This is a genomic window from Streptosporangium sp. NPDC003464 (assembly GCF_053588315.1).
The window spans coordinates 1-43,150 of the sequence record NZ_JBSFPS010000049.1 but is presented as its reverse complement, the minus strand read 5'-3'; the positions used below and the strand labels follow the sequence as shown (position 1 = coordinate 43,150).

General features: G+C 71.4%; 45 protein-coding genes. 31 read left to right on the top strand and 14 right to left on the bottom strand.

From position 1 onward, the window contains the following. The first annotated feature begins 107 nt into the window (after positions 1–107). Complete coding sequence (locus ACWDS7_RS13935) at positions 108–464, top strand: hypothetical protein (RefSeq protein ID WP_451929574.1); 357 nt, start codon at positions 108–110, stop codon at positions 462–464. A 281-nt stretch (positions 465–745) separates the two neighbouring features. On the opposite strand, the gene ACWDS7_RS13930 is transcribed toward ACWDS7_RS13935, so the two are convergent. Then, positions 746–1,681, bottom strand: a complete 936-nt coding sequence (locus tag ACWDS7_RS13930; protein ID WP_451929573.1) for a hypothetical protein — start codon at positions 1,679–1,681, stop codon at positions 746–748. A gap of 1,176 nt (positions 1,682–2,857) precedes the next feature. Here ACWDS7_RS13930 and ACWDS7_RS13925 point away from each other — a divergent pair. The 4 genes from ACWDS7_RS13925 to ACWDS7_RS13910 all read left to right on the top strand — a co-directional run bounded on the left by ACWDS7_RS13925 (position 2,858) and on the right by ACWDS7_RS13910 (position 7,403). Further along, on the top strand, positions 2,858–3,031 hold the full coding sequence (locus tag ACWDS7_RS13925) for a hypothetical protein (protein WP_451929572.1): 174 nt from the start codon (positions 2,858–2,860) through the stop codon (positions 3,029–3,031). Between the two features lie 148 nt (positions 3,032–3,179). Continuing rightward, positions 3,180–4,187: an MvdC/MvdD family ATP grasp protein gene (locus ACWDS7_RS13920; protein WP_451929571.1), complete on the top strand. Its 1,008-nt coding sequence runs from the start codon at positions 3,180–3,182 to the stop codon at positions 4,185–4,187. Further along, positions 4,177–5,253 (top strand): TIGR04500 family putative peptide maturation system protein, encoded by a 1,077-nt coding sequence (locus tag ACWDS7_RS13915; protein WP_451929570.1) that lies wholly within the window; start codon positions 4,177–4,179, stop codon positions 5,251–5,253. Before ACWDS7_RS13920 ends, ACWDS7_RS13915 begins: the two co-directional genes overlap by 11 nt. Further along, positions 5,250–7,403, top strand: coding sequence for a peptidase domain-containing ABC transporter (locus ACWDS7_RS13910; protein WP_451929569.1), 2,154 nt, complete (start codon positions 5,250–5,252; stop codon positions 7,401–7,403). Before ACWDS7_RS13915 ends, ACWDS7_RS13910 begins: the two co-directional genes overlap by 4 nt. A gap of 182 nt (positions 7,404–7,585) precedes the next feature. Here the strand turns inward: ACWDS7_RS13910 and ACWDS7_RS13905 are convergent, their stop codons facing one another. Then, complete coding sequence (locus ACWDS7_RS13905) at positions 7,586–8,347, bottom strand: class I SAM-dependent methyltransferase (RefSeq protein WP_451929568.1); 762 nt, start codon at positions 8,345–8,347, stop codon at positions 7,586–7,588. 102 nt (positions 8,348–8,449) lie between these two features. On the opposite strand from ACWDS7_RS13905, the gene ACWDS7_RS13900 reads away from it, so the two are divergent. Both ACWDS7_RS13900 and ACWDS7_RS13895 read left to right on the top strand, forming a co-directional pair. Beyond that, positions 8,450–8,983, top strand: a complete 534-nt coding sequence (locus ACWDS7_RS13900; RefSeq protein WP_451929567.1) for a CGNR zinc finger domain-containing protein — start codon at positions 8,450–8,452, stop codon at positions 8,981–8,983. A gap of 229 nt (positions 8,984–9,212) precedes the next feature. Continuing rightward, the gene (locus ACWDS7_RS13895; protein WP_451929566.1) at positions 9,213–9,884 is read left to right on the top strand and encodes a hypothetical protein; all 672 of its coding nucleotides are present in this window, start codon (positions 9,213–9,215) and stop codon (positions 9,882–9,884) included. A 115-nt stretch (positions 9,885–9,999) separates the two neighbouring features. Here ACWDS7_RS13895 and ACWDS7_RS13890 read toward each other — a convergent pair whose 3' ends face one another. Beyond that, on the bottom strand, positions 10,000–10,986 hold the full coding sequence (locus ACWDS7_RS13890) for an NAD(P)-dependent alcohol dehydrogenase (protein ID WP_451929565.1): 987 nt from the start codon (positions 10,984–10,986) through the stop codon (positions 10,000–10,002). Between the two features lie 286 nt (positions 10,987–11,272). On the opposite strand from ACWDS7_RS13890, the gene ACWDS7_RS13885 reads away from it, so the two are divergent. Then, a complete protein-coding gene (locus tag ACWDS7_RS13885) occupies positions 11,273–12,022 on the top strand; it encodes a DUF2306 domain-containing protein (protein ID WP_451929564.1) in 750 nt (249 codons plus the stop codon). Here ACWDS7_RS13885 and ACWDS7_RS13880 read toward each other — a convergent pair. The 4 genes from ACWDS7_RS13880 to ACWDS7_RS13865 form a co-directional block, all read right to left on the bottom strand. Then, positions 12,019–12,669 carry a response regulator gene (locus ACWDS7_RS13880; RefSeq protein WP_306860337.1) on the bottom strand — a complete coding sequence of 217 codons (651 nt, stop codon included), beginning with the start codon at positions 12,667–12,669 and terminating at the stop codon, positions 12,019–12,021. The two genes, ACWDS7_RS13885 and ACWDS7_RS13880, sit on opposite strands and share 4 nt — an antisense overlap. After that, a complete protein-coding gene (locus tag ACWDS7_RS13875) occupies positions 12,666–13,805 on the bottom strand; it encodes a sensor histidine kinase (RefSeq protein WP_451929563.1) in 1,140 nt (379 codons plus the stop codon). Before ACWDS7_RS13875 ends, ACWDS7_RS13880 begins: the two co-directional genes overlap by 4 nt. Positions 13,806–14,041: 236 nt before the next feature. Next, on the bottom strand, positions 14,042–14,611 hold the full coding sequence (locus ACWDS7_RS13870; RefSeq protein ID WP_451929562.1) for a dihydrofolate reductase family protein: 570 nt from the start codon (positions 14,609–14,611) through the stop codon (positions 14,042–14,044). Between the two features lie 92 nt (positions 14,612–14,703). Next, positions 14,704–15,669 carry an NADP-dependent oxidoreductase gene (locus ACWDS7_RS13865; RefSeq protein ID WP_451929561.1) on the bottom strand — a complete coding sequence of 322 codons (966 nt, stop codon included), beginning with the start codon at positions 15,667–15,669 and terminating at the stop codon, positions 14,704–14,706. A gap of 277 nt (positions 15,670–15,946) precedes the next feature. Here ACWDS7_RS13865 and ACWDS7_RS13860 point away from each other — a divergent pair, with 277 nt between their 5' ends. The 6 genes from ACWDS7_RS13860 (at position 15,947) to ACWDS7_RS13835 (ending at position 22,167) form a co-directional block, all read left to right on the top strand. Next, on the top strand, positions 15,947–16,420 hold the full coding sequence (locus ACWDS7_RS13860) for a hypothetical protein (protein WP_451929560.1): 474 nt from the start codon (positions 15,947–15,949) through the stop codon (positions 16,418–16,420). Between the two features lie 126 nt (positions 16,421–16,546). Further along, on the top strand, positions 16,547–17,593 hold the full coding sequence (locus ACWDS7_RS13855) for a P1 family peptidase (RefSeq protein WP_451929559.1): 1,047 nt from the start codon (positions 16,547–16,549) through the stop codon (positions 17,591–17,593). Positions 17,594–17,704: 111 nt separating this feature from the next. Then, the gene (locus ACWDS7_RS13850; RefSeq protein ID WP_451929558.1) at positions 17,705–18,373 is read left to right on the top strand and encodes a TetR/AcrR family transcriptional regulator; all 669 of its coding nucleotides are present in this window, start codon (positions 17,705–17,707) and stop codon (positions 18,371–18,373) included. 118 nt (positions 18,374–18,491) lie between these two features. Beyond that, positions 18,492–19,892, top strand: a complete 1,401-nt coding sequence (lpdA, locus tag ACWDS7_RS13845) for a dihydrolipoyl dehydrogenase (RefSeq protein WP_451929557.1) — start codon at positions 18,492–18,494, stop codon at positions 19,890–19,892. A gap of 297 nt (positions 19,893–20,189) precedes the next feature. Next, positions 20,190–21,005 carry an alpha/beta fold hydrolase gene (locus ACWDS7_RS13840; RefSeq protein ID WP_451929556.1) on the top strand — a complete coding sequence of 272 codons (816 nt, stop codon included), beginning with the start codon at positions 20,190–20,192 and terminating at the stop codon, positions 21,003–21,005. Then, positions 20,992–22,167, top strand: a complete 1,176-nt coding sequence (locus ACWDS7_RS13835; RefSeq protein ID WP_451929555.1) for a PP2C family protein-serine/threonine phosphatase — start codon at positions 20,992–20,994, stop codon at positions 22,165–22,167. The genes ACWDS7_RS13840 and ACWDS7_RS13835 overlap by 14 nt, the downstream gene beginning before the upstream one ends. A gap of 117 nt (positions 22,168–22,284) precedes the next feature. On the opposite strand, the gene ACWDS7_RS13830 is transcribed toward ACWDS7_RS13835, so the two are convergent. After that, positions 22,285–22,602, bottom strand: coding sequence for a hypothetical protein (locus ACWDS7_RS13830; RefSeq protein ID WP_451929554.1), 318 nt, complete (start codon positions 22,600–22,602; stop codon positions 22,285–22,287). 105 nt (positions 22,603–22,707) lie between these two features. On the opposite strand from ACWDS7_RS13830, the gene ACWDS7_RS13825 reads away from it, so the two are divergent. Next, positions 22,708–23,544: an NUDIX domain-containing protein gene (locus tag ACWDS7_RS13825; RefSeq protein WP_451929553.1), complete on the top strand. Its 837-nt coding sequence runs from the start codon at positions 22,708–22,710 to the stop codon at positions 23,542–23,544. On the opposite strand, the gene ACWDS7_RS13820 is transcribed toward ACWDS7_RS13825, so the two are convergent. Then, positions 23,489–24,121 carry a GNAT family N-acetyltransferase gene (locus ACWDS7_RS13820; RefSeq protein ID WP_451929552.1) on the bottom strand — a complete coding sequence of 211 codons (633 nt, stop codon included), beginning with the start codon at positions 24,119–24,121 and terminating at the stop codon, positions 23,489–23,491. The genes ACWDS7_RS13825 and ACWDS7_RS13820 overlap by 56 nt on opposite strands. 114 nt (positions 24,122–24,235) lie before the next feature. Between ACWDS7_RS13820 and ACWDS7_RS13815 the strand changes: the two genes are divergently transcribed. Next, complete coding sequence (locus ACWDS7_RS13815; protein WP_306860312.1) at positions 24,236–24,727, top strand: GNAT family N-acetyltransferase; 492 nt, start codon at positions 24,236–24,238, stop codon at positions 24,725–24,727. A gap of 130 nt (positions 24,728–24,857) precedes the next feature. Here ACWDS7_RS13815 and ACWDS7_RS13810 read toward each other — a convergent pair whose 3' ends face one another. Both ACWDS7_RS13810 and ACWDS7_RS13805 read right to left on the bottom strand, forming a co-directional pair. Continuing rightward, positions 24,858–25,214, bottom strand: a complete 357-nt coding sequence (locus tag ACWDS7_RS13810; RefSeq protein WP_451929551.1) for a DUF742 domain-containing protein — start codon at positions 25,212–25,214, stop codon at positions 24,858–24,860. Further along, complete coding sequence (locus tag ACWDS7_RS13805) at positions 25,211–27,229, bottom strand: sensor histidine kinase (protein WP_451929550.1); 2,019 nt, start codon at positions 27,227–27,229, stop codon at positions 25,211–25,213. The genes ACWDS7_RS13810 and ACWDS7_RS13805 overlap by 4 nt, the downstream gene beginning before the upstream one ends. A 222-nt stretch (positions 27,230–27,451) precedes the next feature. Here ACWDS7_RS13805 and ACWDS7_RS13800 point away from each other — a divergent pair, with 222 nt between their 5' ends. Continuing rightward, positions 27,452–27,796 (top strand): hypothetical protein, encoded by a 345-nt coding sequence (locus ACWDS7_RS13800; RefSeq protein ID WP_451929549.1) that lies wholly within the window; start codon positions 27,452–27,454, stop codon positions 27,794–27,796. Here ACWDS7_RS13800 and ACWDS7_RS13795 read toward each other — a convergent pair. Further along, entirely contained in the window at positions 27,706–28,065 is a 360-nt protein-coding gene (locus ACWDS7_RS13795; protein ID WP_451929548.1) for a barstar family protein, read from the bottom strand. The two genes, ACWDS7_RS13800 and ACWDS7_RS13795, sit on opposite strands and share 91 nt — an antisense overlap. 6 nt (positions 28,066–28,071) lie before the next feature. Beyond that, entirely contained in the window at positions 28,072–28,518 is a 447-nt protein-coding gene (locus tag ACWDS7_RS13790) for a ribonuclease domain-containing protein (RefSeq protein WP_451929547.1), read from the bottom strand. Between the two features lie 89 nt (positions 28,519–28,607). Here ACWDS7_RS13790 and ACWDS7_RS13785 point away from each other — a divergent pair, with 89 nt between their 5' ends. The 7 genes from ACWDS7_RS13785 to rfbD all read left to right on the top strand — a co-directional run bounded on the left by ACWDS7_RS13785 (position 28,608) and on the right by rfbD (position 35,645). Further along, on the top strand, positions 28,608–29,480 hold the full coding sequence (locus ACWDS7_RS13785; RefSeq protein WP_451929546.1) for a DMT family transporter: 873 nt from the start codon (positions 28,608–28,610) through the stop codon (positions 29,478–29,480). Then, positions 29,477–30,100, top strand: coding sequence for a GntR family transcriptional regulator (locus ACWDS7_RS13780; protein WP_306860298.1), 624 nt, complete (start codon positions 29,477–29,479; stop codon positions 30,098–30,100). Before ACWDS7_RS13785 ends, ACWDS7_RS13780 begins: the two co-directional genes overlap by 4 nt. Before the next feature lie 312 nt (positions 30,101–30,412). Beyond that, complete coding sequence (locus ACWDS7_RS13775; RefSeq protein ID WP_306860296.1) at positions 30,413–30,757, top strand: hypothetical protein; 345 nt, start codon at positions 30,413–30,415, stop codon at positions 30,755–30,757. Positions 30,758–30,999: 242 nt separating this feature from the next. Continuing rightward, on the top strand, positions 31,000–32,454 hold the full coding sequence (locus ACWDS7_RS13770; RefSeq protein WP_306860295.1) for a sugar transferase: 1,455 nt from the start codon (positions 31,000–31,002) through the stop codon (positions 32,452–32,454). 2 nt (positions 32,455–32,456) lie between these two features. Next, entirely contained in the window at positions 32,457–33,524 is a 1,068-nt protein-coding gene (locus ACWDS7_RS13765; protein ID WP_306860293.1) for a glucose-1-phosphate thymidylyltransferase, read from the top strand. Between the two features lie 265 nt (positions 33,525–33,789). Beyond that, on the top strand, positions 33,790–34,791 hold the full coding sequence (gene rfbB, locus ACWDS7_RS13760) for a dTDP-glucose 4,6-dehydratase (RefSeq protein ID WP_306860291.1): 1,002 nt from the start codon (positions 33,790–33,792) through the stop codon (positions 34,789–34,791). Beyond that, positions 34,788–35,645 (top strand): dTDP-4-dehydrorhamnose reductase, encoded by an 858-nt coding sequence (gene rfbD, locus ACWDS7_RS13755; RefSeq protein ID WP_306860289.1) that lies wholly within the window; start codon positions 34,788–34,790, stop codon positions 35,643–35,645. Before rfbB ends, rfbD begins: the two co-directional genes overlap by 4 nt. On the opposite strand, the gene rfbC is transcribed toward rfbD, so the two are convergent. Further along, positions 35,635–36,258, bottom strand: coding sequence for a dTDP-4-dehydrorhamnose 3,5-epimerase (gene rfbC, locus ACWDS7_RS13750; RefSeq protein ID WP_451929545.1), 624 nt, complete (start codon positions 36,256–36,258; stop codon positions 35,635–35,637). The genes rfbD and rfbC overlap by 11 nt on opposite strands. 130 nt (positions 36,259–36,388) lie before the next feature. On the opposite strand from rfbC, the gene ACWDS7_RS13745 reads away from it, so the two are divergent. The 7 genes from ACWDS7_RS13745 to ACWDS7_RS13715 form a co-directional block, all read left to right on the top strand. Next, positions 36,389–37,624, top strand: coding sequence for a class I SAM-dependent methyltransferase (locus ACWDS7_RS13745; protein WP_306860285.1), 1,236 nt, complete (start codon positions 36,389–36,391; stop codon positions 37,622–37,624). Further along, positions 37,621–38,415, top strand: a complete 795-nt coding sequence (locus tag ACWDS7_RS13740) for a sugar phosphate nucleotidyltransferase (RefSeq protein WP_306860283.1) — start codon at positions 37,621–37,623, stop codon at positions 38,413–38,415. The genes ACWDS7_RS13745 and ACWDS7_RS13740 overlap by 4 nt, the downstream gene beginning before the upstream one ends. Beyond that, the gene (locus tag ACWDS7_RS13735; protein ID WP_451929544.1) at positions 38,412–39,089 is read left to right on the top strand and encodes a PIG-L deacetylase family protein; all 678 of its coding nucleotides are present in this window, start codon (positions 38,412–38,414) and stop codon (positions 39,087–39,089) included. The genes ACWDS7_RS13740 and ACWDS7_RS13735 overlap by 4 nt, the downstream gene beginning before the upstream one ends. 5 nt (positions 39,090–39,094) lie before the next feature. Continuing rightward, positions 39,095–40,138 carry an NAD-dependent epimerase/dehydratase family protein gene (locus tag ACWDS7_RS13730; RefSeq protein ID WP_306860280.1) on the top strand — a complete coding sequence of 348 codons (1,044 nt, stop codon included), beginning with the start codon at positions 39,095–39,097 and terminating at the stop codon, positions 40,136–40,138. 4 nt (positions 40,139–40,142) lie between these two features. Beyond that, a complete protein-coding gene (locus ACWDS7_RS13725) occupies positions 40,143–41,417 on the top strand; it encodes a DUF4910 domain-containing protein (RefSeq protein WP_451929543.1) in 1,275 nt (424 codons plus the stop codon). Further along, positions 41,414–42,487, top strand: coding sequence for a hypothetical protein (locus tag ACWDS7_RS13720; protein WP_451929542.1), 1,074 nt, complete (start codon positions 41,414–41,416; stop codon positions 42,485–42,487). Before ACWDS7_RS13725 ends, ACWDS7_RS13720 begins: the two co-directional genes overlap by 4 nt. Positions 42,488–42,548: 61 nt before the next feature. Next, a partial coding sequence (locus ACWDS7_RS13715) for an oligosaccharide flippase family protein (RefSeq protein WP_451929541.1) occupies positions 42,549–43,150 on the top strand: 602 nt, incomplete at its 3' end.

Genomic DNA, 43,150 nt, shown 5'->3' with positions numbered 1-43,150 from the left:
GTCATCGCAGGATGGCGGGCGACCGCTCGGATCAAGGCCGACCCCGCGCACCACGCCCAGGCTCGCAAGGCCACCAGCGGCGACTTCGGGCCGGTAGAGGTCTCAGCATGAGCCCGAAGCGCGGTGACCGGGACACGGTCCCGCCCCCGGATGACGAATGGGATATCCGGTTCGGTACCGGTGATGCGGTCAGGGGATGGGAGGAGTTGTGCCGTCACGCCCTGGGCAACACACGCCGATGTTTCGAGGCGCCGCGCGCCGATCCACGCTCACGGGCGGATCACGAGCGGCAACATCGCCTACGCGGTGGCCTCGCGACTCATCGTCATAATGGCCAGGACCTGGAGCAGTGGGAGTTCGAGGTCACCAGCGACGGACGTGTCCGCTATGCCATTGATGACGCCACTCGCACTGTCCGGATCGTCTACGCCTCACCCCGCCACCCGAAAGACACCGACGGCTGAAGCCGGAGGCGGGGAGCTGATCGGGTGATCTCTTGTCCGGACCGCGGCAGCCTCCCTGACCCTGGTGGCCACTGCGGCACCGGCGGCATTGGAAGCGACTGGCCGGTGGGCCTGACCTCCGGTGAGGCGTAGACCTGCGGAGGCAGTGAGGATCTGGCCACGGCCGTCCGGTGTGTCCGGAGTCGATCATGGGCCGGGGGCGTCTGTGGCGACAAGTATCACTACAGGGTCAAAGCGGTCCGTCCGCAGCGTGTCGGGCGGTCGCCGGCCGCCATTTGAGATCAACATCCTTGACCGGAGATGGCGGCCAGATCCATGGCCATGTACTGCTTGCGGGCGTCATTCCTCCAGAACAGCAGCGGTCCGCCGGATGTGGAACCACCGATGCGGATGGACTCCGGCCCACGCTCGGCCGGCTCGTCCCTCTTCGGCCGGAGTACTGCTGTTTTTCCGGTGCAGCGGTCATAGATCACGCTGGCGTCTCCCAGCGATCCGACGTGTCGGCCCGCGAAATCGATCAGCCCTCCGCCGGACACCTGCGGCGGGTCGAAGAATCCGAACCTCTCATGGAGAAGGGGCTCCCTGCGGAACTGGCCGGGCACGGTCCTGCGCGCTGAGCCGTCCCGGCGCTGCACGATCACCTGTGTCAGCTCGTAGTTGCCGATATCGGCGCCACCGACACACCACTCGGGGCCACAGCGCCGGTCGATACCGTCGACGTCTCCTGCGGTCCGTTTCTCTTTGGTGATGAGGTTGGTGACGGTCTCTTCCCCGTCGTGGACCCAGGGCCAGGTGGAGATGTAGCCGGATCCCAGCAGGGTCGGCGTCCCGCCCGCGAGGGGGACGCCATGGACGGGACCTCCGTTGTCGTCCCACCAGACGATCTGATCGCCCACGATCTCCAGCCGGTACTCCTGACCGCTGTGGGTGCTGATCCCGACCGGTTTGGGCGACACCGGGGCCACGGACCGGACCTGGCCGCCCGCGATCGGCACCGTCCACAGTTCCAGCCCGGCGGTCGTCCGGTCCGGACGGCGGACTGCGGCGATCCACACGATGTGTGAGTCGCTCACGGTCACGTTCCGGATCCAGTGATAGCGCGCGCCCTCGGGGACGGTGGCCAAGATCTTGTGCTTGCCGGTCCGTCGGTCGTAGCGGACCAGGACCGGCCGCCGCTCGTCGGGATCCGCCAGCAGCACCTCATGCTTGTTGAGCATGGCCAGCGGCTGAACGTCACGGACGTCGCTGAACCAACGCGGTACCGGAAAGAACGCCTCGGGCCAGACATTCTCAGCCGCCGGTAGCGTCGGCGTCTGGGGAAGAACGGCCGGTCGGGTCACCGGCTCCGGGACGTTGACCGTGCAGCCAATCGCACCGGCAGTGAGCACGAGTACGAGCGACCCCAAATACCCCTGACGTCTCACGTGCTCTCAGACGTTTGGTCTCGCGAGCCGGTTCCCGGGGCCGTTCCCCTGGCTGCCGCGCCGCTTCCAGTAGTAGTGGCGAGTAGTGACGGTCAGGCGGTCATGCCGTCCCGATCGCAGCCGCAGGTTTGGTCGTCGAGCGGAGGATCGGCAACCCGCGGAAGGATTTGGACGCCCTGATCGTCGGAGTCGCCGATGAAGACGATCTTTACGGCGCCGCCAGGGCGACGGAGCGGCGACTCGGCAGAGCGGTGAACATAAAGCTTGTCGTCGGCCGGAACACCTGGCGGGTCGTCTACCGGATCACCGACGACAAGGTGGTCGAGATCTGTGAGGTCTGGGCGGTCGGGGAGAGGGCCGACGCGGAGATCTATGCCGAGGCCAAGGCGCGGTTCCGGGCGGCCGGCGGGCTCGCGTCCCGAGGTTGTCCGTCTCGGCGAGGTCATCGACCGTCTCGGAGCTCTGACCGATCACATTCACACCGGCGAGGTCCCCGCGCGGGAGCCGGTTCCCGACTGGCTCGCCAGTCGGTTGATCTACACAGCCGGCATGGCCCGTGAGGATGTGGCGGCACTCGACCTGGAGGAAGCCGTCGATCTCTGGACGGAGTTCCGCTCGGGGCCGCGTTAGCCCGTGGTCGCCGTTCACGGACTGGAACCGCGTACGGCGGGAGCCGTTCGACGCTGGGCCACTGCGGCATCGGCGTCACCAGCGTCAAGCTGGGTGACCCGTCCGAGTGGGGCGTCTGCGGACAGGTCCGGCCGTGACCGAGAAGTAGTCCGATGGTGTTGAAACCTCCGCCTCGGCGCCGCGGAGGCCGAGGCGTGCGCCTCATCGGGAACATCCGTCACTCTGACCCAGCGGCTTGTCAGCCAGATCCAAGAGAAAGCAAGTCGTGGTGGCCACCATCTGAACAGGGCCGCAGATCGCGGTCCTGTGCAACCAGATGGGGTGTGTGCCATGAGCGGCATGCTGAGGATTGACGATCTTCCCGCCGGGGTCTCCGAACTCGCCGGGGTGGACCTGGAGGCCGTCGCCGGTCTGGACATCGTCATGGCCAGTGACGAGATCCAGGCGGACCTGAAGCCCAGCTCGCCTTCCGTCTGCACCGCCAGCCAGCGAGGTGACTGCTGGACGACCTGACCACTGCGGTGACCCGGCCGCGATGACCGTGACCGGGTCCTGACAGCGACCGGCGGACGGGCTATCTCGGCCGCCCGGTCATCAGGTGCAGAGCAGGGAGCCGGCGTCCGCGGGCGCCGGCTCCCTGCGTGCGATGGCGAAGGAGCACGTGACCGTGTTATTGATCATCAGTAGTGCCCGCGACGACTCGGTGCACACCGTGCTGCCGAAGCTCGAGGAACGCGGTGTGCCGCTGCTGTGGTGGGACGAGGCCGACTACCCCGGGGCCTCGACCCTCACCACCCGCTATGCCGACGGCCGCTGGCAGCAGGAGCTCACCTACCGGGGACAGACGCACGACCTGTCGAAGGTCACGGCGGTCTGGCACCGCCGCCCCGACAAGCCGTCCGCGCCGGAGGTGCGGGAGCCGTCGCAGCGGGAGTTCGCCGAGCACGTGGCCAGGTTGGCGCTCCGCGGAGCGTACGACCTCATGGCAGGGGCGCGGTGGCTGCCGGCGCCGCCGCAGCACGCCCTGGCGGTCGACAACAAGCTGCTGCACCTGTACCGGGCCACCGAACTCGGCTTCTCCGTGGCGGAGACGGTGGTGACGAACGATCCGGACGAGCTCGTCCCTGCGTGGCACCGGGCCAGCGGCCGCCTGATCACCAAGACGCTCGAATACCGCCCTTTCACCCTTGACGACGAGGCCCGTTATCTCTTCACCGCTCTGGTACCCCGGCGGCGGCTGTCCGGCCGGCACCGGCTCCGTCACGCCCCGGCGATGTTGCAGCCCAACGTGGCCAAGGCGTACGAGCTGCGGGTGACGGTCGTCGGCGAGCGGGTGTACGCCGCACGCATCGACTCGCAGGCGTCACGGCTGACATCCCTCGACTGGCGGCACTACGACGATCCCAAGGTGGGCTACTCCGCCTACGACCTGCCGCCGGACGTCGCCGACCGTTGCGTCCGCCTGGTCGCCGGGCTCGGCCTCACCTTCGGTGCGCTGGACTTCATCGTGACGCCGGACGGCCGGTACGTCTTCCTGGAAATCAACGTGAACGGCCAGTGGGCGTTCGTCGAGCTGCTCAGCGGCCTGCCCATCAGCGACGGAATCGCCGACTGGCTCGCCGACGCCACCCTCCGCCCCGACTTCAAGGAATCCACTGATGCCCGCTGACCAGAGCATGCTTCCTCTTCCGGCCGCGTTCGCCACGGACCTCGCCGACGCGGTCGAACTCCTGCGCGGCCTGCCTGCCACTCCGGAGACCGTGGACGACGCGCACCGGAGCGTGCGGGCCTGGGCGGCCGAGCGGCCGTGGCTGCACGCCCAGCTCGTGGTCGACGAGCCACCCGGGACTGCCCGGGTCGGCTACGACCTTCTCCTGGAGCATCCCGAGGGCGGCGCCGTCGCGCTGTCGGCCGAGGTGGACGACGGCATTCCCTGGCTGGTCGACCACTCCACCCACTGGGCCGCCGCGAACATCCTCAGCGTCGACGGAGTCGGGCTGTCGATCGCGGCCGCGCTGTCGGCCATCCGATCCCTCGGCGCCCGTGACCGGCGAGTGCACGAGCAGTTGGTGGACCACCGCATCCTCCTGAACGAGATGGAGAACGACCCGCGCCCGGCGACCGACGCCGAGACGCGACAGGCCGCCGACGAGTTCCGCCGGCGCCGCGGGCTCACCACCCGCGAGCAGACACTGGACTGGCTCGCTCGGACCGGCATATCCGAGAAGGGGTTCTGGGGGCACGCCAAGCTACAGGCACGCACCGCTCGGGTCCGGGGGCGCTTCGCCGGTGAGCCCGCCCGGCGCTATCTCGCCGAACACCCGGAGGAATTCACCCTGCGACGCGCCGCGTGGGTGACCGGACCGCGGCCGGAGGAACTGCGCGCCCTCGTCGACGGCCCGGTGACGGAGTTCGTGAGCCGGGCCGCGACGGCGCTGGTGTCCGCGCCCGGAGCCGGGTCCCCGACCGTGCGGCGCGACGGGGGACGAGGGGCGCACCTGCAGGCCGCCGCGATGCTCACTTCCCGGCTGCCGGAGCCCCTCCGGACCGTACCTGAGGAAACGGCGGTCGGGCCGGTCCCCTACGAGGGCGGCCACCTGGCCGGGGTCGTGTACGAGGTCCTCCCTCCGGATCCCGAGGCTCCGGAGGTGCTCGACGCGGCGCGTGACGCGGCGTTCCAGGCGTGGCTGGACGAGCGGCGGCGCACATCGGACATCAGGTGGTTCTGGCTGTGAGAAGGCGAGTACCGCTGCGGATGCAACTCACCCGCAGTGAGTGCGGCGCCGCCTGCCTGGCCATGGTGCTCAGCGGCCTGGGCCGCCGCACCACCCTCACGGAGGTACGCGAGCATCTCGCCGAAGGCGTCGACGGCGTGAGCATGCGCGAGATGATCCAGGCCGGTGCCCGCTTCGGGCTGCGGCTGCGTGCCTGCCGCGCCCCGATGGACACCATCGCCGGACTTCCCACGCCGTTCATCGCCCTGTGGGAGAACAACCACTTCGTCGTGGTCGAGCGGGTCACCCCCCGCGGCATCGCCGTCCTCGACCCGGCGCGAGGACGGCGGTCGCTGTCGAGGCGGCAGTTCAGGACCGGGTACTCCGACAAGGTGCTGCTCGCCGACGCTCCCGCCGGGCTCACCCCCACCACCAGGTCCCGGCCGTGGCGGGTGCTCCGCCCGCTGATCACGCCCGCGCTGGCCAACCGGGGACTGATCGCCGCCGTGCTGCTGGCCTCGCTCGGCACGCAACTCCTCGGGCTGGCCGTACCACTGTTCACCAAAATCGTGGTGGACCGGCCGGCGGCCATGGACGTGACGACGCTCGCGGCGGCCGCCTTCTGCGTCATCGTCGGACACGCGCTGGTCTCGTGGGCCCGTGCCTGGGCGCTGATCAGACTGCAGACCTCGGTAGCGGCCGAGGTGATGCGCAAGCTCGTCGGCCACACGCTGGCCCTGCCGTACCGCTTCTTCCAACGCCGTTCCAAGGGTGACCTGCTGAGCAGGCTCAGCGGGGTCGCGATGCTGCGCGACCTGCTCACCGAACGGGCCCTGACCTTCCTCTTCGACCTCTTCACCGCGGTGTCGTACCTGACCCTGCTGTCCGTGGCCTCGCCCTGGCTGGCGCTGTTGACCCTCGCGACGGCCGTCGCCCAAGGCGCCGTGGTGCTGGCCACGGCCCGGCGCGGAATGCACCTGGCCCTCGCCGCGCTGCACACCAACGCCACCACTCAGTCCACCCTGGTCGACAGCCTCGCCGGCATCGAGGCCATCAAGGCCTCCGGCGGCGAAGCCGCCGCCGTCGCCCGCTGGCGTGCCCATCACGACGAGGAACTGAAGACCGGGGCGGCCCGTAACCGGCACGTGGCCGGGGTGCAGACGGCGAGCAACGCTCTGGGGATGGCGCTCGACCTGGGGTTGCTCGTCGCGGTGTTCGCCACCACCGGCGACGGCGCGACATTGGGCGACCAGCTCGCGCTGGTGTCCCTCGCCGCCTCGGCGACCACGCCGCTCACGTCGCTGCTCGGCATCGCGTACCAGCTCCAGCTCGCCGCCGCGCACTTCGGGCGGATCGCCGACCTGATGGGCACCGCGCCGGAGCGCACCGGCGGTGTCCGGCTGGACGGCCGGCTGCGCGGCGGGATCACCGTAACCGGGCTCAGCACCGGCTATGACGCCCGCACGCCGGTGCTGCGGAACATCCATCTGCGCATCCCGCCCGGCTCCAGGGTCGCGATCGTCGGCGCCTCCGGATCCGGCAAGACCACCCTCGGACGTGTGCTGGTCGGTCTGGTGGAGCCGACCGCCGGGCAGGTCTGCTTCGACGGGACACCGCTGGAGGAACTCGACCCGCAGTGGCTCCGCCGGCAGGTGGGGGTCGTCACCCAGCAGCCGCACCTGTTCGCCGGAACCGTCATGGCGAACATCGCCGGCTTCTCCGGGTTGAGCAGACCCGCGGTCGAGTACGCCGCCCGCGTGGCCGAGATCCACGACGAGATCGTGCGGCTCCCGCAGGGGTACGACACCGACATCGGCGAGGGCGGCGGGCGCCTGTCCGGCGGCCAGCGCCAGCGTCTCGCCCTGGCCCGCGCGCTCGCCCAGCGGCCCCGGATCCTGCTGCTGGACGAGTCGACCGCCAGCCTGGACGCGGTCACCGAAGAGCGCATCCGCCGGAACCTGCTCAGGCTCGGGCAGACGCAGATCATCATCGCCCACCGGCTGTCGACCGTCCAGGACGCCGACCTGATCGTCGTGCTCAACCGCGGTCAGGTGGTCGAGGCCGGCACCCACCACCAGCTGACGGCCTACGGCGGACACTACGCCGACCTGGTCCGCCACCAGCACCAGCCGGCCGGTCCCGCCGTGGCACCGATCCGCGGCCCCCGCTGAACCGCCGCTCCTGCCGCGCCCCCGGCCCCCGTTGAACCACCGCCCGTGCCGTGGCCTCCGCCCGATGCCGACCGCCGCTCTCGGCCGCCTCCGGAGCTCGGGCCACCGCCGCTCCCGGCCGCCTCCGGAGCCCGGGCCGGCGGTGGCCCGGGCCCGCGGTGGCGGAGCCGAGGGCGGCCGGATCAGCCGCGGACGGCGCAGAGGAGCCGGTTGTTGCCGCGCTGCCACAGGGAGCCGATCTCGGTGAAGCCGGCATCGCGGAGGGCGCTGACATGGGTGGAGAGCAGGGGGGACTCCGAACCGGAGTGGTCGGCGCCCGCGGTGGCGCGTGCGGAGCTGAGCTCGGCGAAGGCGGGGTCGGCGGCGACCGCGTCCCACCACTGGCGCCATTCCTCGGGGCGTCGGCCGGCGAACACGCGCTCGGTCGCCCGGTCGTGCACGGCGCGTTCGAGGCGGGCGACGGCCGGGGCGGTGTCGTCGGTCTCCATGTGGTCGCCGTTGAGCAGGAGCCCGCCCGGACGCAACACGGTGGCCAGCTCGGCGTACATCTTCGGGAGGTCCGATCCGGAGATCCAGTGCAACGCGGTGGTGCTGACCGCGACATCGGCCGGCCTGTCCAGGCCCAGGGAGTCGGCCCATCCGGGGGTGCGCAGGTCAAGGGAGACGAACCTCAGATGAGGGTAGGCGGCCCGGCCGAGGCCGAGCAGCAGCGGGTCCGCGTCGACCGAGATCACCGTCGCCCCGGGCAGCCGCTCCAGAAGGCGGGCGGACAGCGAGCCCGGTCCGCAGCCGAGGTCGATGACCAGCGGATCGGGGCGGCCCGTCGCTTCGACAGCGTCGATCAGCACGGTGAAGCGCTCCTCGCGGTCGGGCAGGTAGCCCTCCTGCTGGCGGTCCCAGCGTGCGATCCAGTCGAGTGCGGCATCGTGGGTGAGCACAATCATCCCCTTGTGACTGTCGTTTAAGCTTGTGGCAGTCACAAGCTAAAGTGCGAGGATGTAACTGGTCAAGTGGATTTCAACAGTCACGCTGATACGATCGTCCGGATGGCGGTGAGTCTGGTCAACGAGCTGACCCCCGGGGAGAGGCGGGGCCGCGCCTTCCCGTCGCCGCGCGATCTCGCCGCCGCCGCCACCGAGGCCCTGCGGACCGGCTATCCGAGTTACCGTGAGGTCACTGATGAGGAGGCCGGTGAGCTCGTCGAGATCGCGACGCAGCTGCGCGTGGTCTTCGACGCCGTCGCGACGGGAGACATCGACGCGGCGGCCCTGCAGGTCAACGGCCTCCTTGAGGCGACCCGCGCCCGGCCGCTGCTCGAACGGCACGACGGGGAGCCGTGGCACCTGCACTTCCACGGCCCCGGCGGCACCATGGCCGGCGAGTGGGCGGCGAGCTGCGCCACCGGGCTCGCGATCGTGCTGGGGAGCGAGTTCCACGACCGTCTCGGGGTGTGTACGGCGCCGCACTGTGACCGGGTGTATGTGGACGTGTCCCGCAACGGCACCCGCCGGTTCTGCGGCACCGCATGCCAGAACCGGGTCAAGACCGCGGCCTTCCGCGCCAGGGGCAGGGTCCCGTGACGGCGCGCTCCCGACGGCTGCCGACCGCCGGGCGGGTGCGTGCGGTCGGCTGAGCGTGCGGGTGAGTGCGGCGGTCGGCGCGGGTGGGTGGGCGGCCGGTTCAGATGGTGCGGCCGCCCCGCGGCCCGCGGTCCCCGGGAGTCGGCGGGTGCCGCATGTCCACCATTGTTCTCCGTGGGGACGTGACGTATGTTCCGGCTATAACACCGCCGATAGCCAGGGAGAAGTCGTGCCCGAACTCGTGGCTCCCCAGCTCGTCGTCAACAGCCGGATGATCTACTTCGGCTGGGTGCCGGCCGATCCCGGAGCCGTCGCGGCCCTGGTCCCCGACGGTCTGAAGCCCATGCCCAACCGGCAGGTCTTCATGAATCAGTACGTCGTCGACCAGCCCGAGCAGACCTCGGGCTTCGGCGCGTATTCGCTCACCTACATCGGGGCGGACCTGGAACACGCCTACGCCCCTGACGGCGTGACCCCCGGCCGCTGGTGGACGCACTACTTCAACTCCAGCGCGGCGGTGCGCGAGTACGTGGCCGCCCGAGGGGTGCCCGCCACCGCGGGCCGTACCACGATCGAGGTCAGGGGCAGGGAGCTGGTCGCGACGACCGAGTCGGACGGTGTGCCGGTGATCCGCACGACCGCGCGGGTCGGTGACACCGGTACGGCGGTCAACCGTGGCCAGCTGCGCTACATCACGGAGGTCGACGGGCAGAAGCTCAGCGGGATCTACCCCTTCGTGGCGGAACCGGTGGACCCGTTCGAGGTCGTGTCGCTGGAGTTCCTGGAGCCGGACCACTCCGTCTACGCCCTCCGCCCCGCCGATCCGCTGCAGATCGTGTGGGGCTTCTACTCGCCCCGCTCGTCCTTCACCTATCCCGGTGGCGAGTCGGTGATGACCTGACGCCCGGCGCCGGATGGAAGGCGGAGCCAGGTCATGGCGGAGCCGTCGGCGCCGCCGCGTGCGGCCCGGGGATGCCTCCGCCTCACGAGGGGGCCAGAAGCTCGGGTCCGGCTGCTCAGACCTCGATGACGACCTTCCCCCGAGCACGTCCCGTCTCCAGGTATCCGACGGCGGTCGGGATCTCCGCGAACGGGTAGCAGCGGTCGATGACCGGAGTGACCCTGCCGTCTTCGACGAGTCCGGTCAGCGTCACCAGGTTCTGCCTGTTCTCCGTGCATCGGACCACGTCCGCCACGGCCGTTCGCTGGGACACGAACGGCGACATCGCGAGCGCCGAGAACACGTGACCGACCGGTTGCAGCCATCGGCCGCCCGGTCCGCCGACGACGACGTAGGTCCCCCGGCGGGTCAGCACCCGCCGGCATGCCGATCCCGGACGGCTCCCCGCGATGTCCAGCAGGAGGTCGTAGCGCTGTCCGTTCCGCACGAAATCCTCTCTGGTGTAGTCGATGACCTCGTCCGCGCCGATCGATCGGACCAGGTCCACGTTCCGGGTGCTGCAGACGCCGGTGACCCGCGCGCCGAACGCCTTGGCGATCTGCACGGCGAAGGTGCCCACGCCCCCCGAGGCCCCGTTGACGAGAACGCTCTGTCCCGGCTGGATCCGTCCCTCGTCACGCAGGCCCAGCAGGGCGGTGCCGGCCGCCAGAGGCACCGACGCCGCCTGCTCGAACGACAGGCTCTTCGGTTTCGGCGCCAGTTCGCTCTCCCGGACGCAGGCGTACTCGGCGAAGCCGCCCTGCTTGGGCATCGCGAACACCTCGTCGCCGGGGCGGAACGCCGTCACGTCCTTGCCGACCGCCTCGACCTGCCCCGCGATGTCGGCGCCCAAGATGTTGATCTTCGGCCTGCGCAGTCCGGGGCCCCCGGGCATCAGACGCGCGACGTACGGCTCGCCTCTCATCAGGTGCCAGTCGTAAGGCTGGACGGAGGTGGCGCGTACCCGGACCAGCACCTCGTCGTCGCCAGGCACGGGAATGTCGACGTCGGTGAGCTCCAACACGTCGGGTGAGCCATACGAACGCAGAACGAACGCCTTCATCGCACTCTCCTCCTCCTCGTCCACCGCGGGTGCGGGTGTCGGTCATGCCGCGGGTCCATCGGGGCCGCCGCACTCACGGGATCGACACCGTGGCCCGCATCGACAGGGCGCGGACATCGCCGGCCGGACGGCGGCAAGTGTGCCCCGCGCCCTGGAAAATCAGCGTAGAAGGCCGGCCCAGCGGGCTCATCGGCTGAAAGTACGCCTGATTGGCGGATGATCGGCCGACTCGGACCGGGCCGTTCTGCCGATGAGCCGTCACCGTCCCAGCCGTCACGATCGGGTCATGACCGACGAGAGTCCGACAGGACGCCTTCTGTCACCGCAGCCGCCGCGCAGCGGCCTGCCGGTGGATGACCGGGACACGACGGGGACTTCCGCCGCGGCCTCCTCCGCCAAGGCGGATTGGCTCGTACCCGCCGCGTTGATCGTGCTCAGCGCTGTTCCGGTGGCCGCCGGAGCCGTCCGCCTGGCCGAGCTGACGGGCGGAGCGGAGATCACCCCGGAGAACGCGCGGTTCTTCGCGGCGCCCCTGCCCGTGGTGCTGCACATCCTCAGCGTCAGCCTGTACAGCGTGATGGGGGCCTTCCAGACCGTTCCCCGTCTCCGCCGGCGGAGGTCCGCCTGGCACCGCGTCGCCGGGCGGATCCTGATCCCGTGTGGACTCGTCGCGGCGTTCTCGGGGCTGTGGATGACCCTGTTCTACCCCCGCCCCGACGGTGACGGTGATCTCCTTTCCGGCCTCCGGCTCGTGTTCGGCTCGGCCATGGCCCTGGCCATCCTCCTCGGCGCCGCCGCGATCCGGCGGCGGGACGTCGGACGGCACCGCGCCTGGATGATCCGCGGTTACGCGATCGGCCTGGGCGCGGGCACGCAGGTGCTGACCCACCTGTTCTGGGTCCTGATCGTCGGCACACCGGGCGAGCTCCCCAGAGCGCTGCTCGTGGGCGCCGGCTGGGTGATAAACCTCGCCGTGGCCGAATGGATCATCCGTAGGCGGCCGGCCGGCCGGATCCGGCGCCCGGCCCGGTCCTAGACACGCCTGGTCGCATAGGCCCACATGGCGATCTCGACGCGGTTACGGGCGCCGAGCTTGGCCATCAGGCTGGCGATGTGGGACTTGACGGTGCTGAGAGAGATGTGGAGCTCATCGGCGATCTCGTTGTTGGTCCGTCCGCGTGCCACGGTGGCCAGGACCTGTTCCTCCCGGTCCGTGAGCACCTCGATGGGGCGCACCGGTGGTGTGGCGGGCCCGGTGCGGGCGAAGGTCCCGAGCAGTCGCGCGGTGACGCTCGGGGCGATGAGCGCGTCGCCGTCGGCGGCGGCGTGGACGGCCTGGGAGAGCATGTCGGCCCCGGCGTTCTTGAGCAGGAAACCCCGGGCACCGGCTCGCAGGGCGGCGTAGACGTATTCGTCGAGGTCGAAAGTGGTGATGACGACGACGGCGAGGGGGGAGTCGACGTCCGGTCCGGCGAGGGAGCGCGTGGCCTCGATGCCGTCGAGGCCCGGCATGCGGATGTCGAACAGGCACACGTCGGGGCGGAGGCGACGGGCGAGCTCGACGGCGCGGCGCCCGTCGGCGGCCTCGCCGACGACCTCGATGCCCGGCTGGGCGTTGAGGATCATCGTGAGCCCGGTGCGGACGATCTCCTGGTCGTCGGCGACGACCACCCGGATGCTCACCTCACCGCTCCGGCCCGGGGCAGGACGGCGGTCACGGTCCAGCCCCGGTCGGGGCCGGGACCGGCCTCGCAGGTGCCGCCGAGCAGGTCAGCGCGTTCGGTCATGCCGATGAGCCCGTATCCCGGCGGCGCGGCCGGGCGCATGAGGCCGCTGTCGCCGTCGTCGCTCACCCGCAGGCGCACGGATGTGTCGTCGGCGACGACGCGGACCTCGACACGGGTGGCGTGCCGGGCGTGCCGCCGGGCGTTGGTGACCGACTCCTGGGCGATGCGGTAGACGGCGGCCTCGACCGACGGGGGGAGGCCGCCGAGGTCACCCGAGATCTCCACGTCGACGGACGGGCCGGAGCCGCCTCGGCTCGCGAGCTGTTCGAGGTCGGTGATGTGGCGGCCGGGCGTCAGGTCCGCGCGTCCGTCCCGGCGCAGGAGACGGACCATGGCGCGCATCTCGTCGAGGGCGCGTGCCGCCTCGGCCTCGATCACGTGGAGTGCCTCGGTCGCGGTGTCCGGCCGTGATGCCGACGTGGCGAGGCCCGCCTGTGCCCGGATCGCCATCGCCGAGATGTGATGGGCGACGGTGTCGTGCAGGTCGCGGGCCAGCTGTTCGCGTTCGAGCAGCTTGATCTGGTCGAGCTCGCGTGTTCTCGCCCCGGCCCGGTAGCGGAGCGCCCCGCCCAGGGCGACGGCCGAGAACGTGACGGCGAACGCGCCGACCGTGTCACCGGGGGTGAGGCGGCCGAGGGGCAGCGAGAGGGAGACCGCGGCGATCATGATCGTCAGTCCGGCCGTGACCTCGCGTCCGGACCCCCACCGGAACAGCGAGTACAGCACGATCAGCACGTACGCCAGCGTGTATGTCTCCGGGGCGTCGCCGGCCGTCAGCAGCGGGGCCAGGCTCGTGGTGGTGAAGACGATCGCGACCATCAGCAGCGGTCTGGTCCGGCGCCACAGCAAGGTGGGCACCAGCCCGACAGTGACGATCAGCGAGACGGCCCGCCAGGGAAGATCCGGCCGCAGGACTCCTTCGAGGATCGCGACCGGCACGAGCACTCCCACGAGTGCCCAGTCCCGCCACACCCGTGACGGCGGGTCGGCGGGACGGGGCTCGTCCCACACGGAGCGGAAAAGGGCGAGCACGTAGACATGGTACGAGAGCCCATGCCGCTCGGGACGGCCCAGAGCGTGAGAGGTGTATTCCATCGTCGTGCGGCCCCGGGGCGGAGGTCCGTGCTTCCGTTGTCGCCGGGCGGAGGACCGTGCGGTTCCGTCGTCGCCGGGCGGCTCTGTCGTCGCCGGGCGGAGGTGCGGGCCGCGGGCCCGGCGTCATGGCGAGCGCCGGGCCGTCGCCTCCCGGCGGGAGGGCCGTCCGGGTCTCACGCCCTGCCGTACCACGTGACGGTGGCGCCGTTGCTGAAGGACCGGCTCTGGGTCGGGGTGAAGAGTGTGGGGCGGAACTCTCCGGCGAAGGCGGGCAGGCCGGCGCCCGCGACCACGGGGTAGTTCTTGACGATCAGCTCGTCGATCTCCGGGAACAGGGCCCCGGCCAGCTTCCCGCCCCCGCACAGCCAGATGTCCAGGCCCTCCTCCCGCTTCAGCCGGCGCACCAGCCCGACGGGGTCGCCGGGGACCAGCTCCACCCCGGGATCGGCGATCTCGGGGATCGTGGTCGAGACGACGTACTGCTTCAGGTGCGGGTAGGGGCTGGTGATATCGGCGTCGAGCGCCGGTTGGTAGGTGCCGCGGCCCATCACCAGCGTGTCGAAACGCCGGTTCGGCGCGTCGAGGCCGATCTGGGCGCGCACGTGGCCGGGGACGGTCTCCGGGTAGTCGGTGTTCATCCACGCCGCCATGTCGTCCGCCAGCGGGTAGAAGTCGAACTCGCCGCCGGGGCCGGCGATGCGGCCGTCGATGGAGAGGGCGACGTAGTAGACCAGCTTCCGCATACGATCACTCCGTTTGTAGTACTTCGCTTGTAGTGATTCAGACCGTAGTACTACAAGCGGAGTGGTGTCAACCGGAATACGCCGGCGGGGTCCTATCGGCCCGTGGAGGGCTCCACGGTGAGCACGATCTTGCCGGTGGTGCGGCCCGTCTCGCCGAGCTCGTGCGCCTTGGCCGCCTGCTCCAGCGGCAGCACCGTGTCTATCTCGGCGCGCAGCTCGCCCTCCTCGACCAGCGCGGCGATCGCCTTCAGGGCGGCGTGGTCCGGCTCCACGAGCATGGACTCCGAGCGGACGCCCAGCTCCTCGGCCTGGGCGTGGAGGTCCGGACGCAGATTGGACAGCACGAGCGACACGATGACGCCGCCCCGGCGCAGGGTGCGCAGCGAGCGCGGCCCGTAGTCGCCGCCCATCGTGTCGATCACCACATCGACGTCTCCGACCACCTCGGCGAAGTCCACGCTCCGGTAGTCGATGAGCTCGTCGGCGCCCAGCCCGCGCAGGAACGCGTGCTTGGCGGCGCTCGCCGTACCGATGACGTGAGCCCCCCGGGCCTTGGCGATCTGCACCGCGAGATGGCCCACTCCGCCCGCGGCGGCGTGGATGAGCACCCGCTGCCCGGCCTCCACCCCCGCGGTGTCCACCAGCGCCTGCCACGCGGTCAGCGCGGCCAGCGGGAGCGCCGCCGCCTGCACGTGGTCGATCCCCCGGGGCTTGCGGGCGAACGTGCGGGCGGGGGCGGCCACGTATTCGGCGAACGCGCCGTGGCCGTACGGGTAGCGCAGCATGCCGAACACCTCGTCGCCCGGCCGGTAGAGCGCCGTCCCGACCCCGACGGACTCGACGACGCCGGAGACGTCCCAGCCGAGGACGTACGGCGGCCGCCCCAGCTGGCCGCCCGTGGCGCGGTGCTTCCAGTCGGTCGGATTGACCCCGGCCGCGTGCACCCGCACCAGCACCTCGGTCGGGCCCGGCGCGGGGCGTGGTACCGCTGTCTCCTTCAGCACTTCGGGGCCGCCCAGGACGTCCTGGCTGATCGCGCGCATCATCGTCTCTGTCATGCCGGCAAGCATCGCAGTGGCCGGTTGGAGGCCGGAAGTGGCCTGATGGTCAATACACGAAAAGATCAGGCCAAACGGCATGGGGGATCCGCCGCCGTCTCAACCGCCCACAAGTACCGCCGTCTCAACCGCCCACACGTACCGCCGTCTCAACCGCCCACAAGTAAGCGACAAGTCCCAGCCAGCAGAGTTCGGCCGGTGGCGGAGACGCCGCCGGAGCGGACACCGGCCACCGGACGGCGCGGGCTCGTGACACCCGCACAGCAGCAGGGAAGCGATGATGACTCAAGCAGACGAGCCGTATGTGCCCAGACGGCTGTCCGATCCCGCGGACGATCCACAACCGCCCGAGGAACCGTCAGGCTGCACGGGCAGGCTCGCCGCCGTCCTGATCACCGTCGTCCTGCTCTCCGTGCTGGGCGTGAGCTTCTGGTCGGCGTGGCGCCCTGAGGACGACGGCCGCCGGGAGAGCTCGGCCCACTGCGTGGATCTGGACTCGCTCGGGGCCGACGGCGGCTACCGGGTCGTCGACGACGAGAGGTGCCGGGCCGGCGACGACGGGTCCGGCCGCGGCTCCTACGGCTGGTACTACGGGGGTGACCGCACCGGCGACCGGGTGTCCTCCGGGAGCACCGTCCGGCCGCCCGGCCGCAAGGGCTCCGGCGTCGGTGGCGGGGACTCCGACATCCTCAGCCGCGTCGACGAGGTGATCGGATCCCTGTTCGGCGGCCATGGCTCGCGCAGATACTGACCGGTCGCCGGTGGAGGTGGCCGACCGGGCGCTCCGCGGTGCCGGCGCCGGGCCACGTTAGGGCAGGATCATGCTCGGCCCTGTGCTGACCGGGCCCGGCCTGGGGCCGCTGACGGAAGGTGACCAATGAACGCGACGGGGCGCGGTCGACGCGCGCGTGATCTCGGGATCGTGATCGGCGAGCACGGGCCGGGAGAGCACAACGCCATCACCGACGTGCCCGGCGTACGCGTCGGGCACTGCACCGTCCTGCGGGAGCCCGACATCCGCACCGGCGTGACCGCGATCGTCCCCGACGGCGTCGGCCCGCACGCGCCGCTGCCGGCGGGCCTGTTCGCCGGCAACGGCCACGGCAAGCTGGTCGGCGCCACCCAACTGGCCGAGCTCGGGCTGATCGAGGCGCCCGTCGTGCTCACCGCGACGCTGTCGGCCTTCCGCGCGGCCGACGCGGTGGTGAGCTGGATGCTGGCCCGGCCCGACTGCGCGGACGTGCGGACCTTCAACCCGGTCGTGGGGGAGTGCAACGACGGATACCTCTCCGACATCCGGGCCCGCCCGGTCGGTGAGGAGCAGGTGCTGGAGGCCGTCCACAGTGCCGCGCCGGGGCCGGTGGCGGAGGGGTGCGTCGGAGCGGGCACCGGCACCGGAGCCCTGGGGTTCAAGGCGGGCGTCGGCACCGCCTCCCGGGTGCTCGACCTGGCGGGCGGGCCGGTCACCATCGGCGTGCTGGTGCAGGCGAACTTCGGCGGCACGCTGCGCGTCCTGGGCTCCACCGTCACACCGGCGTCCCTGGGGCTGACCGGATCCGACACCCCGGACGTGGGGTCATGCATGGTCGTCGTCGCGACCGACGCGCCCCTCGACGCCCGCCAGCTCACCCGCCTGGCGCGGCGCGCGGTGTTCGGGCTGGGCCGGGTCGGCGCCTCCTACAGCCACGGCAGCGGGGACTACGGCATCGCCTTCTCGGTCCGGCCCGGCGGCGCCCCGCCCCGGGACGCGGCGTTGAGCCCGCTGTTCGAGGCGGCGCTCGACGCCGTCGAGGAGGCCGTACTGAACTCGCTGTTCACCGCGACGACCACGACGGGCATGGGCGGGCGGACCCTGCACGCGATACCGCTGCCCCGCCTGCTCGCGCTCCTGCGCCGCGGCGGGTCACCCCTCGCGGGAGGCTGACGGCCCCGGAGTCGAGCGCGCACGCGGCGACGCCCCGGCGGGGCTGCGGCGTCGCGCGGGCGGCCAACGTGAAGCTGACTCCAAGTTTGCAGTGAAGTAAAATTACCGATCGTGATCGATTCCGTCCCGGCCGGAGCCGGTGCCCCCGAGGGGCTGCGGGAGCGCAAGAAGCGCCGGACCCGGCGGCACATCACCACGGTGGCCACCGAGCTGTTCGTGGAACGCGGGTTCGACCAGGTCACCATCGCCGAGGTCGCCGCGGCGGCGGAGGTCTCGGTCAACACCCTCTACAACTACTTCGAGGCCAAGGAAGACCTGGTCCTGCCCCCCGAGGAGGTCTCCGGCCGGCGGCTGGCGGACATCGTCCGAGCCCGGGAGGCGGGCCGCTCCGCCGCGGCGGCGGTGCTCGGACACCTCCGGCAGGAGCTGCTCCGCCGCGACCGCACCCTGGGCCTGACCGAGGGGTTCGGGCGCTTCCTCGAGATGATGCGGGCCGCCCCCACCCTCGTCGCCCGGCTGGAGGGGCTGGCCTGGCAGATGACCGCCGCCCTGGCCGACGTGCTCGCCGAGGAGACGGAGGCCGCGCCCGACGACCCGCTGCCCAGGCTCGTCGCCGCGCAGATCGGCTGGGTCCACGCGCAGGTCCTCGGCGAGATCGGCAGGCGCACCGTCACGGGGGAGGATCCCGACGCCATCGCCGAGGCCGTGCTGGGCTTCCTCGACGTCATCGAGGGGCTGCTCAGCGAGCGGGTCCTGACGTACGCGATCCGGGAGGGATGACGCCGGCGGGTCGCGGCGCGTCCTCCCGGCGGCGGCCGGCGGCGGGCACCCGCTGCCCGGCGGGTCGACGGCCACCCCCCGTGGAGTGGCCGGCCCCCCATTCAATATCGTCCGATGCATGAGCACTCACTATGACGTCGTCGTCCTCGGCGCGGGCCCGGGTGGATACACGGCCGCCGTCCGAGCGGCCCAGCTGGGACTCAGCACCGCCATCGTCGAGGAGCGCTACTGGGGTGGCGTCTGTCTCAACGTGGGATGCATCCCCTCCAAGGCGCTGCTGCGCAACGCCGAGCTCGCCCACCTGTTCACGCACGAGGCCAAGACGTACGGCATCCGCGTCGAGGGCCAGGTCACCTTCGACTACGCGGAGGCCTTCAACCGCAGCCGCAAGGTCGCCGACGGGCGGGTCAAGGGCGTGCACTACCTGATGAAGAAGAACGGCATCACCGAGTACGACGGCCGCGGCACCTTCGTCGACGCCAACACGCTGCAGGTGGCCGGCCGGGACGGCAGTGCCCAGACGGTGACGTTCGACCACTGCATCATCGCCGCGGGCGCGACCACGAAGCTGCTGCCGGGGACGTCGGTGACGGACCGGGTCGTCACCTACGAGGAGCAGATCCTGAGCGACGAGCTCCCCGGGAGCATCGTCATCGCGGGTGCGGGCGCGATCGGGGTCGAGTTCGCCTACGTGCTGCACAACTACGGCGTCAAGGTGACGGTCGTGGAGTTCCTCGACCGCGTCGTCCCCCTGGAGGACGAGGAGGTCTCGGCGGAGCTCGCGCGGCGCTACAAGCGGCTCGGCATCGAGGTGCTGACCTCGACCCGGGTGGAGTCCATCGACGACTCCGGCGACAAGGTGCGGGTGACGGTCTCGCGCGACGGGCGGCAGCAGGTCCTTGAGGCCGACAAGGTGATGCAGGCGATCGGCTTCCAGCCGCGCGTCACCGGTTACGGGCTGGAGAGCACGGGCGTCAAGCTGACCGACCGGGGCGCCATCGACGTCGACGGCCGGTGCCGTACGAGCGTGCCGCACATCTTCGCCATCGGCGACGTGACCGCCAAGCTGATGCTCGCGCACGCGGCCGAGTCCATGGGGATCATCGCCGCGGAGACCATCGCCGACGAGGAGACGATGGAGCTCGACTACGTGATGATCCCGCGGGCGACGTACTGCCAGCCGCAGATCGCCAGCTTCGGCTTCACCGAGGCGCAGGCCCGTGAGCAGGGCTTCGACGTCAAGGTGGTCAAGTTCCCCTTCACCGCCAACGGCAAGGCCCACGGGCTGGGGGACGTCGCCGGGTTCGTCAAGATCGTCAGTGACGGCGAGCACGGAGAGCTGCTCGGCGCCCACCTGATCGGGCCGGAGGTCACCGAGCTGCTGCCCGAGCTGACGCTGGCCCAGCAGTGGGACCTGACGGTCCACGAGGTCGCGCGTAACGTGCACGCCCATCCCACGCTCGGCGAGGCGGTCAAGGAGGCGATCCACGGCCTGGCGGGCCACATGATCAACATGTGAGGCCCGGCGGTGCCCCGGGCAGGTGCGGGGCGGGCGGCCGGCGGCGTGTCGGGGTGGGCGGTCGGCGGCATGCCGGGGCGGGCATGACCTGGGCATGACCTCTCCGGCCGCCCCGCCGGCGCCTCCCGCGGCGCCGGCGGCCGTCCTGCCGGCCCCTGGAAAACGGGGGTAAATAAGGCTTATCCTCAGGTTTGAAGCTATGTTTCGCTTTACAGCAATTTTGTGATGTTGAGGATTTATATCCGCCCTTGCTGAGGCTTTTGTCGTTATTTATAGTGTGATGGCTAAAGTCAGGCAATGGACATCATGGCCCGCAACAACGTCAAGGTCACCGGCCGCAGGGGCGGCAGGCCCATGGTCTTCTCCCATGGGTTCGGCTGTGACCAGGCCATGTGGCGATACGTGGCCCCCGCCTTCGAGGACGAGTACGAGGTCGTCCTGTTCGACTACGTCGGAGCCGGCCGTTCGGAGATGTCCGCCTACTCCGCCGAGCGCTACATGTCGCTCGACGGCTACGCGCAGGACGTCCTCGACGTCTGCGACGAGCTGGACCTCACCGGGGCCGTCTTCGTCGGGCACTCGGTCAGCGCGATGGTCGGCGTGCTGGCGGCCATCCGCGAACCCCGCCGGTTCGCCAAGCTGATCCTGGTGGCGCCCTCACCCCGCTACATCGACGACGGCGACTACGTCGGCGGGTTCAGCGGCGCCGACATCGAGGAGCTCATCGCCTCGCTCGACAGCAACTACCTGGGGTGGTCGAGCCGGATGGCTCCGATGATCATGGAAAATCCGGACCGCCCGGAGCTGGGGGAGGAGCTGACCAACAGCTTCTGCCGTACCGACCCGGAGATCGCCAAGCAGTTCGCCAGGACGACGTTCCTGTCCGACAACCGGGACGATCTCCCGAAGGTGACCGTGCCCTCGCTGATCCTGCAGTGCTCGAAGGACGCGCTCGCCCCGACGCAGGTGGGCCACTACGTCCACCGCGCGATCCCCGGCAGCGAGCTGACGCTGATGCGGGCGACGGGACACTGCCCCAATCTGAGCGCCCCCGAGGAGACCATCGCCGCGATCAAGGCGTTCCTGCGGGCGGAGGTCCATGGCCATCCGTGATGACGCGCAGGTGACCCGGGGCGCGGTGGAGGAGCTGGAGGAGCTGTACGAGGACGCTCCGTGCGGCTATCTCACCACGCGGGGCGACGGCACGATCACCAGGGTCAACCGCACGCTGCTCGCCCTGACGGGCTACCGCAGGGACGAGCTGGTCGGCCGGTACCGGATTCACGACCTGCTGGCGGTCGGCGACCGCATCTTCTACGAGACGCACTTCGCCCCGCTGCTGGCGTTGCAGGCGGTGGTCAGGGAGGTCGCGGTCGACCTGAGACGCGTCGACGGGCGCCGGGTCCCGGTCCTGCTCAACGCGGTGATGCGGGAGCGGACCCCCACCCGGCCGGAGCAGATCTGGATCGGTGTCGTCGCCGCCAGCGACCGCAGGGACTACGAGCGCGAGCTCCTGCGGGCGCGGCAGCGGGCGGAACGGTCCCAGCGGCAGGCGACCGACCTCGCCCGGACCCTGCAGCGGAGCTTCATCCCGCCGGCGCTGCCCCGCGTCCCCGGCATGGACGTGGCCGGGACCTACCGGCCGGCCGGACAGGGCGACGAGGTCGGCGGCGACTTCTACGACATGTACGAGATCGTGGACGGCTGGGCGCTCACCCTGGGAGACGTGTGCGGCAAGGGGGTGGCGGCGGCCGTCGTCACCAGCCTGGCCCGCTACACCCTCCGGGCCGCGCCCCTGCGGGACAGCAGACCCTCGGCGGTCCTCGCCGCCCTCAACGAGGTGCTGCTCGGCGAGCAGACGGACCGGTTCCTGACGGCCGTCTACGCGCAGGTGCACCGGGACGCGCACGACCGCTTCCGCCTCACCCTCTCCCTGGGCGGCCACCCGCCCGCCGTCCGCATCTCCCGTGAGGGGCGGCTCGGCCTGGTCGGCCGGCCCGGGACCGTGCTGGGGATCCTGGAGACCGTGGACCTCCACGACGTCACCGTCGACCTCGCCCCGGGGGACACCGTCGTCTTCTACACCGACGGCGTCATCGAAGGACGGGCCGGCGACGAGCTGTTCGGCGAGGAGAGGATGGAGCAGGTGCTCAGCGCCTGCCGGGACGCGGACGCGGCGGGCATCGCCAGGCACCTGACGGACGAGGTGGTGGCCTTCCAGTCCGGCCTGCCCTGCGACGACATCGCCGTGGTGGTGCTCAAGATCCCGGAGTGAACGGCGGGAGCCGCCCGGCGGCCCGGTGGCCGGGCGGGCTCCGCCGTGGCGCGGTCCGTGCGCGGGGGGTCTACGGTCCGTGCGCGGGAGAAGCAGCGGCCGGCCGTGCCCGCGCCCTCAGGGGTCCCCGTCCCGTCTGGCCGGGGTCCGCAGGTCCGCCTCGTCGGCGAGCTGGTCCTCGACGACCGCGCACCAGCGGTGCCAGCGCGCCAGGTCGAGGTGCTCGTCGACATCGCCCACTCCCGCCCGGGCCATGAGCTCGTGGTTGTCGGCGGCGCTCTCGTGCGCGTTGACCAGCGCGTGGTGGCCGTGGTTGGCCAGCGCCTCGCTGACCGCCAGGTTCAGTGCTATCTCCCCCATCGTCCTGGGCCGGTCCGGGGGGCCGTCCCTGAAGTTGTTCCCGCGGAAGTCGTGGCCCTGTGAATCGTCGCTCATACGGGCTGAGTGCCCACCTGTCCCCGGAACTATCTGGGACTCCCGATCGGATGCGGGCGGCCGGCGCGTCCGGGGGTCCTCCGGCGTTGGTGCAGACTGGCTGCCATGCGAACACCTGCAGGAGCGGACGGCCCGTCGCGCACGCCCTTGACCGATCCGCCCGCGCGGGAGCCGTACGGCCGGCCGGTGGCCGCCGCCCCGGACGTGCCGCCGGCGGCCGGGCCGGAGGGAGCGACGGGGGACCGGAGGGCTCCGCTCCCCGGCGAGGTCCCCGGTGAGGTCCCCGGGGTGAACGTCCCCGACCGGCGTGGCCGTACCGGCCTGGACCAGGCCGGGCGCGACCTGGACGGCAACCCCCGGGTCCGGGTGCGCGAGGTGGATCTGCTCTCGTCGAGCTGGTACGTACTGCGCAGGACGACGTTCGACTACCTGCGCCTGGACGGGAGCTGGACCACCCAGGAGCGCGAGACCTACGACCGCGGCAACGGCGCGACGGTGCTGCTCTACGACGCCGACCGGGCGACGGTCCTGCTGATCCGGCAGTTCCGCTATCCGGCCTACGTCAACGGCCATCCCGACGGGTTCCTCCTCGAAACGGCCGGCGGCCTGCTCGACGACGACGACGCGGAGACCGCGATCCGGCGGGAGGCGTCGGAGGAGACGGGCTACGACATCGGCGAGGTCCGGCACGTCTTCGACGTCTACATGAGCCCCGGCTCGGTCACCGAGCGCGTGCACTTCTTCGCCGCGCCCTACAGCCCGGACCGGCGGACCTCCGAGGGCGGCGGGCTGGCCGACGACGGCGAGGAGATCGAGCTGGTGGAGCTGCCCTTCGCGAAGGCGCTCGCGATGATCGAGTCGGGGGAGATCGCCGACGCGAAGACCATCATGCTGCTGCAGTGGGCGGCGCTGTCCGGTCCGTTCGCCGGCCGAGATAGGTGAGGGGGCCGGGGTCGGCGACCGGGATCTCGTGGAAGCCGAGGCGGTCGTAGAAGGCCCTGGCCGGGGTGTTGGCGGTGACCATGCCCAGGTGCACCGCCGGCACCCCCTTGTGGTGCAGCGCGTCGAGGAAGGCGTTCATCAGTGCGCGGCCGTGGCCCTTGCGCTGGTGGTCCGGGAGCAGGTCGATGTGGAGGTGCGCCGGATACGCGGCCAGCTCCGGGAGGATCATCCGCTCGGGGCGGTACATCAGATCGATCATCGTCTCGCTCGGAGTGGCGGGCGGTCCGTCGAGGGCGGGAAAACGCTCTCTCATGCGGGGCAGCCATGCGGAGCGGAAGGAGCCGACGAAGGCGGCCGTGTCGGCCGTGCCGAGCACGTAGCCGACCGCGCGGTCCCCGTCGTCCAGGACGAAGGTCAGCTCCGGCTCCAGAAACGCGTAGGGAGCTGCGAAAATGCTCGGCATCAGCTCCAGGTCCGGGTAGATGTGCCGGGAGTCGCCACCGTCGTGCGCGGTCCGCACGCAGATGTCGTGGAGGGCGGCGCGGTCGCCGGGGTGGTACGGCCTGACTGTGGTCATGGGGGCAATGATGCCTTTCGTGGGAGCGCTCTCACAAGATCTGCGGATGGCCCGGGCCGTCCGGCGCGGTCGCGGGGCTTCCGGCATCCCCGCCGGGGCAATACCCTGCACGGCATGATCGAGGTGGAACTGCGGGGCTGGCGGCCCGACGACGCGCCGGCCCTGCTCGACGCGTTCGGCTCGCCGGACATGGCGCAGCAGGCGGCCCGGCCGATCGACACACCCCAGGCGGCACTGGAGTGGATGGGAGTGTGGGGCTTCCGGGACGACGCGCAGGCGTTCGCCGTGGTGGTGGACGGCAGCGTCGTGGGGAACGTCGCGGTGAGCAACATCGACGCGCACGACACCGGCTGGGTGTCCTACTGGACGTCGCCGCACGCCAGGGGGCGCGGGGTGGCCGTGGCCGCGGCCCGCAAGCTGGCGGACTGGGCGTTCCGGGAGCGCGGGCTCTTCCGGCTGGAGCTGGGACACCGGATCAACAACGCGGCCTCCTGCGCGGTGGCGACCAGGGCGGGTTTCCGGCCCGAGGGGGTCGAGCGGGCCAAGCTGTGCTACGACGGGGTGCGGTACGACGTGGAACGGCACGCCCGCCTGGCCACCGACTGACCCGCAGCACGGGCCGGGGGCGGCGTCTCACCGCACCGGTGAGCCGCGGTGCCCCGAGGGGGCCGCGTTCTAGAGGAGGCGGCGTCCTGGAGGAGGCCGCGTCCTGGAGGAGGTGGCGACGCGCTGGAGGCTACAGCGCCTTGAGGCCGGCGAGCACGTCCCGCAGCACGCTCTCCTGGGGGAGCGCGACATCGCCCGCGGGGAGCCGCATGGTGATCAGGCCGGATTCGCGCAGGTCGCCGAGGAGCACCCGGATCACCCCGATCGGCATCTCGATCTCCGAGGCCAGCTCGGCCACCGAGATCGGCAGGCGGCAGGAATCCATGATCACGGTGTGTTCGGGCGGCAGGTCCTGCGGCGGTTTCCTGATCGCCACCACGATGGCGATCAGGTCGAAGCGGGCCCCGGCGGCCCGGGTCCGGCCGCGGGTGAGCGTGTACGGGCGGACGATGGGACCGGCGTCCTGGTCGAGCCAGCGTTCCGTCATTCCGCCCCGCTTTCCTGCTCCGCACGGCGCCATCCGTCGCGGAACGACGTCATCACACTGCTCGGGGCCGGCTCCGGCGCCTCGACGGGCACGGGCCGCCGCGCCGGCACGGCCTGGCGCTCGGGCGCGGCCTGCCGTACCCGCTTGGGGAGGCCGCTGTCAGTGGTGATCCACTCGACCTCGGCCGAGTAGGCGGCCCGCGGGCCGGTCGCGTCGACGACCAGCTCGCCCGGCAGGAGCACGATCGCCGTGGTGCCGCCGAAGGGGGAGGGGCGCAGCGAGACGCGGATGCCGTGCCGGGCGGCGAGCTGCGTCACGACGAACAGGCCGAGCCGGTCGCTGTCGGCCAGGTCGAACTCCGGCGGGTCGGCCAGCCGCTCGTTGAGCTGGGCCATCTCGGCCGGGGTGATGCCGAGCCCGCGATCCTCCACCTCGATGACATAGCCCCTGGCCACCGCCTCGCCGTGGACGCTCACCGTGGTGTGCGGGGGCGAGAAGATGGCGGCGTTCTCCACCAGCTCGGCCACCAGGTGGATCACGTCGGTCACGACCGAGCCGACCACCGAGGGGCCCTGCGGCACGTTCACCGTCACGCGCTGGTAGTCCTCGACCTCCTCGACGGCGGCGCGGACCACGTCGTAGATCGCGACCGGCGTCCGCCAGCCCCGGCCCGGGACCGCGCCGGACAGGATGATCAGTCCCTCGGAGTGGCGGCGCATGCGGGTGGTCAGATGGTCCAGGCCGAACAGGTCCTCCAGGGTCTCCGGGTCGCTGGCCCGCCGTTCCATCGTCTCCAGCATGGAGAGCTGCCGGTGCAGGAGCGACTGGCTGCGCCTGGCCAGGTTCACGAAGACCTTGTTGACGCTCTTGCGCATCTGGGCCTGGCCGGCGGCCGCCTCGACGGCGGTCCGCTGGACGGAGGAGAACGCCTTGCCGACGTTCACGATCTCGGTGGTGGTGCCGTAGTTCAGCTCCCGGGCCTCGGAGCAGACGTCCTCGCCCTTGCGCAGCCGCTCGACCACGTCCGGCAGCCGCTTGTGCGCCAGGTCGAGGGCCGCCTGCTGGAGGCCGATGAGCTCGGTGCCGATCCGGCGGCCGAAGCGCACCGAGACGAAGATGGACACCGCGACCGCGATCAGACCGAGGCCGCCGGCGATCCCGATCTGGACCAGGATGCCGGTGGCCAGCGGTCCGGACCGTTCGGTGATGCCCCTGCTGACCTGGCCGCCGAGGCCGTCGAAGGTGTCGGAGAGCTCGGCCGAGACCGTCACCCAGGAGGGTTCGGGCCGGGCCGCCGTGGTGACGGCCTTCTCGATCCGCTCGAACGAGGTGTAGGCGGCCGAGCTCTGCAGGTCCCGGTAGAGCCCCTGGAACTCCTCGTCGAACTGGTCGAAGCCCAGGGAGTAGAGCAGCCTGCGGCCGGTGGCCAGCTCGCTGAACGCGGCGCGCTCCTCGGCGCTCATGCTGCCCTCGGCCACGGCGCCGGCGATCAGGGCCGCCTGCCGGCTGAGCATCTCGCGGCTGCGCCCCATCAGGACGACGGCGCGGGTCTGGTCGTTCAGGTCGATGTCCGAGGAGATCCGGATCTTGTCGTAGACCTCGAAGGCCGCCTGGATCATCCCGCTGTAGGCGTCGAGGGTCTGCATCCGGCCGGCGGTGTGGGTGTCGACCCCGCTCCGGACCTCGGTGAGCCGCTCCATCGCGGCCAGCAGACGGACCAGACGGTCCCACACGGCCGGGGTCGTGCTCTCCTGGAGCGCGGGGACCAGCCGTTCCAGCTCCGCCCGCGCGGTGTTGGTCTGGATGCGCTGGGCGTCGAGGTCGGTGCGCGGGACGGCCGAGTCGCCCAGGGCGGCCAGTGACAGCAGCCGCTCGTGCTGGAGCGCGGTGGTGACCGTCCGGGTGGGCAGGATTCCGCGCTCGTAGCCTTCGCTGGCCCGCAGCAGATCCTGGCCGCTCCGCAGGGTGAGGGTCGCCGCAAATGCCCAAATCGCTACAAGCGAGACAATCGGCACGAGAAGGAGGGTGAAAATCTTGACCCTGATCGAGTGGCTGCGGCCGGCCATAGTACCTCGCACTACGGATATGTGCGGTTAACAGTGGCGAAACCCTAGCAACGCTGCTCATCCGCGACCAGAGATGTCGGTGATTCATATCAAGAAAGGATTTATAGCTTTTGGGCTACTGCGAACCATCGCGCCTCCGGGCACGTCCTAGTTATGGAGGGGGAGGGGCCCATGAAAGAGATCGCGGAGCTGATCGGGGCGGAGGCCGACCGCGCCGGGCAGGCGGCGTTGGCCCGCGGCGGTGAGCTGGAGAAGTCGGGCGCGGTGCAGCTGGTCAGGTTCAGCCCGTCGGTGGTGGCCGCCGAGGTGGACGACGGCGCCGCGCGTGTGGAGTTCCGGCTCGCCGACGGAGTCCTGCACTGGTGGTGCACCTGTGCGGAGGGCCGGGACAACGGGGCCATGTGCGCGCACTGCGTGGCGACGGCTCAGTCGGTCAAGAGCAGGACGGACAGGAAGGCCTCGCCGGGGGCGTCGTCGGCGACGGCCTCGGTGAGCACGGTGCGGATCGCCTCGTAGGCCGGGTGGTCGGCGGCCCGCAGCACCGAGGAGTCCGACCAGACCAGCAGGTGCTCGCCCGCCGGCAGCCACGTCAGGTCGGTCAGGCAGTCGTACAGCGCGTCGAGGTTGTGCCCGAAGTAGTCGGGGAACGACAGGGCCTCGGCGATCGCGGCCATGGCGTCGGCGGAGGTGGTGATCGCCGAGCCGCCGATCCGGTGCGGGGCGGCGTCGGGCCGCACCTCCCCGGGGCCGGCCGCCGCGCGCTCCTCGAACGTTCCCCTGGGCAAGGCGGGTCACCTCCGCACGTCGACGGCCACGAAGGACCGGTAGTGGTCCGCGGTGTAGTAGATCTCGCCGGCGCCGCCCCCGCTGACCATCCGCCGCGCGCCCCGGTCCGACCTCCGCGGGGTCGGCACGGTGTATTCGCGGTAGTGGCCCCGTGCCTTGACCGGCAGAAGGCGCTCCCGGTTCTGGAAGACCACGCCGTCGCGGGGGTAGGGGAAGGGCCCGCCGTCGCGGATCAGCCGCCAGGTGGCGGCGGCCTCGGGCGGTAGCGCCGACAGCGCCCTGACGGGCAGCGCGCCGGGCACGGTCCGGGCCGTGCCGGCCGTCGCCGGTGAGGCCCCCGGCCTGGCGGGTGCCGAGTGGCGGGTGTCCGGACCCGCGGCGGACCCGGCGGGCGCGCACCCGCTCAGCAGCGCCACCGCCGACAGGACCGCGGCGATTCCCCGATGTCTCACCAGGCCAAGCTACCCGCACGGATCCCCGGGAAAACGGGAGGGGGCCGCCCGCGCTTGACTGAATTGTCTAGTTGTCAGACAATCTAGCCATGAAGCTCGCCGTTGTCGGAGCCGCCGTGCTCTGGGGCACCGCAGGCACCGCCGGCCTGCTCGTCGCCGGCGTCGACCCGGTCTCCCTGGCCGCCGCCCGCTTGGTGATCGGCGGCCTGGTGCTCGCCGTCGCCGCGGGGCCGGCCCTCCGGTCCCTGCCGCACCGGGGCCTGCTGCTGGCGGCCGCGCTGGCCGTGGCCGCCTACCAGCTCTGCTTCTTCGCCGCGGTCAGCCGGACCGGCGTGGCCATCGGCACCGTGGTCGCCATCGGCAGCGGCCCGGTCTTCACCGGCCTGCTCTCCTGGCTGCTCAACCGGGTGCCGCCCACCCGGCGCTGGGCCGGGGCGACCGCGGTGGCGATCGCGGGCTGCGCCGTGCTCACCGGCGGAGGGGGCGAGGCGCGGCTGGACGGGATCCTGATCGCGCTGGTCGGCGGTCTGCTGTACGCCTTCTACGCAGTGGCGGCGGCCCGGGTGATCGGCGCGGGCGCCCCCTCCGGCGCGGTGATGGGGGCGATGTTCGGCGGGGCCGCGGTCGTGATGCTCCCGGTCCTGCTGTGGACGGGCACCGCCTGGCTCGCCGAGCCGCGCGGCCTGCTCACCGCCCTCTACCTGGGCTGCGCCACCACCGCGCTGGCCTACGTCCTGTACGGCAGGGGCCTGCGCACCACCCCCGTCGCGACCGCCGCCACCCTCGCCCTCGCCGAGCCAGCGGTCGCCGCCCTGCTCGGCGTCGCGGTGCTCGGTGAGCGGCTCACGCTCGCCTCGGCCGGCGGGCTGGCGCTGCTCGGCGCGAGCCTGGCCGTGGTGGCCCTGCCCGAGCGGCGTCCGGACCGCCGGGGCCGGGTCGCGGCAATAGAGTCGTCGGCGTGACCATCCCGCTCCGCCCCGTCTCCGCCGTCAACGCCCTCGCCGACGCCCTGCGCCGCCGGGTGCTCTCCGGCGAGATCGCCCCGGGCACCCCGCTGCCGGAACAGGAACTGTCCACCCTGTACGGCGTGGCCCGGCCGACCGTCCGGGAGGCGCTGGCCGTGCTCGTGCACGAGGGCCTGCTCAGGCGCGAACGGCACCGCAGCGCGCAGGTGGCCGAGGTCACCCTGGCCGACCTGGACGACCTGATGTTCGTGCGGCGCCCGCTGGAGGACCTCATGGCCACCGCCCTGGCCGGGCGGCGGGTCGAGGAGGCCGACGGGGCGCTGGCCCGGATGGCCGCGCTGCCCGGTGACGCCCCCTGGTCCGACGTGGTGGCCGAGCACATGGCGCTGCACCAGGCGCTGATCGTCGCGGTGGGCAGTCCCCGGCTGGAGCGGCTCTACGCCGTGCTGGCCGCCGAGACCCGCCTCGGCCTGGTACGGCTGCGCGCCGTCTACACCGACCGGGACGTCCTGGTCGCCGAGCACCGGGCGCTGCTCGACGCGATCGGCAGGGGGCCCGCGGAGAGCGCGCGGCGGGCCGTCGCCACTCACCTCGACCACGGCTGGGGCACGGACTGACGGCTCCCCGGCGGATCGCCGCCGCGGCACGGGCACGGGCGCGGGTGGGACCTGCCGGACGTGGCCGTGCGGCGGACCACCGTGCGTGCGGCGGACCACCGTGCGTGGGGCGGACCACCGTGCGTGGGGCGGACCACCGTGCGTGGGGCGGACCACCGTGCGTGGGGCGGACCACCGGCCGTGCGGCGGCCCACCGGCCGTGCGGCGGCCCACCGTGCGCGGCCGTGCGGCGGCAGGTCGCGGCCCGTGCCGATGGCCGGACTTGCACGCTTCTATTGCACCGGACGCCCTGAAGTCGTCACAATCGCGGCCATGCACGGCAATTCAGTGCCGGATTCCTACGTATACGTCACCGAAGAAGGCGTGACCCGCCACTACGCGGACGGCAGCGTTGACGCCCTCGCGTGGGAGGACGTCGTCGAGGTGCGGGTGGTGGGCGATCCGGACGTCATCTACATACTCCTTGACCGTGAGGGCCAGGGATGCGTGGTGCCCCAGGCGGCCACCGACACCGCCTTCCTCACCAGGCTCCGCTACCTCCCGGAGTTCGACTTCGACAGGCTCGGCGAGGCGGTGGACGCCGCCCGCGGCGATTACGTCGTCGTCTGGCGCAGTCCTGAGCCCCCGTCCCCCCTGCCGGATTTCGAGTACGACTAATTCCTGCTCATCGGGCGGATCGTGGCAGGCGGTCCTACATGTTTGGACCGTTCCGTCAAGATGTTCTCTCTGCCCCACTTAGGCCAGTAGTGGACAGGAGGCCGGTATTCCCCTGCCGAATCTTGATCTCTAGGATTTCCATGGGTATCCACGCTCCTGATGCATTAGAGAAATCTGTCAACCAATGAAACGAGGCAGGCGTCTCGTTATCTGTTAATGCCGGGGCATCTGGGTGGGGTGGTATGAGAGTGGGGACAGAGGCGCCCGCTGTCGCGCTCCTGGGCAGTTCGGTGCGTACCGCTCCGAGCATCTGGACACGTTCCTATGCGCGGATTCTGCTGGCCGGCGACCTCGCGTGCGCGGTGGTCGCCTGTGAGTCGGTCCTCGGGGTCCGGCTCTGGTTCGGTGCCTTCATTCCGGGGACGGAAGCGCTGCTGGGGCTGGGTCTGGCCCTGGCGTGGCCGTTCTCGCTCGCGGTGGGAGGTGCTTATCGCAAGCGTGCACATGGTGAGGGGACGGAAGAGTTCCGGGCGGTCTTCGACGGCGGCGTCGGTCTGACGGCCGCTGTCGCGATCGGGGCCTACGCCACGCAGACGACCATCGCCCGTAGCTTCGTGATGGCGATGTTCCCTCTCGCGCTCATCCTCACGATCGTTTTCCGCTATCGCATGCGCAAACGGCTCCACCGGCGGCGGTCCTTCGGGGAATACATGCGCCAGGTGGTCGCCGTCGGGCACCGGGAGTCGGTGCTCGACCTGGTGATGCAGCTCCGCAGGCAGCCGCACCACGGCATGACGGTGGTCGCCGCGTGCCTGCCGTCGGGCTCCGACGGCCTCGACGTCGACGGCGTCCCGGTGCTCGGGGGCTTCGGCGACGTCCCCGACGTGGTGGCCGAGGTCAACGCCGACGCCGTGGCGATCCTGGCCTGCCCCGAGCTGGACGGCGCCGCGCTGCGCCGGCTCGCCTGGGGCCTGGAGGACGCCCGCACCGACCTGTTCGTCGCGCCCGCGCTGATGGACGTGGCGGGCCCGCGCATCAGCATCCGGCCGGTGGCCGGGATGCCGCTGCTGCACGTCGAGCACCCCGAGTTCGACGGCGCCAAGCACCTGGCCAAAAGCCTGTTCGACCGGGTCGGCGCGGGCCTGGCCCTGCTGGTGCTGGCCGTACCCATGCTGGTCATCACCGCGCTGATCCGCGCGACCAGCCCGGGGCCGGCGCTGTTCCGGCAGGTGAGGGTGGGCAAGGGCGGCCGGGAGTTCAGGGTCGTGAAGTTCCGCACGATGGTCAACGACGCGGAACGGCTCAAAATCGATCTCCAGCGGCACAACGAGTTCGACGGCGTGCTGTTCAAGATGAGGAACGATCCAAGGATCACCCGCGTGGGCGCCTTCCTCCGCCGCTACTCCCTCGACGAGCTGCCGCAGCTGCTCAACGTGCTCCGCGGGGAGATGTCGCTCGTCGGGCCCCGGCCGCCGCTGCCCGAGGAGGTCAAGCAGTACGGCGAGGACGTGCGCCGTCGCCTGGTCGTCAAGCCCGGCATGACCGGGCTGTGGCAGGTGAGCGGACGCTCCGATCTGACCTGGGAGGAGTCGGTCCGGCTCGACCTGCGCTACGTCGAGAACTGGTCGCTCTTCCTGGACCTGCAGATCCTCTGGAAGACCTGGAGTGCCGTCACCGGCGGAGAAGGGGCCTACTAGCCGTGAAAGCACTCGTGCTCGCCGGAGGGTCGGGCACTCGGCTGAGGCCGATCACCCACACCTCCGCCAAGCAGCTTGTCCCAGTGGCCAACAAGCCCGTGCTCTTCTACGGGCTCGAGGCCATCGCCGCGGCCGGCATCCGGGAGATCGGGATCGTGGTGGGCGACACGCAGGCGGAGATCGAGGCGGCCGTCGGCGACGGCTCCGCCTTCGGCCTGGAGGTGACCTACATCCGCCAGCAGGCCCCGCTCGGGCTGGCCCACGCCGTGCTGACCGCCCGCGACTACCTCGGCGACGACGACTTCGTCATGTACCTCGGCGACAACTTCATCGTCGGCGGGATCAGCGGCATCGTGGAGCGGTTCGCCCATGATCGGCCGTCCGCCCAGATCATGCTCACCCAGGTCGGCGACCCCCGGCAGTTCGGCGTCGCGGAGCTCGACGCCGGAGGCCGGGTGATCGGGCTGGAGGAGAAGCCCGACGAGCCCAAGAGCGACCTGGCGCTCGTCGGCGTCTACCTGTTCACTCCCGCGATCCACGAGGCGGTGACCGAGCTCAAGCCGTCGTGGCGGGGCGAGCTGGAGATCACCGACGCGATCCAGTGGCTGATCGAGACGGGGCACCAGGTCGAGTCCACCGTCATATCCGGCTACTGGAAGGACACCGGCAACGTCACCGACATGCTGGAGGTCAACCGGCTGGTCCTGGAGTCCCTGGACGGCCGCGTTGACGGCCGGGTCGACGGCGCCAGCGAGCTGATCGGCCGGGTGGTCGTCGAGCCGGGCGCCGTGGTCGAGCGGTCGCGCATCGTCGGCCCGGCGATCGTCGGCGCCGGGGCCCGGATCCTGGACAGCTACGTCGGCCCCTTCACCTCCATCGCGGCCGACTGCGTGATCAACGGCAGCGAGATCGAATACTCGATCGTGCTGCCCCGCTCCTCGATCTCCGGGGTGTCCCGGATCGAGTCCTCGCTGATCGGACACGACGTCGAGGTCACCCCCGCCCCCAAGACTCCCAGAGCCCACCGTCTCGTGCTGGGCGATCACAGCAAGGTTCAGATCAGCTCTTGAGATCCTCCCCACGGCCGGGGCCGGGACGTCCCGGCCCGCACGGCCTGGAGTCCCTGCCCCGCGGCCGGCCGCGGCCACCCCTGCCGGGTGCCGCGGTCCGCCCCGGCTCAGCAGGTGTTTCACCTCCCCGTCAGCCCGGCCGCGGGATCCTCGCGGCCGCCCGGGGACCGTTCGGTCATCGCAAGCCCGCGCACGACCACAATCGGAAGGAGGCAGGGGCGTCCCGCCCGTGGCCGAGGCCAGGGGCACACGCTCCGGAACGCCGATGAAGATCTTGGTCATCGGTGGGGCCGGCTTCATCGGCTCCCACTACGTCCGCACGCTCAACGCGGACGGTGCCACCGTGACTGTCGTCGACAAGCTCACCTACGCCGGCAACCCGGCGAACCTGGAGGGCGCCGCCCACGACTTCGTGCACGGCGACATATGTGACGCCGAGCTGATGGCCGCCGTGGTGCCCGGCCACGACCTCGTCATCAACTTCGCGGCCGAGACCCACGTGGACCGGTCCATCGCCGGCGCCGGGGAGTTCGTGCGGACCAACGTGCTCGGCACGCAGACCCTGATGCAGGCGTGCCTCGACGCGGGCACCCAGCGGGTGGTTCAGGTCTCCACCGACGAGGTCTACGGATCGATCGACGTCGGCTCCTGGAAGGAGGACACGCCGCTGCGGCCGCGCTCGCCGTACTCGGCGGCCAAGGCGGGCGGCGACATGATCGCCCTCGCCTACGCGGTCACCCACGGCCTGCCGGTCTCCATCACCCGCTGCGGCAACAACTACGGGCCCTACCAGTACCCGGAGAAGCTGATCCCGCTGTTCGTCACCAACCTCCTGCAGGGGCGCAAGGTCCCGCTCTACGGCGACGGCGGCAACGTCAGGGACTGGGTCCACGTCGACGACCACTGCGCGGGCATCCGGCTCGTCGCCGAGCGGGGCGAGCCCGGCGAGGTCTACCACATCGGCGGCACGGCGGAGATGAGCAACATCGAGCTCATCACCCAGCTGCTGGCGGCCTGCGGGGCCGACTGGGACATGGTCGAGCGCGTCGAGGACCGCAAGGGGCACGACCGCCGCTACTCCCTGGACGACTCCCGGCTGCGCGCCCTCGGCTACCGGCCGGGCGTCCCGTTCGAGCAGGGCCTGGCCGACACGGTCCGCTGGTACGCCGACAACCCGGGCTGGTGGAAGGCGGCGACGAACCGGCCCGACGGGCACGGCGCGCTCGCGGCCACCGACGCCGGGCGGCGCGGCGAGGAGAGCGCATGAGCCGGTGGCTGGTCACCGGCGCCTCCGGCATGCTCGCGACCGAGCTGCTGAGCCGCCTGAAGGCCGCGGGGGAGCCGGTCCTCGCCCTCCGCAAGGACGAGCTCGACCTCCGTGACACCTCCGCCGTGCACCATCTGGTGTCGGCCTGCCGGCCGGACATCGTGGTCAACTGCGCCGCGTGGACGGCGGTGGACGACGCCGAGACGCGTGAGGACGAGGCGCTGGCCGTCAACGGGCACGGGGTGCGGGCCCTGGCCGAGGCGTGCGGGCGCCTCGGCGCGCGGATGATCCACCCCTCCACGGACTACGTCTTCGACGGGAGCGGGGTGGACCCCTACCGCGAGGACGCCCGGCCCTGCCCGGTCAACGCCTACGGGCGCACCAAGCTCGCCGGCGAGCGCGCCGTGCTGGAGGTGCTGCCCGAGACCGGCTACGTCGTGCGGACCGCCTGGCTGTACGGCGCGGCCGGCAAGAGCTTCGTCGGCACCATCGCCGGTCTGGAGCGGACCCGGCCGGTGCTGGATGTCGTCGACGACCAGATAGGCCCGCCCACCTGGGCCGGCGACCTGGCCGCGGGGCTCGTCGAGATGGGGCGGACCGGCCCCCCGCCGGGGATCTACCATGCCACCGGCGCGGGTCAGACGAGCTGGTACGGCTTCGCGAGGGAGATCTTCACGCTGCTGGGCGCGGACCCGGACCGGATCAACCCGGTGCCGGCCAAGGAGTTCGCGCGTCCCGCGTCGCGGCCGGCCTACAGCGTGCTGGGACACGAACGCTGGGACCGGGCGGGACTGCCGCCGATGCGGGACTGGCGCGAGGCGCTACGGGAATCCGATGTGCTCGTCAACTGCTAGGCGCGGCCGGCCGGCCCTCGGGAGAGGCGAGGTCCTCGTAGTGGGCCACGCAGGCGCGGTAGTCGGGCAGCAGCCCCGCGTCCAGAGCCTCCTTGAGGCTGGGGGCGGCGGCGTCCTTGTCCGACAGGATCGGCTCCACCCCGGCGGGCCAGTCGATCGCGAGGGTCGGGTCGAAGGGGTGGACGCCGTGCTCGCGTCCGGGGGCGTAGGGCTGCGAGCACATGTAGACGACCGTGGCCTGCTCGCTGAGCGCCATGAACCCGTGGCCCAGCCCCTCGGCGACGTAGAGGCCGCGCCGGGACTCGTCGTCCAGGCGCATGGCCTCCCACCGCCCGAAGGTGGGGGAGCCGACGCGGATGTCCACGACGACGTCGAGGACGGCCCCGGAGACACACGTGACGTATTTGGCCTGGCCAGGCGGGACGTCGGCGAAGTGGATGCCCCGCAGGACGCCCCGCTTGGAGACCGAGACGTTGGCCTGGGCGAGATCCAGCCGATGGCCGATGGATCGCTCCAGGTCGGCGGAGCGGTACAGCTCCAGGACCGCGCCGCGGGGGTCGGAGTGGATACGAGGCGTATGGCACCAGATTCCGGCGATGCTGAGGGGTTCCATGGCCGAAGCATGCCACAGCGGACCCGTGTAACACCGCCGAAGTATCGGGCGAAATCCTAGGGTTCGCGCTCGATGAAATGATCTTTATGGAGACCGGTCGAGCCGCGTTCCGCGGCTAGGGAGTGTATTGATGACAACCTGCCGGCTGTGCGGCTCCCCGAGCCTCGCCAGCGTCGTCGACCTCGGCGCGACACCGCCCTGCGAGCGGTTCCTCACCGCTGAGCAGCTCGACGAGCCCGAGACCACCTACCCGCTGCACCTGCGGGTCTGCACCGACTGCTGGCTGGCGCAGATCCCGCCGCTGATCACGCCAGAGGACACCTTCACCGAGTACGCCTACTTCTCGTCGTACTCGACCTCGTGGGTGGAGCACGCCCGGGAGTTCGTGGCCGGGGCGGTCGACCGGCTGGGGCTGGACGGCGACTCGTTCGTGGTCGAGGTGGCCAGCAACGACGGATACCTGCTGCGGCACGTGGTCGATCGGGAGATCCGGTGCCTGGGCGTCGAGCCGTCGAAGAACGTCGGCGAGGCGGCCAGGGAGAAGGGCGTGCCGACCCTGACGGCCTTCCTCGGCCCCGAGACCGGCGCCGCGGTCCGTGCCGAGCACGGGCCCGCCGACCTGGTGGTGGCCAACAACGTCTACGCCCACATCCCCGACGTCATCGGATTCACCAAGGGCCTGCGCGCGCTCGTGGCCGACGACGGGTGGGTCTCCATCGAGGTCCAGCACCTGCTCACCCTGATGGAGCACAACCAGTACGACACGATCTACCACGAGCACTTCCAGTACTACACGGTCGCCTCCGCGCAGCGTGCCCTGGCCTCCGGCGGGCTGTCCCTCGTGGACGTCGAGCTGCTGCCGACCCACGGCGGCTCGATCCGCCTGTGGGCGCGGCCGCAGGAGGCGGCCGGCGAGCCGGGCGAGCGGGTGGACCGGGTGCTCGCCGCGGAGAAGGCCGCGGGCCTGCACGAGCTGGCCGGATACACCGAGTTCGCCGCCCGGGTGGCCCGGGTCCGGCGGGAGCTGCTGAAGTTCCTCGTCGAGGCCGCCGAGCAGGGCAAGACGGTGGTCGGCTACGGCGCCCCCGGCAAGGGGAACACGCTGCTCAACCACTGCGGGGTCCGCCCGGACCTGCTGTCGTACACAGTGGACCGCAACCCCTACAAGCACGGCAGGTTCACCCCCGGCACGCGGATCCCGATCCTGCCGCCGGAGCGGATCGCCGAGGACCGGCCCGACTACGTGCTGGTCCTGCCGTGGAACCTCCGCGAGGAGCTCACCGGCCAGCTGTCCTCCGTACACACGTGGGGCGGCCGGCTGGTCTTCCCCATCCCCAGCCTGGAGATCGTCGAGGTGAACCCGTGAAGGTCGTGCTCTTCTGCGGCGGATACGGAACGCGGATGCGCACCGGCACCCCCGGTGACGTGCCCAAGCCCATGCAGCTCGTGGGTCCCCGGCCGCTCATCTGGCATGTGATGCGCTACTACGCGCACTTCGGGCACACGGAGTTCATCCTCTGCCTCGGTTATGGAGCGCACCACATCAAGGACTTCTTCCTCAACTACCAGGAGACCATCTCCAACGACTTCGTCCTGCGCGGCGGCCGGGTCGAGCTGCTGTCCACCGACATCTCCGACTGGTCGATCTCCTTCGTGCAGACCGGGATCGAGTCGCCGATCGGCGAGCGGCTGCGCCGGGTCCGCGACCACCTCGACGGCGCCGAGATGTTCCTGGCCAACTACGCCGACGTGCTCACCGACGCGCCGCTGCCGGAGATCATCGACCGCTTCGCCGCGTCCGACGCGGGTGCCTCCATGATGGTCGTCCCGCCGTCGGACACCTTCCACTGCGTGGAGCTCGGCGAGAGCGGGATGGTCGGCGGGATCACCCCGGTCAGCCAGATGCCGCTCTGGGTGAACGGCGGATACTTCGTGCTCCGCCAAGAGGTCTTCGACCACATCCCGCCGGGCGGCGACCTCGTCGCCGACGGCTGCGCCGAGCTCGCCAAGCGCGGCCGGATGCTCGCCTACCCGCACCGCGGATACTGGCGGCCGACCGACACGGTCAAGGAGCGGGTCGCCCTCGACGAGGCGTACTCGCGGGGCGAGCGGCCGTGGGCGCTGTGGGAGCGGGAGCCCGCGGGGCAGCCGGCATGATCGGATTTCGGCCGGCCGGGGCGGGCGGGACAGCCGGGAGCGGCGGGGTGCGGAGCGTCGCGCTGCTCGCCGCCCACTGCGACGACATCGCCATCGGCGCGGGCGGCAGCCTGCTGACCGTCTGCTCGGCACACCCCGGCGTCCGGGTGGACGCGCTGGTGCTCTCCGGCGGCGGCACCGAGCGGGAGGACGAGGAGCACGCGGCGCTGACCGCCTTCTGTCCCGGCGCCGACCTGCGGCTCACCGTGCTGAAGCTGCCCGACGGGCGGCTGCCCGCGCACTGGGACGAGGCGAAGGGCGCCGTGGAGGAGCTGCGCGCGCGGACCGACCCGGACCTGATGTTCGCGCCGCACCCCGGCGACGCCCACCAGGACCACCGCGGACTGGCCCGGCTGGTGCCCACGGCCTTCCGCGACCACCAGGTGCTCGGCTACGAGATCGTCAAGTGGGACGGCGATCTCGGACGGCCGTCGGTCTACCAGCCGCTCACCCCCGAGGTGGCGGAGGCGAAGGTGACCCTGCTCCAACAGCACTACCCCTCACAACGGCGGCGTCCCTGGTACGACCGTGAGGCGTTCCTCGGGCTGGCGCGCATCCGCGGGATCGAGTGCCATGCGCGCTACGCGGAGGCGTTCCACGTCAACAAGTTGACTCTCGATCTGGCTGGAGGATGAACCGGATGCGCGTACTGCTGACCGGGCACCAGGGCTACCTGGGAAGTGTGATGGCTCCGGCGCTCGCCGAGGCGGGCCACGAGGTGATCGGCCTGGACTCGGGGCTGTTCGCCGACTGCGTTCTGGGTCCCACGCCGGACGACCCCCGCGGTCACCCGGTCGACCTGCGAGACGTCACCGCCGGCGAGCTGGCGGGGGTGGACGCCGTGGTGCACCTGGCCGCGCTCTCCAACGACCCGCTCGGCTCGCTGGCGCCCCAGCTCACCTACGACATCAACCACCACGCGTCGGTGCGCCTGGCCCGGCTGGCCCGCGAGGCGGGCGTGCGCCGGTTCCTGTACGCCTCCACCTGCTCGGTCTACGGCGCCTCCGGCGGCGACGGCCTGGTCGGGGAGGACGCGCCGCTGCGCCCGGTGACCCCCTACGCCGAGTCCAAGGTCCGGGTCGAGGACGACCTGGCCGAGCTGGCCGACGGCGACTTCACCCCGGTCTTCCTGCGCAACGCCACCGCGTTCGGGTTCTCGCCCCGGCTCCGGGCGGACATCGTGCTGAACAACCTCGTCGGGCACGCGCTGCTGTCGGGCACGGTGCGGGTGCTGTCCGACGGCACCCCGTGGCGGCCGCTGGTGCACGCCGAGGACATCGCGGAGGCGTTCGTCCTGGCCCTGGCCGCCCCCCGGGAGGTCGTGCACGCCCGGGCGTTCAACGTCGGCACCGAGGAGAACAACGTGACCGTGGCGGAGATCGCCGCCGAGGTCGTCGAGGCGGTGCCCGGCTCCGAGCTGGTGATCACCGGTGAGGCCGGGGCGGACCCGCGCTCCTACCGGGTGGACTTCTCCCGCATCCGCGCCGCGCTGCCCGGCTACCAGGCGCGCTGGACGGTCAAGGAGGGCGCGGTCGAGCTGGTCGAGGCGTACCAGCGGCACGGCCTGACCGAGCACGACTTCCAGCACCGTTTCACCAGGCTCGCCCGGCTGTCGGCCCGGCGTGCCGAGGGCAGCGTCGACGGCGCGCTGCGCCCGCGCGGGGCGGTCGCCGGTGACGATTGAGACCGTGGGGCGTCAGATGCACGCCCTGGTCGAGCGGCTCTACCCGCTGTGCCGGAGCATCACCGGCGACGGGGTGCGCCGCACTCTGGAGATCGTCGGCGAGTCGGTCCCCCTGCGGATCCACGAGGTGCCGACGGGGACCGAGGTCCTCGACTGGACGGTGCCCAAGGAGTGGAACATCCGTGACGCCTACGTCAAGGACGCCTCGGGCACACGGGTGGTCGACTTCGCCGAGTCCAACCTCCACGTCGTCGGCTACAGCGTCCCGGTGTCGGCCGTCATGTCCCTGCGGGAGCTCCGCCCCCACCTGCACACCCTGCCCGAGCAGCCCGACCTGATCCCCTACCGGACGAGTTACTACGCCGAGACGTGGGGCTTCTGCCTGCGGGAGAGCACCCTGGCGGGCCTGCCGGAGGGCGACTACGAGGTCAGGATCGACTCGACCCTCGCCGACGGTCACCTGACCTACGGCGAGCACGTGGTGCCGGGACAGGTCTCCGAGGAGGTGCTCGTCTCCTGCCACGTTTGCCATCCCTCGCTGGCCAACGACAACCTGGCGGGCGTCGCCGTGGCGGCCGAGCTCGCGCGGCGGCTGGCCGGGACCGACCCGTACTACACCTACCGCTTCCTGTTCATGCCCGGCACGATCGGCGCGATCACCTGGCTGGCGCGCAACCGGGAGCGTTCCGAGAGGGTCAAGCACGGGCTCGTGCTGGCCTGCGCCGGGGACGGCGGCGCGCTGACCTACAAGCGCAGCCGGCGCGGGGACGCGGAGATCGACCAGGTGGTCCGGCACGTCCTGCGGACCTCGGGGCGCGAGCACGAGATCGTGGACTTCTCACCGTACGGCTACGACGAGCGGCAGTTCTGCTCGCCCGGTTTCGACATGCCGGTCGGCTCGCTGACCCGCACGCCGTACGCCGGCTACCCGGAGTACCACACCTCGGCGGACAACCCGGACTTCGTCTCACCCGAGGCGATGGCCGACACGCTGGAGACCTGCTGGGAGATCACGCGGGTGCTGGAGCGCAACCGGCGTTACGTCAACCTCAGCCCGTACGGCGAGCCGCAGCTCGGCCGACGGGGCCTGTACGGGTCGCTGGGCGGCCGCAGCGACACCAAGCAGGCGCAGATGGCGATGTTGTGGGTGCTGAACCTCTCCGACGAGGAGCACAGCCTGCTGGACATCGCGGAACGGTCCAACCTGCCCTTCGCCGCCGTGGCGGATGCGGCACAGGCCCTGCGTGGTGCAGGACTGCTCAAGGAGAAGGGGAAATGACGCAGGTCCAGACCGTCATGGGTGCCGGGGCGCTCAACCTCCGGGTCGGTGAGCTGGTCGAGGTGCTCAGCGAGGCCGAGATCATGGCCACGCTGGACGAGAGGGGTGAGCTGGACGCGCTGCCCTTCATGCCGGAGATGCTGGCCTTCTGCGGGCAGCGGCTCACCGTGCACAAGGTCGCCCACAAGCTCTGTGACACGATCAGCCGTACCGGCATGCGGCGGATGGAGCGCGCCGTGCACCTGACCGGGGCGCGCTGCGGCGGCCAGGCGCACGGCGGCTGCCAGACGGCCTGCCTGATGTACTGGAAGGAGGCGTGGCTCAAGCGGGTGGAGCCCGGCGACCCCCCGGCGACCGCCCCGTCCGCCCCGCGGGACCCCGCGGCCTCCGGCGGCGGACCCGGGACCGCGGGTCCGGGTGGCCTCGCGGCGGGCCGGCCCCTCCTGCCGATCCTGGAGGTCGCCGCCCGGAAGGAGCCCGGCCCGGACGGGGAGGAGCGCTTCTCCTGCCAGGCCACCGAGCTGCTGCGGGCCGCGCCCACCTGCCTGCCGTTCAAGGACGTCCGCCAGTACGTCATGGATGTGCGCACCGGCAACGCGGGCATGTTCTTCGCGCTCCGCGCCTTTCTCGTCGGGCTTTTCAACCGCTTTCAGGACCGGAGCGGACGGGTGCTGCCAAGCTGGCTGCGGATCAGGGGCGGCCTCCGGTGGGGGTTCGTCAAGGGCGGGCTCGTCGGCGCGACGCCGAGCGTCACCCTCGACCTCCGGCCGGGAGAGCTCGTCCGGATCAAGTCCAAGGAGGAGATCGTCAAAACCCTCAACCAGGACCTGCTCAACCGCGGGATGGGGTTCGAGGAGGAGATGTCGCGTTACTGCGGGCAGACGGCGCGGGTGCTCTCGCGGGTCGATCGGTGCATCGACGAGAAGACCGGCCGGATGCTCCAGATGAAGTCCCCGTGCATCGTGCTGGAGGGCGTCGTCTGCGCGGGCGCTTACACCGTCAGCTGCCCGCGTGAGTTCATCCCGTTCTGGCGGGAGATCTGGCTGGAACGGATCGAGGAGCCCGCCTGACCCGACCGCCGCCGCCGAGACGGCGCCGGCGGCCCGGCGGGCTGGCTGTGAAAGGTAAGACATGGAAGACAGACAGGGCGCGGAGCCGGCGACGGGCACGGACCCGGAGTCCGGGCCGCCCGGCCCGGCCGCCTCCCCGGACGGGGAGAACGGCCGGGTCGGGGAGATCGGCCGCCAGGCCGGTCGCGGGCTGCGCTGGAGCGTGCTGGGCAACCTGGCGATGAAAGTCGGCTCGTTCGCCATGAGCCTGGTCCTCGCCCGCCTGCTGGTACCGGAGGACTTCGGCGTCTTCGCCATCGCGCTGGCGGCCAGCCAGCTCGTCGTCCACATCAACGACGCCGGCATCATCGCGGCGACCGTGCAGTGGCGGGGCAGGCTTGAGGACATGGCGCCCACGGCGACGGTCGTGGCCATCGTGTCCAGCGGCGTCCTGTACGGGATCTTCTGGGTGATCGCGCCGTTCTTCGCGCAGCTGTCCGGGAGCGAGGAGGCCACCTGGGTGATCCGGGTGCTCGCGGCCACCAACGTCGTCTACGGCCTGACCGCCGTGCGCAGCGCGGCGCTGCTGCGCAGGTTCGAGCAGGACAAGCTCACCAAGGCCAACCTGGTGGGCTTCCTGGTGAACGCCACGGTCTCCATCACGCTCGCCGCCGGGGGCGCCGG

Excerpts from the sequence above, each read along its gene's own strand:
- ACWDS7_RS13720 (WP_451929542.1), top strand. The coding sequence starts at position 41,414 with ATGACGCAGGTCCAGACCGTCATGGGTGCCGGGGCGCTCAACCTCCGG.
- ACWDS7_RS13935 (WP_451929574.1), top strand. The coding sequence starts at position 108 with ATGAGCCCGAAGCGCGGTGACCGGGACACGGTCCCGCCCCCGGATGAC.
- ACWDS7_RS13930 (WP_451929573.1), bottom strand. The coding sequence starts at position 1,681 with ATGCTCAACAAGCATGAGGTGCTGCTGGCGGATCCCGACGAGCGGCGG.
- ACWDS7_RS13820 (WP_451929552.1), bottom strand. The coding sequence starts at position 24,121 with ATGACCACAGTCAGGCCGTACCACCCCGGCGACCGCGCCGCCCTCCAC.
- ACWDS7_RS13840 (WP_451929556.1), top strand. The coding sequence starts at position 20,190 with ATGGACATCATGGCCCGCAACAACGTCAAGGTCACCGGCCGCAGGGGC.
- ACWDS7_RS13915 (WP_451929570.1), top strand. The coding sequence starts at position 4,177 with ATGCCCGCTGACCAGAGCATGCTTCCTCTTCCGGCCGCGTTCGCCACG.
- ACWDS7_RS13900 (WP_451929567.1), top strand. The coding sequence starts at position 8,450 with ATGGCGGTGAGTCTGGTCAACGAGCTGACCCCCGGGGAGAGGCGGGGC.
- ACWDS7_RS13855 (WP_451929559.1), top strand. The coding sequence starts at position 16,547 with ATGAACGCGACGGGGCGCGGTCGACGCGCGCGTGATCTCGGGATCGTG.
- ACWDS7_RS13825 (WP_451929553.1), top strand. The coding sequence starts at position 22,708 with ATGCGAACACCTGCAGGAGCGGACGGCCCGTCGCGCACGCCCTTGACC.
- ACWDS7_RS13830 (WP_451929554.1), bottom strand. The coding sequence starts at position 22,602 with ATGAGCGACGATTCACAGGGCCACGACTTCCGCGGGAACAACTTCAGG.
- ACWDS7_RS13810 (WP_451929551.1), bottom strand. The coding sequence starts at position 25,214 with ATGACGGAACGCTGGCTCGACCAGGACGCCGGTCCCATCGTCCGCCCG.
- ACWDS7_RS13890 (WP_451929565.1), bottom strand. The coding sequence starts at position 10,986 with ATGAAGGCGTTCGTTCTGCGTTCGTATGGCTCACCCGACGTGTTGGAG.
- ACWDS7_RS13735 (WP_451929544.1), top strand. The coding sequence starts at position 38,412 with ATGATCGGATTTCGGCCGGCCGGGGCGGGCGGGACAGCCGGGAGCGGC.
- rfbC (WP_451929545.1), bottom strand. The coding sequence starts at position 36,258 with ATGGAACCCCTCAGCATCGCCGGAATCTGGTGCCATACGCCTCGTATC.
- ACWDS7_RS13775 (WP_306860296.1), top strand. The coding sequence starts at position 30,413 with ATGCACGGCAATTCAGTGCCGGATTCCTACGTATACGTCACCGAAGAA.
- rfbB (WP_306860291.1), top strand. The coding sequence starts at position 33,790 with ATGAAGATCTTGGTCATCGGTGGGGCCGGCTTCATCGGCTCCCACTAC.
- ACWDS7_RS13860 (WP_451929560.1), top strand. The coding sequence starts at position 15,947 with ATGATGACTCAAGCAGACGAGCCGTATGTGCCCAGACGGCTGTCCGAT.
- ACWDS7_RS13800 (WP_451929549.1), top strand. The coding sequence starts at position 27,452 with ATGAAAGAGATCGCGGAGCTGATCGGGGCGGAGGCCGACCGCGCCGGG.
- rfbD (WP_306860289.1), top strand. The coding sequence starts at position 34,788 with ATGAGCCGGTGGCTGGTCACCGGCGCCTCCGGCATGCTCGCGACCGAG.
- ACWDS7_RS13745 (WP_306860285.1), top strand. The coding sequence starts at position 36,389 with ATGACAACCTGCCGGCTGTGCGGCTCCCCGAGCCTCGCCAGCGTCGTC.
- ACWDS7_RS13905 (WP_451929568.1), bottom strand. The coding sequence starts at position 8,347 with ATGATTGTGCTCACCCACGATGCCGCACTCGACTGGATCGCACGCTGG.
- ACWDS7_RS13925 (WP_451929572.1), top strand. The coding sequence starts at position 2,858 with ATGCTGAGGATTGACGATCTTCCCGCCGGGGTCTCCGAACTCGCCGGG.
- ACWDS7_RS13865 (WP_451929561.1), bottom strand. The coding sequence starts at position 15,669 with ATGACAGAGACGATGATGCGCGCGATCAGCCAGGACGTCCTGGGCGGC.
- ACWDS7_RS13870 (WP_451929562.1), bottom strand. The coding sequence starts at position 14,611 with ATGCGGAAGCTGGTCTACTACGTCGCCCTCTCCATCGACGGCCGCATC.
- ACWDS7_RS13885 (WP_451929564.1), top strand. The coding sequence starts at position 11,273 with ATGACCGACGAGAGTCCGACAGGACGCCTTCTGTCACCGCAGCCGCCG.
- ACWDS7_RS13770 (WP_306860295.1), top strand. The coding sequence starts at position 31,000 with ATGAGAGTGGGGACAGAGGCGCCCGCTGTCGCGCTCCTGGGCAGTTCG.
- ACWDS7_RS13785 (WP_451929546.1), top strand. The coding sequence starts at position 28,608 with ATGAAGCTCGCCGTTGTCGGAGCCGCCGTGCTCTGGGGCACCGCAGGC.
- ACWDS7_RS13815 (WP_306860312.1), top strand. The coding sequence starts at position 24,236 with ATGATCGAGGTGGAACTGCGGGGCTGGCGGCCCGACGACGCGCCGGCC.
- lpdA (WP_451929557.1), top strand. The coding sequence starts at position 18,492 with ATGAGCACTCACTATGACGTCGTCGTCCTCGGCGCGGGCCCGGGTGGA.
- ACWDS7_RS13835 (WP_451929555.1), top strand. The coding sequence starts at position 20,992 with ATGGCCATCCGTGATGACGCGCAGGTGACCCGGGGCGCGGTGGAGGAG.
- ACWDS7_RS13730 (WP_306860280.1), top strand. The coding sequence starts at position 39,095 with ATGCGCGTACTGCTGACCGGGCACCAGGGCTACCTGGGAAGTGTGATG.